Here is a 57,671-nt window from a genome sequence, read left to right as displayed (position 1 = left end):
GCTGCGAGGTTGCGAGGTTCCCGCCGAGAAGATCGCGAGCATCGTCGACGAGGTGCCCGTGCTGGCTCTCGTGGCGGCCCACGCGCGTGGCGTGACGGTGTTTCGCGATGTCAGCGAGCTGCGCGTGAAGGAAACCGATCGCTTGGCCGCGATAGTCGAAGGCCTCGACCTGCTTGGCGTCGATGCGTGGATCGACGGAAACGACCTGTTCATCGAAGGGCAGCCGGACCTTGCGGCACAGCCGGGAAGCGTGTTCGATTCGAAATGCGATCACCGCTTGGCGATGACATGGGCGCTCGTGGGTCTGTGCGGTTCGGTTCCGATCGAGGTGGAGAACTTTGATTCGGTGAAGATCAGCTATCCTGAATTCTTGGACGATATCGAAAGGTTGACGCGATGATCATAGCGATTGACGGGCCCTCCGGGGCGGGCAAATCGACGGTGGCGAAGGCCGTTGCGAAAAAGCTCGGATTCTCCTGTCTCGACACGGGGGCGATGTATCGAGCGGTTGCGTGGCGCGCGCTCGCAGACGGTGTGGCCCTCGACGATGCCGAGGCGCTCGGAGCCATCGCGCGCGAAAAGGAAATCTCGTTCGGCCACGTTGCCGGGGATCCCGTTCCCAAGCGCGTGTTCATCGACGGAACCGAGGTGACCGATGCCATCCGCACGGCGGACATCGACAAGGCGGTCAGCCCCGTTTCGGCCGCCAAGCCGGTGCGCGAGGCGCTGGTTGCCCAACAGCAGCGCATCGGGAATGCGGGCGATTACGTGGTCGAGGGCCGCGATATCGGCACCGTCGTGTTCCCTGAAGCGGAAGTCAAGGTTTTTTTGACCGCGTCAGACGAGGAACGGGCCCATCGCCGTGTGCGGCAGAACGTCGATAGGGGCGTCGGCTCGATCGACTACGACGAGGTGCTCGCCGATCTCAAGCGGCGCGACGAACACGATTCTTCCCGTGAGACCTCGCCTCTCAGACCAGCCGACGACGCGGTGCATATCGATTCTACTGAGAGCTATATAGAAGATGTGATCGAGCGCATCTGCGAGATGGCTTCGAGCAAGGCGAACCGTTAGAATAGGTTGCTGCCGCCGAAAGCGGCTTTCGATGCAAGACGATCTATTCGAAGGAACCCGATGAGCTTGTTTCTGCCGTACGAGAAGTTATGGGATATGCCGCTGGGCGGCGACTCCGATGATAAGCAGGTGCCCCACTGGGCGGGAAACATCATATACTGGTTTCTGGCGATCGTATTCAAAGCATGCTTCAGATACCGCGTTGACGGGCGGGAGAACCTGCGCGGCTTCAAAGGGAAAAGCGGTGTGCTCGTGGTGAGCAACCACACGTCGTTTCTCGACGTGGCTTTCATGTACCTGTCTGCGCGATTGAGCCAGTGGATTAGGTTCTTGGGGCGCGAAGACCTTTTCGACAACGCGCACGGCCTGGTTGGGCAGATCCTCTCGCGCGTGGGGGCATTTCCCATCAAGCGCGATTCGGCCGATCGGTCGGCCATCAAGCGTGCCGCTCGCATGCTCAAGAACAAGGAGTGCGTGGGCATTCTGCCTGAAGGGACGCGTCGCGGCAAGGGTTCGAAAACCCCCGAGATCCACAGCGGGGCGGCGTTCATCGCCCGTATGGGTCATGCGCCCATCCTGCCCATGACCGTTCGCAACGCCGAAAAAGTCAAAGAAAAAGGGAAGTTCTTTAGATTTCCTAAAATTACGATAGAATACGGGAATCCGATCCTCGTATCCGATTTCGATTTCCTGCCCAAGGAAGATCGTCTCGATGCGTGCACATGGTATGCCATGCGGGAGTGCTTTGCCCTTTCGAGGCGCTGCGCACCCGAGGAAGTCGATATGCGCGAGCTATTTCCGACTTCGCGCGACTTCACGCAGGAATTCGCAGACCATGTTGTTGCGCGCCATACAACCGAGGAGCTGGTGGCGGAAATCGATTGCGCGAATCGCGCTGCGAGTGAGGGGAATGCGGCATGAAGGTGTTGAAGGCTCGGCACGCGGGTGCCTGCTACGGGGTGCAGCGAGCGCTCGACATGGCCTATGCCGCCATCTGCGATGGTAGCACGGCCTACACGCTCGGTCCGCTCATCCATAATCCCCAGGTCGTCTCGAAGCTTGAAAAGCGCGGCGTCGGCGTCGCCTCTTCGTTCGACGAGGTGAGCGATGGCATCGTCATCATTCGCAGCCATGGCGTTGTTCCCCAGGTCAAGCAGGATGCGGAAGCGAAGGGGCTGCCCATCATCGATGCGACGTGCCCCCATGTGGCGCGTGCTCAGAAAGCCGCTTCGGGGCTTGCCGACGAAGGCTACCATGTGATAGCCGTCGGCGAGGCGGGCCATCCCGAAGTGGAGGGCATGAAAGCCCACGCCGAGGTGTCGGGAGGTACGTGCATCGTCGTCGCGGGCCCCGAAGAGCTTCCCGAGCATATCGAAGAACCCGTCGGCATCGTTGTGCAGACGACGCAATCGAAAGAGGCTCTCGACGCGGTTGTCGAAGCGCTTCATGCTCGCGGCATCGAGCCGCAGGTGAAGAATACGATATGCTTTGCGACGCGCCAGAGGCAGGAGGCTGCCGCCGAACTTGCCGAACAGGTCGACGCCCTCGTTGTCATCGGCGGGCGCAATTCGTCGAACACGACGCGTCTCTACGATATCTGCAAGGCGATCTGCCCGCGTTCGCACCACGTTGAGACGCCCGACGAGATCGATCCCGCGTGGTTCGAGGGCTGCGCGGTCATCGGCGTCACGGCCGGTGCATCGACTCCCGAAGATCAGATCGATTCGGTGGTCGAACGGTTGGAATCGCTGTAGGCGCATGGCTGCACGTCCGATAGCGCGCATAGCCTCCATCGAAGAAGAAAGCCCTGCCGACGATGCGGGGTTTTATCCCGGCTGCGCGATAACCGCCGTCGACGGGAGCCCTGTCCGCGATATCATCGATTGGCGATGGAAAACGGCTGCCGACGAGATCGAACTGTCCTATATCGATGGGAAGGGCGACGAGGGCGAAGTCGTGCTCGAGCGCGATCCGGGCGAGGATTGGGGCATCGAATTCGAGGATGTCATCTTCGACGACGTGAAGCTTTGCCGCAACGCGTGCACGTTCTGCTTCATGAGGCAGCTTCCCGACGACGTCCGCCCTTCGCTTGTGCTGCGCGACGACGATTTCCGCTTGAGCTTCCTCCAGGGAACTTTTGTGACGCTCACGAATCTGACCGGGGGTGATGAGGCTCGCATTATCGAACAGCGCATATCTCCCTTGCGCGTTTCCCTGCATGCTGCAACTCCCGAGGTGCGCCGGGGCCTCATCGGCAAGCACGCCGCTCACGGGATAGCCGCGCTGGATCGGTTGCTCGAAGCGGGTATCGAAGTGCATGCCCAGATCGTGCTTTTGCCCGATGTGAACGACGGCGAAGAGCTCGACTGCACGCTTGCGTGGGCATGGGAGCGTGCGGGCATCAAGAGCATCGGCATCGTGCCGATAGGGTTCACCAAGCACCAGAGCGCCTTCAGCAGAAGCTTCAACGACGAAACGGATGCCCGCGCGGTCATCGAATGCATCGAGCCGTACCAGCAGCGTGCGCTTGTCGAGCGCGCGACGCCCTGGGTTTTCGCTGCAGACGAGTTCTACCGCAACGCCTATCCGCGCGATTTGCTCGACCATCTGCCGCCCGCCTCGTATTACGGCGATTACGACATGTTCGAGGATGGCATAGGCATCATCAGATCGTTCGTCGACGATTGGGAGGCGAGCGGCGAAGCCGAGGCCCGGCTCGCATCCGTACTCGAACGCAGCGGCGCGCACGTTGCCTATGCGGTCGGATTCGCGCAGCGCGAGTTTCTGATACCGCTTATCGAAAGAGGGCCTCTTGCGGGTCGCATGGACGTGCTTGCCGTGAAAAACGAGTACTTCGGCGGCAACGTCGATGTGACGGGATTGCTCACCGCCTCCGATATCGTCCGCGAGGTCGAAAAACTGCGCGGCTACGATCTCGTTGCGATTCCCGAAGTTGTATTCAATGCAGACGGCGTAACGCTCGACGATGCGGATTTGGAGAGAATGCAAAGCGAAGTCGACGTCCCCCTTGCCGTGGTATCCTGTAATGCATCCGAGTATTTCGGCGAAATCGCAGATCTCATAGAGCATCGCGGCTAGAAGCCCGGCGCCGAACTCGCCGTCGCTTCCCGAGGGAAGCGTAGACAGAAATAGGAATAGACATGGCATTACCAGTAGTAGCAGTGGTCGGTCGACCCAACGTCGGCAAGTCCACCTTTGTAAACCGCATAGCCGAGGCCGACGAGGCCATCGTCCACGAGATGCGCGGGGTGACCCGCGACCGCTCGTATCATGAAGCCGATTGGAACGGCGTGCATTTCACGCTCGTCGATACCGGCGGCATCGAGATGGGCACCGACGATGCCTTCCAGGGCTCCATTCGGGCGCAGGCGTTCGCCGCCACGCGCGAGGCCGATGTGATCGTGTTTCTCGTGGACGGGAAGACGGGCATCAACGCCGACGATGAAGAGGTCGCCCGCATCCTCCGCAAATCGGACAAGCCGATCATGCTTGCCGTCAACAAGATGGACACGCCCAACAAGGTCGACGAGATGTGGGAGTTCTACCAGCTCGGCCTCGGCGATCCGTGGCCGGTTTCGGCAATGCACGGGAACGGGACGGGCGATCTGCTCGACGAGCTGGTCGAGGAGCTGAAGCGCCTCCCTGAACAGGAGGTTGAAGAAGATCCCGTCGATTCGATCAACGTTGCCATCATCGGCAGGCCCAATGCGGGGAAGAGCTCGCTGACGAACTGCCTGACCGAAAACGATCGATCGATCGTCTCGGCGGTGGCGGGCACGACGCGCGACGCCATCGATACGACCATCGAGCATGAAGGCAGGTTCTACACGATCGTAGATACGGCCGGCCTGCGCAGGAAGAGCCAGATCGACGAGGACGTCGAGTACTACGGGTTCGTGCGCGCCATGCGCGCCATCGACCGCGCCGACGTCGCACTGCTCGTCATCGACGCATCCATCGGGCTGACCGATCAGGATCAGCGCGTCGCCGGATTCGCGGCCGAGCGCGGTTGTGCGATGGTCATCGTGTTGAACAAGTGGGACCTCATCGAGGGCCCCGATGCCAAGGCCGAGATCCGCGAGAAGATCGCCGATCGCATGACGTTCGTCGGCTATGCGCCGGTTATATCGATTCAGGCGATCACCGGCAAGCGCGTGAACCGCATATGGGATGCGGTCGATACGGCATATGCGAATTTCAGCCAGGGCATATCCACAAGCAAGCTGAACACGTGGCTTCAGGGAATCAGGGATTTCGGGCATACCGTCAGCCAGGGCAAGAAGGTGCTCAAGATGAAGTATGTGACGCAGACCGCCGTGAAACCCCCGCAATTCACGTTTTTCGTGAACCATCCCGATATCGTGGACGATAATTACGAACGCTACCTCGAGAATCGGTTGCGAGATAGCTTCGATCTCGTCGGTACGCCGATCAAGCTGAAATTCAAGCGGAAGGACTAGGCTTTTCCATGCAAGACTTCATCGATGCGTTCGTCGTCGTTTTCGTTGCGGCGTTTCTTCTGGGGTCCATTCCCTTCGGACTCATCATCTCGAAGGTTTTCTACCATACCGATATCCGCGAGCATGGCAGCGGCAACATCGGCACCACGAATGCCATTCGAACCATGGGGAAGGTGGGCGGTTATTCGGTGTTCGTGCTCGATTTCGGCAAGGGCCTCCTTTCGGGCTTCTTGGGCATCTGGATCGGGCAGCTGTTCTTTTCGCTGCACGGATACGGTGCGGTTGCGGGCGAGCTTACGGCGATACTGGCTCCGTTCCGCTTGGGTCCCGTCGGCGATCCCGCCGAGCTTGCAACGCAGTTTTCCCAGGTTCTGCTTGCCGTGTCGTTCCTCGGATGCACCTGGGGCCATATCTTCAGCCCATGGCTGAAGTTCAAGGGCGGCAAGGGCATTGCCGTTGCGGTCGGGTGCTTGTTCGTGACGTACGGTGTGGTGGGGGCGTGCCTCGAGCTTGCGATCTTCATCGTGCTCGTCGTTGCCACGCGCTACGTGTCGGTCGGCTCGATCGCCGCCGCGCTCGCGTGCCCGTTCTTTTCCCTGTATTTCTTCTGGGGCGACTGGCTTGCCGTCGCGCTCTGCTCCCTTGCGGGGCTTACGGTTGTGTGGGCTCACAGGGAGAACATCAAGCGACTGCTTTCGGGTACCGAGAACCGTATCGGGAGCAAGAAGAAGGCATAGCGGCAACTTGGGTCGAAGTGCTCGGCTTTGGGTTTTTGGCGGGCGGCTTCGGCCGCCGTGCGCGAAGGAGGAATCATGAACGTTGCGGTAATCGGTGCCGGATCATGGGGAACCGCGCTTTCGCAGCTTCTGGGGGTCGGCGGCCATGACGTGGCTCTGTGGGCCCGAAAAGACGAGGTTGTGGCATCGATCAACGAGCGCCACGCAAACCCCCGGTATTTAAGCGATGTGACCCTTTCCGAGCGGATCAGGGCGACGACGTCTTACGAAGGGGCGCTCGATGGAGCCGATGCGGTCGTCATCGTCACCCCCTCGAGCCTCATGCGGGAGACCGCGCAGGCCATCAGCGCATACATTACCGACGAGACGCCTGTGATCATCTGCTCGAAAGGCGTGGAGGAAGGTAGCGGCCTTCTGCCGGTCGAGGTCTTCGAAGCCGAGATCGGGGGGAAGGGCAGGCTTGCGGTGCTTTCGGGACCCAATCATGCCGAAGAGGTGATCAAGCTCATGTTCTCGGCCACCGTCGTCGCTTCGTCGTCTCAGGAAACGGCGCGGTTTTTCCAAGAGCTCTTCGCTACCGACACCTTCCGCACCTACGTGAGCGATGACACATGCGGCGTCGAGCTCTGTGCTGCGTTCAAGAACGTCATCGCCATCGCCGTGGGCCTCTCCTACGGCATCGGATACGGCGACAACACGTCGGCGCTGCTCATGACGCGCGGACTGGCCGAGATGAGCAGGCTCGTCGCGGCGTGCGGCGGAAACCCCATCACCTGCATGGGCCTTGCAGGAACAGGCGATCTTATCGCCACCTGCACATCCGAGCATTCGAGGAACCGTCGGTTCGGGGAGATGGTGGCGCAGGGAAAGACGCTCGACGATTTCACCGCGTCCACGCATATGGTGGCAGAAGGCGCGCTTGCGTGCAGGACGTTGCAGACGCTGGCCGATATGTACGGCGTGGAGCTTCCCATCACCTCGGTCGTGCGCGGCGTGGTGTGGGAGGGCGACGACGTCAAGCAAGCCGCGCTCGATCTTGCAAGCCGACCGCTTAAAACCGAGTTTTACGGAATTTAACCGGCGGAGCCCCTGCGGCCGTCGCTGTGAGAGGCGAAGGTGGCAGACGCAAGCTCACGCTTGCCGACGACGTCGGCGTCAGCGATGCATCCGATGGCCCGGCGCTTCTGCGTCATGCGCCGCGGTTACCGATCGCCGCAGGCTTCCCGCAGGCGTGCCGTATAGGGTGCGGTGTCCACAAGCCGTGCAAGCTCGATGGTTCCGGTGTAGCGCGTCGCCTGGGGCTTCACGAGACCCGGCTTGTAGGCGAGCATCGTCACCGTCGCATCGGCCACGAACGTGGGGCGGGCAAGGGCTCCGGTCTGCGCCGAAAGCCCGCTTGGAACATCGACGGCAACCGCAAACGGCGCATCTTTGACTTTGCGGGGCAGGCTGCGGCGCGCACGGTCATGATCCGCCCGTTCGAATCGGCGCTTGCGATGGAAGCCCCGTCCTTTCCCGCGCGACCCCTCGAACCTGCGCCGGTTCGCGGCGCGGATCCAGCCGGCATACGGTTCGCGCAGCTCGGTTCCTGAGAACCCGGTTCCCAGTATGGCGTCGACGATTGCCATCGCGTCGTCCAGCGCGTCGGCGAGCACATCGGCGTCGGGTGCGACGAGAACGCTCAGCGGCAGGTCGTTTTCGCTGGCTGAGGAAAATACGGCCAGCGCCGTGGAGCGGGCGGGTTCCGCCTTCATGCGCTCGGCGATATCGGGCGTTACCAGCGTGGTTTTGTAACCCGCCTCGGCCAGTGCGCGGGCGCATACCCAGCCATCGCCCCCGTTGTTGCCCGATCCCGCCAGCACCACGACGGGCGCGGGGTCGGGAACCCAGGCGCGAACTTCGTCGGCAACGGCGATACCTGCTCGTTCCATCAGTTCCGAAAGCGGCGTTCCCCCCTCTTCGATCAGCGATTCGAGCGCGGAAACCTCATCGACGTCGAGCGGATTTTTGCGGTCGCGCTCCACGCCCACCGCTTCGTCTGTCATAACGCGCGTGGCGCTTAGGATTCCGTTGAGCATGACGAACGGGCGTTTCTTCACGGCGGAGCGGATCGCCCGGACGATCAGCGATAGAGCCCAAGCGCACATGAGCGCGATCCAGCAAACGACCAGCGCCGCGCGGTGGTCGGCGATAACCGAAGCGAGCATTCCCATTTCGGGCATGCGCGAGGGGTCGAGGGAGACGATGCCGTTCAGCGCGAGAAGCGGGGCGAGGACGAGGGCATAGAGAAAGCCGTAGCGCGCCAGATATTGATACCAGCGAGCGGGGCTCGCGTCGGGTCGCACGATGCGGAGCTTGAGGATCATCTGGCCGGGTGTTTGACCTTTCGTGATGACGGGCACGATGACGAAGCACAGCAGGTAGAACAGGAAATCGACCGACATGCTGACAAGCCCCCAGGATATTCCCTGAGAACGGGCGACGGATTCGAGGCCCGCGGTCCCAAACCCGCCGATGACGATCGAGGAGAGGGTCTGCGCGACGAAGACGTCTATGAAGAACGAGAGCCCGCGCTTCGTGGCGCTTGCCCTCATCCCAGCCTCGCGTGCCTCTTCGTTGACAAGGCGGATGTCGGGCAGCAATCGCAGGGCGGGTCCCACGATCCAGAAGCCCACCATGGCGCCGAGCGTGTTGAGCATGAGGTCGTCCACATCGAAGAGCCTGTACGGATGGGCGTAGACGCCCCACAGGCCCGTCAGTTGCGACAGTTCGAAGAACAGCGTGACCGAAAAACCGATGAGCAGCGTCTGCCACCAGGTGCGTCTGAAATAGTAGCGCAGGTACATGCCGAGCGGAGTGAGCAGGAGCACGTTGAATATCGCTTCGTATACGTAAGGATCGCGCAGCGTAGCAAGCCATGTCGAAGGGTCGCCCGCGTTAAACGTCGTTTGCGCCAGAAACTCGCGGACGAAGTTGAACGGGAAAAGCTGCGGTGTGGCAGCGTAGGCGACCACGGCGGACCGATCGTCGGGAAGCGGGAGGATCACAAGGAAGTACGCGCACATGAGATAGAAGACGAACGAGTATACGATGATGGTGCGAAGCCAGGGGATCGATCCGAACTTGCGGTACTGGTAGATCATGTAGGGGACGGTGATGGCGAAGGCGATGAAGGGAAATGCGACGGCCGCCGTGACGATGTTGTTGGTATAGACGTTCATGCAGATAGGTTCCTAGTCTTGGTGCTTGTTTGCCTTCTGCTCGAGATCGAGCAGAAACTCCTTTGTCTTCAGGCCTCCCCCGTATCCGATGGGTTTGCCGTTTGCGCCGATCACGCGGTGGCAGGGTATTACTATGGGCAGGGGGTTCTTGTTGTTCGCCCCGCCGACAGCCCGCTGCGCTCGGGGCTTTCCGATTGCTTCGGCTATCTCCCGGTAGCTTCTCGTCTCGCCGTAGGGGATGTCTGCAAGCGCAGCCCAGACGCTTGTCTGAAACGGCGTTCCCTTGGGGTTGAGGGGAAGGTCGAAAGCCGTCCTTTTGCCCGCAAAATACTCCTGGAGCTGGTTTGCCGCCCGATTGGTGAGCTCGGTCGGCCTCTCTGCGCCTTCGAGCTGTTTTTTCCCAAACGCTATCTCGGTGATCGACGAACCGTCCGCTGCGATGGTGATGTGACCGACCGGTGTGACGTACGGGAAGAACGTATGCGAAACCGCTGCCATGATGACCCTCCCTTCGAGACGTGTGGCTCATTATAATTCAGGGGAAACCGTCGTTGCGTGACGAACGGGTGACAACCGCGTACGCAGCGATTCTTGCACGGATGGCGCGCTTTGGCCCAAGGCGGGGTTTTGGCGGCGGCAGCGCTTTCCGCCATGTGCTTTTTCAGATGAGGGGCGAACCCGATCGCAGTATGCGGGGCTTACGCTACAATCGGCGTAGCGAAGAAAGGATTGAAGAGCATGTTTGAACCGGTTAAGATCGCGCCTTCCATACTATCGGCGGACTTCATGAACATGAGGGCCGATATCGAAACGATCGAGCGGGGAGGCGCGGGCTATGTGCATGTGGACGTCATGGACGGACACTTCGTTCCCAACCTCACGCTGGGCGTTCCCTTCGTCAAGCAGCTGAAAAAGATCGCGTCGATACCGCTCGACGTCCATCTTATGATCTCGAATCCCCTCGTGCAGCTTCCGTGGTTCCTCGATGCCGGCGCCGATATCGTAACCGTGCATCTCGAAGCGCTTGACGAGGTCGAAGGCGAAGTGGGGCAGGCGATCGGCATGATCAAGGCAGCGGGTGCCAAAGCGGCGCTCAGCATCAAGCCCGACACGCCCGTTGCACGGATCGCCCCCCATATCGGATCGCTCGACATGGTGCTTGTGATGAGCGTGTATCCCGGGTTCTCGGGGCAATCCTATATCGAGGGCAGCGATGCTCGCGTTGCCGAAGTCGTTGCGCTCGCCGAAGAGGCGGGAGCGAATCCCCTGATCGAGGTTGACGGCGGCATGGGCGTGAAAACAGCCGGGCTGGTTGCGTCTTGCGGCGCCGATGTCCTCGTGGCCGGCAACGCGGTGTTCGGCGCGCCCGATCCCGCTGTCGCCATCGCCGAGATAACCGCCGCCGCCGAAGCGGCGAGGCGGGAGGCGGACATCCGTGAATAGGCAGATCTACCTCGATTATGCGGCAACCGCACCCCTGTGCGAAGAGGCCGCCCGCGCAATGGCCCCCTTTATGGTGCCGGGGGCCGCGAACCTGCCGGCGGGCGGCAATGCGAATTCCCTCCATTCGAACGGACGGACGGCTTTCAACGCGCTTGAGGAGGCGCGCCGCTCGATCATGCGCGACCTCGGTGCGAAACGGCCCGACGAGATCGTGTTCACGTCGGGGGCGACCGAAGCCGATAACGCCGCTTTGTTCGGTATCGTAGCGGCTTCGTCCGAGCGGAGGAGGCAGCGAGGGGAGAAGGGCTTCGTTCCCCACGTCATCACGTCGGCCATCGAGCACGATGCCGTGCTTGCAGCCGCCCGCGTGCTCGAACGCATGGGTTGCGAGGTGACCGTGCTCGGTTGCGATAGACAGGGTTTCGTCGAGGTGCGCGCGCTTCAGGCGGCGCTTCGGGAGAACACCGTTCTCGTATCGGTTCATCTGGTCAACAACGAGATCGGGTCGGTGCAGCCCGTCGAGGAGCTTGCGGCGCTCGCCCACGGAGCGGGCGCTCTTTTCCATACAGATGCCGTGCAGGCGCTTGGCAAGATTCGCGTCGATATGGGCGAGCTCGGCGTCGATGCGGCCTCGTTTTCGGCGCATAAGATCGGCGGGCCGAAGGGTTCGGGCGTGCTCTACCTGCGCGCGGGGACGCCGTTTTCGCCGTTTATCGTGGGAGGCGGGCAGGAGTCGGGCAAGCGCAGCGGAACGCAGAACGTCTGCGCGGCGGCAGGCTTTGCCGCTGCATGCAGGGCCGCTTGCTCGATGCAGGAGTCGGAGGCCGCGCGCCTGCGCGGTTTGCGCGACGAGCTTTACGAGCGCCTCGGGTCGATCGCGTGCGTTCATCCGAGCGTCGAGGTGGAGCGGGACAGCCGCGATTTCGCACCCCATATCGTAAACGTGTGCGTCGACGGTTTCGAAAGCGAAACGCTCATCTTGCGGCTCGACATGAAGACCGTCGCCGTTTCGGGGGGCTCGGCCTGCTCGTCGCATTCGCTCGACCCGAGCCATGTGCTCAAGGCCATCGGCGTTTCGGACGATCGCGCCCTCGGCTCGCTGCGCGTATCGCTTGGGCGCTGCACCGAACAAGAGGATGTGGAATCGTTCATGATCGCATTCGAAGAAAGCCTGGGGGGGATGTAGGCATGGAGCTTGTCACGTTGCATACGCACACCGGCTATACGGCGCATGGAAGGGGCAGCGTCGACGAGCTCGTCGACGCTGCCCGTGCTGCGAGCATCACGACGATCGCGATCACCGAGCACTATCCGCTTTCGAAAGCCATCGATCCGACATCGTACGTATCGATGCCGCATAGTCGGCTCGAAGAATACGTCGCCGATGTCGAAGCGGCGCGAGAACGTTGCGACGATATCGAGATTCTGCTCGGATGCGAGCTCGACTGGCTCGGGTCGGACGAGGACCGCGTGTTCTCGCCTGGCGAGTTCGACCGCTTCGAGGTGGTTTTAGGATCGGTCCATTTCGTCGATACCTGGCCCTTCGATGATCCCGCCCAGCGCAGCCATTGGGACGAAGTGGGCGCCGATGCCATATGGAAACGCTATTTCGAAGTGTGGTGCGAATGCGTTTCTTCGGATATGCCCTTCACTGTCATGGCTCATCCCGATCTGGTTAAGAAGTTCGGGTTCCGCCCGTCGTTCGATCCGATGCCGCTGTACCGAGATGCCGTCGAGGCGACGGTCGAGAGCGGCAGGATGATTGAGCTCAACACTTCGGGATGGCATTACGCATGTGCAGAGGCGTTCCCCTCGCCGGCGTTGCTCGCCGAATTCTGCCGAGCCGGGGTCGCCTGCACCGTCGGCACCGATGCGCATGATCCGCAGCTGGTTGCCCGCGACATAGAAAAAGGGTACCGTGCTCTGTACGAAGCTGGTTACCGCGAGGTTACGGTGCCGACACGGGATGGGGGTCTCAGAGGCATTACAATCGAGTAAACCGCTCGCCGAGGAAAAGAGGTTGCCATGGTTACATCTCGAAGGGAAAAGACGAAGAACGGACTTGCACAAAGGGCATCGGGAACGCTGTCGAAGCAGGCGTTCACCATGAACATAGGAGCATTGGAACAGGCCCTGCTCAAGAAATACCCCGCCTCCGATGCGGAGGACTGGGACAGGACCGGCATTGCGGTAGGCGATCCCACGCGCGCGATCGAATCGGTTGCGCTCGCTCTCGACCCCACGGTCGAGGCGGTGCGCGAGGCGGCTGCTCTCGGAGCCAACGTTCTCGTCACTCACCACCCGACGTTTCTGGAGGCGCCGAGCAAGTTTCAGCCTGCGCCTTCAAGTGCCGAAATCGACGGGGCCGTCGTCTGGGCTGCTGTCGAAAACGGTGTCGCGGTCATGTCGTATCATACCGCGCTCGATGTGAGCCAGGATGCGGCGCGTGCGCTTCCCGGCATGCTCAATCTTACTTTCAAAGGGATCGTCGATCCGATCGAGACGAGCAAGAAAAAGGGCTATGGCCAGCTGTGCTCGGTGCGTGCCGCCGATGCGCCTTTGACGCTCGGCCAGCTCGCAGCGCGTTGCACGTCGGTGTTCGGCAAGCAGCCGCGCGTATGGGGCGATTTCTCGAAGAGCCTTTCGACGGTCGTCACCTGCACAGGCAGCGCTGCCGATCTTCCGTCGAAATGCCTCGTTCTCGGCGTTGACTGCCTCGTGGCGGGAGAAGTGAAGTATCATGATGCACTTGCGGCATCGCGGGCGGGGCTCGCCATCGTCGATTTGGGTCACGATACGAGCGAACTTCCCCTCGTGGCCGTGTTGGCGGCGGCCGTCGAGGCCGCGGGCGTGCCGAAGGAGAAGATAGCCGTGCTCGATCAGAGCGCGAATTGGATGTACCCCGAAACGACCAGGATGTAAGGATGAGCCTATGAAGGCAGACACGAAAGATCTGGCCACGCTGCTCAACATGCAGCATATCGATATGGAACTGATCCGTGCTCGGAAGAAGCTTGCCGAGCTGCCTCAGCGTGCGCAGATCCTCGAGATTCGCACGAAAAAGCAGGCGGTCGAAGAGAAGCAGGCGAAGATCGCGGCTATGAAAAAAGAAGCCGATCTCGCTGTAGCGCGCATAAAAGACGAAGACGGGCGCCTTGCGGCCCGTCAAGCGGAAACGCAGGAGAAGATCGATGGTTCGCGGGGCGATTACCGAAGCGTCGAGGCGTTGACGAAAGATCTCGGCGGAATTGCAAAGCGGCGCACGACGCTCGAAGAGGATCTTTCCGAAGCGAACGCGAAGCTGGTCCAAATCTCCGAGGTGCAAAGCCAGATCACCGATGCGCTCGAAAAAATCGTCAAGCAGGAAAACGTGTACGTCGCATCGTTTCAGAAAGAGGGTGGCGGCCTCGGTTCCGGCATTGCCTCGGCCGAGAAGAAGCGCTCCGAGCTGGCTGCTGCGCTGCCTGCCGATCTGCTTGCGGAATACGAGAAGATCGCGAGCAGATCAGGGGGGATCGCTTTGGCCCGCCTCGTCAACGGATCGTGCAGCGTATGCCGCGCGGCCATTACCGAGGGCAAGCTCTTGCAGGTGCAGGCCGAGGCGCCGCTGAGCACGTGCCCTGCTTGCAAGCGGATGCTGGTGGTGGGCGAGTGATGAAGGCCTACCTCAACACCGATGGAGGCAGCAGGGGAAACCCGGGGCCGGCGGGCTTCGGGTTCGAGCTTGTCGACGAGAGCGGCTCGTCGATCGCATCGGGCGGCTGGTTCCTGCCGAAGGCGACGAACAACGTCGCCGAGTACTCGGCACTGGTCTGGGGCTTGAGGAACGCCTTGGCCGCAGGTGTGACCGATATCGCGGTGCGTGCCGATTCCGAGCTTATGGTCAAGCAGATGCTCGGTCAATACAAGGTGAAAAGCGAAGATCTCAAACCTCTTTTCATGCAGGCGCGCGATCTGTTCGGCCGATTCGGCAAGGCTTCGATCGCCCACGTGTACAGAAACGAGAACAAGCGCGCAGACGCCCTCGCCAACGAGACGATGGATGCGCGGGGCCCTGTCGGGAGCTATCTTGTCGCATGGGAGGATGCTCCGGCGAATCTCTTTGATTTCGATGCCGGCGTAAATGCCCGACCCGAAAAAGACCGCGCCGCTGCGGTCGCTGCGACGGCGCCTGCCGGATCGTTCGACGCGTTCAGCGCGAAGGGTCTTTCGGGCGAGGCGTGCGCTTCGAAGCCGTCGGGGGATCCCGACGGGCAGCGCCTCGATTCGCTTTCGGGCGAGGCGTGCGTGCACAGCGGCGGCGAATCTCAGAAAGGAACGACAATGGAACGCAATCCCGCCTACACCGGCCCCGGCCGGCTTTCGGGGGAAACCTACGAGCATACGGGCGGCCACTACGAGCTCACCGTAAAAGACCACTTCGATGCAGCGCATGCGCTGCCGGGCTACGATGGACCTTGTCGCTTTTTGCACGGGCATACGTGGGATATCGAGGCTACGCTGGCAGGGCAGCATCTCGACGATGTGGGCATGCTTTACGATTTCAAAGCGATCAAGCGCGATCTCCATGCGATTCTGGAGAACTTCGATCATCGGTGCATCAACGAGGTTGCGCCGTTCGACGTGATCAACCCGACCGCCGAGCACATGGCGCGCGTTATCTTCTACGAACTCGAAAAGACGCTGCCCGCACCTATCTCGCTCAAAGAGGTTGCCGTATGGGAAAGCCCGATCGCCCGCGTGGCGTACCGCCCGTAGGGCTGTCGCCGCTGAGCGGCGATCGGCGGAAGCATGCGATGAACGCGCCCGGATTCACGGAACCGGGCGCGTTTTGCTTTGCTGCGAGGGTTGTTCGTCTGGCAAGCAGAACCGATCGATGGCAACGCTTCTTCCGAAAATGGTTGAGATTTACGGTTTGGGCAATGCCGGTTGTTTCTCAGGGATTCGCGATCAGGTGTTTTCCGAAGAGCGCTTTGCCGAGGAGGTCTTCGTTTGCCCCCATCGCTGCCCAAACCGTAAATCTCAACCATTTTTGCCTGCTCCGCTGTCGCATTGGGACCAACGTTCGATCGCCGCATGCATGAAAGTCTGCCAAGGGAAATGCAAAGTGCCGCATGAAGGGTGTGGGCAAACCAGACGTCTCGCTCCCTTTGAGGGTTGGCGGGCACCTGCTCGGGCTTCCGACCCGACGCTCTCGTACATTCGAGGAAACGCAAAAAAGCCCGCCGCGAGGCGAGCTTTAGGGCAAGGGGAACAGAAGAGCTTTAGGCGCGCTCGATCTTTCCGGCCTTGATGCACTTCGTGCATACGTTGGCGCGTTTGACCTTGCCGTCGATCTTCACGGTGACCTTCTGAACGTTCGGGCGGAAGACGCGGTTGGTCACTCGGTGCGAGTGGCTGACGTTGCGTCCGGCGACCGGAGCTTTTCCGCAAATTTCACAAACCTTAGACATCTCAATCAACTCCATGTACGTTTCGGCAATATACCGTTGATGACAAAAAAGCCTAAACACTATACCACAGGAAATCTTACGCATACAAGAATTTTTAGTGTATTATCGCCCGTGGAATTATCAGGCATTCTGCACAGCATCTGCCCCATGCGTTATACTTCTTAGCTAGTCTAAGCACATATACGAACCGTAGCAAGTTTGTTCGCGAAAGGACCATCATGACTCAGACAATTCCGGGCAACCTCCACGTTGCCAACGACGTTCTTGCCGATCTCGTCGGCAATGCTGCGCTCGAGTGCTACGGCGTCGTCGGCATGGCGGCACCAACGGCAGCGGACGGAATCGCGAAGATACTGCCTGCCTCGAGGCTGCGTCGGGGCGTTATCGTCACAACTACCGAAAAGGGCGTCCACGTCGATCTGTACGTCGTGATCGAATACGGCACCAACATCAACGCCGTATCCCAGAACCTCATCGATCAGGTTTCGTTCGCGCTCACGGAGTACGCGCGCGTTCCGCTCGACGGCGTTGATGTTCACGTCCAGGGAATCAAGGTGCGCAAGTAACCCGAACGGTATATGGAAGACTGCGCCTCCCGGGCGGGATTATGCGCGGATGCAAGCTAGGAGTAAGACTCAAGATGCCAGAATCATACACAACGAACGACCTTCTCAACGCCATAGCGGTCGCATCGAAGGCGTTGGCCGAGCGCAAGGATGAGGTTAACCGCCTCAACGTGTTTCCCGTGCCCGACGGGGATACCGGCACCAACATGTCGCTGACGGTCGAGATGGTCGTCGACAACGTGGCAAAACTGCCCATTGGAGCAAGCGGAGCTGAAATTCGCAAGGCAATCACGACCGGCGCGCTGATGGGTGCGCGCGGCAATTCCGGTGTCATTACCTCGCAAATTTTACGCGGCCTGTGCGAGGGGAGCGCGGATTTCGAAGAGCTTTCGACCGAGAGCCTCGACGCGGCGTTCTCCCACTCCGCCGAAGTCGCCTTCCAGGCTGTCCGAAAGCCGGTGGAGGGCACGATCCTCACCGTGCTCAAGGACAGCGCCTCGGCGGCGAAGAGGGCGCGCAAGAAGAAGCTCGGCGTCGAAGAGGCGCTCGAGTCCATCGTGTCGGAAGCCTATGCCTCGGTTCAGCGGACGCCCGATCTGCTTCCCGTGCTCAAAGACAACGGTGTCGTTGACGCTGGCGGCTTTGGTCTCGCCATCCTGTTCGACGCCTTCGCATCGGCGCTCATCGGCAAAGAGGGCCCGATGGTCGACGAGCTGGCGTTTGCGCGCGGAACGGCGCCGAGGGTCGAGATCGAGCAGGTGAACGATTGGGAGGGTTCCCAATTCAGGTACTGCAACGAGTTCCTCGTCGATTCCGATTCACTCGACAAGGACGAGGCGCTCGACTTTTTGGCCACGATGGGCGATTGCGAGCTGTGCGTGGGGGAGACGCCGAAGTTCAAGGTGCACGTTCATTCGAACACGCCCGACAAGGTTCTCAAGTACTTCCTCGATCGCGGTCAGATTTCTGAGGTGCACATCCACAACATGCAGCTGCAAAGCGAGGCGCGCGCAGCGGGACTCGCCGCCGAAGAGGCTGAAGCCGAGCACAAGCCGATCGGATTCGTAGCCGTGGCACCGGGAGCGGGCAACGCCAAGATCCTTGAGAGTTTGGGGGTCGATGTGGTCGTTTCGGGCGGGCAGACGATGAATCCTTCCACGAAGGACCTGCTCGATGCCGTCAACAAGGTGAATGCCGATGCGGTGATCATCCTTCCCAATAACAAGAACATCATCATGGCCGCGCAGAGCTGCGCGGGTTTGTCCGAGGTGCCTTGCGCGGTCGTTCCCACCACGAGCGTTCCGCAGGCGTTTTCGGCGCTGTTCGGGTTCGACGAGTCGGCGAGCCTCGAGGAGAACGTCGAATCGATGACCGAGGCTTACGAGGATGTGAAGACCGGCGAGGTCACCGTCGCCATCAAGGATGCCAAAGACGCCCATGACAACCCCATCAAGGAAGGCGATACCATCGGGATCGCCGACGGGTCGATCGAGGCGGTCGGTTCTTCGACGGAGCAGGTCGTGATGGATCTGCTCGAGGTTATGGATGCCGAAGACGCCGATACGCTGACCATCCTTGCGGGCGAGGATATGGACGATGCGTCCTTCGACGCGCTCATCGCCTCCATCGGGGAAAAGTACGAGGATCTCGAGATCGATTCGCATCGCGGCGAACAACCGCTCTATCCCATCGTGATGTCGGTCGAATAGGGAGTTGGCAGCAAGTCGTTTGAGCGGGCATTCCACATCGACACCCAACGGCAAGGCGGCGGGGGAGACTTCCCTCGACCGCCTTGCTGCTACCTTGGCCTTCGACGAGCCGGTCAGCCGCGTTCGGCTTGTGAGCCCTATGAGGGCGGGCGCTCTCGACAAGCTGGGCGTGCGCACGATACGCGATCTGCTGACCCATTTTCCACGCCGCTACATCGATATGTCGCGTATCGCCGATGTTGCCCGTGCCCCCATCGGCGAGATGGTCACTATTGCGGGCACGGTGCACGAAATCAAGCTCAAAAAACCCAAGCCGAAGTTCTCGCTTGTGGAAATTGCGCTGACCGACCAATCCGGCGTGCTCATGATCACCTGTTTCCGGCAGCCCTGGCTCATGGATCAAATCGAGAAAGGGGATCGGCTCGCGGTATCGGGCAAACTCGAATTCAATTACGGGTTCAAACGCATGACGAATCCCTTTATCGAAGAGGTGGGCGATTCCTTCGACGAAAAGACGGGACGCATCATCGCCGTTCATCCTGCCACGGAGAAAATCACGACTGCCTGGATGCGCAGGCTCGTGGGAAACGCGCTCGATTCGTGCGCGGGTGCACTCGACCCGCTTCCCATCGAGCTGAGGACGAAATACCGCCTGCCCAGCAGGATGAGCGCCCTTTCGGCCATACACTTTCCGACAACGATGGCGGAGGTAGGGATGGCGCGCCGCCGCCTGGTGTACGAGGAGGTGCTCATGCTCGAATTGCATCTCATGATGGACGAGATGCAGCGCAGTGAGGGCAAGCCGACAACCGCCCATGTGACCGACGGGGCGCACCGAAGGGCGCTTGAGGAAAACCTTCCGTTTACATTGACCGACGAGCAGGTTTCGGCGCGCGACGACATACTGCGCGTTATGGAATCGAAACAGGCTGCGAACCATATGCTTCTCGGCGATGTCGGCACCGGCAAAACGATCGTCGCCTCATTCGCCCTTGCGGCCGTTGCGGATACGGGCACGCAGGCGGCCATGATGGCGCCAACCGAAGTTCTGACGCGCCAGTACGCCGAAAAGCTCGGTCCCTTGCTCGACGCGGCGGGCATCACCTGGGAGGTGCTCACGGGCTCGACCGGCGCAACCGAGCGGGAGGCTATCATCGGACGGGTGGCCCAGGGCACGGTGGATGTTCTTTTCGGCACCCATGCGCTGCTCGAAGACGACGTTCGCTTCGCCGATCTCACGCTTGCCGTCATCGACGAGCAGCAGCGCTTCGGCGTCGATCAACGTGCGTCTCTGCTTGCGAAGGGGCAGGCTCCCGATGCGCTGTACATGACTGCCACCCCGATTCCCCGCACGCTTGCGCTCGCCTTGTACGGAAGCCTTACGCTCTCCTATATAAAAAACCGCCCGCTCAACGCCGCCGGGAACGAGACGAAGGTGTATTCGAGGACCGAGCGGGGTCGCGCCTACGATGCCGCGCTCGCAGCGCTTGCCGAGGGGCATCAAGTCTATGTGGTGTGCCCGCTTGTGGGAAAGCCTCATCCCGGATCCGAAAACGAGCGGAAAGCGAAGCGGGAAAACGATCTCGAGGCCGACGATGAATACGAATACGCGGTCATCAGCATCGAGGACGAGGCGGATATCGAAGACGATGCCAAGGCGGCTGTTCGGGAAGCGCGGTTCCTTCAGGAGAAAACCTTCGTCGATTACAAGGTCGACCTGCTTCACGGCAAGATGAGCGGAGCGGAGAAGCAGGAGGCCATGGAGCGCTTTCGTTCGGGTGAGAGCCAGGTTCTCGTGGCGACGACCGTTATCGAGGTCGGTGTCGACGTTCCCAATGCCACGGTGATGATAATCGAGGATGCGGAGCGCTTCGGCCTTTCGCAGCTTCATCAGCTGCGCGGCCGCGTGGGGCGCGGGACGGAACCGGGCGAGGTGTATCTGATATCGGGATCCAAGGCGCCCTGCGCACTCGAGCGCCTTGCCGCGATGGAGAAAACCGAAGATGGATTCGAGCTGGCAAGCTACGACCTCTCGCTCAGGCGCGAAGGCGACATCCTTGGAAACCGGCAGCATGGAGCATCGGTGCTCAAGCTGGTCAACGTGGTGCGCGACGGCAAGATAATCGAGGCGGCGCATGCCGATGCCCGTGCGATGCTCGCAGAGGACGCCGGTCTTCGGAGCGATCGGTACCGTGCGCTCGGGCGCGAGGTCAGGCTCGCGTTTCGGGGGGCGAACGAGGTTAAGGGAGGATAGCGGTGCGAATCATCGCGGGAGAATATCGGGGTCGGGTGCTGAAAGCTCCGAAGGGCGAGGGAACGCGGCCGACGACCGATCGGGTTCGCGAGGCGCTCATGAGCGTTATCGCAAGCGCTCGGGGCGGGTTCGATGGGGCAGTAGTGCTCGATGCGTTCGCCGGATCGGGTGCGCTCGGGATAGAGGCGCTGTCGCGCGGTGCGGCGTCGGCGCAGTTCTTCGAACGCGACGGTGCGGCGATCAAAACCCTTGCGGACAACATCCGTGCGATCGGCGTCGAAGCGCCCGGTCGCGGTTCGCGTGCGCAGCTTCGGCGCGGCGACGTATTGAAAAAGCCGCCGATTTATGCGAGGCCGGCTTTCGACCTCGTGTTTCTCGATCCCCCCTATGCAACCGACCCGATTGAGATCTCGCGCTTTGTAGATGAGCTCGACAGGGCGGGGGCGCTTGCGCCCGGCGCGCTTGTTTCGTACGAATACGCGAAATCGGACGATTCTGCCGTCGAGGGCGCATTCCAATCGCTACAATGGGAAACCGTTTCGAAAAAGCACTACGGCGATACGGCAATCGCCCTGTTTGGAAGGATGCACGACTCGTTATGAAACGCGCAATGACGCCCGGCACGTTCGACCCCATAACCGAAGGGCACTTGGATGTGATAACGAGGGCTGCCCAGCTCGTCGATGAGATCATCGTGGCCGTGGCGGCTTCCCCGAAGAAAAAACCGCTTTTCACGCTCGACGAGCGCGTTGCGCTTGCACGGCAGGCGACTGCTCATCTTCCAAACGTCAGCGTCGAGCCGTTCGACGAGCTGCTGGTCGATTTTGCCGAGCGCATGGAAGTTACGGTGGCCATCAAGGGTCTGCGGGCCATCACCGATTTCGAGTACGAGTTTCAGATGACCGCCATCAACTACCAGATAGACCGAAATCTCGAGACGCTTTTCATCATGTCGCCGCCCGAGTACATGTATCTCTCGTCGTCGGTTGTGCGCGAGATCGCGAGCCTTCATGGCGATGTGAGCGAATTTGTTCCTGCTTGCGTGAAAGATGCCCTCGAAAGAAAGTACGCCGAATAGGATATCGGCGCACAGGCGCCCGCGTTCGGGCGCAAGCTGACGGCAGCGTAACCCTTCGTTGACGCAAATGTGCGGTTTATGCAGGGAGTTTCGATTTTATGGAGCTTCATGCTAAAATATCGCGATGGTGTATACCGAAGCAACGCTTCATACCCATATACGCAGTTCAAACGCAGCAGCAAGGTTGGAAGGACAGCAATGGACGAAACGGGAGTGTTGGGCTTACTCGAAGAGCTCTCTATCCTCTTGGAAGATTCTAAGCCGGTTTTCGGCAAGGGCAACATGCGCCAGGTCGATATTGCAGCCGCATTCGAGATCATGGATGAGATTCGCGACACGTTCCCGAGCGAGTTCTCCCAAGCCCGTCAGATCGTTCGCGAGCGCCAGAGCTTGCTCGACGATGCGGAAGCCGAGGCGAGCCGCATGATCGACGACGCGCGCAGCCAGGCGATGACCATTGCCAGCGAACAGGAGATCGTTCGCATTTCCCAGCAGCAGGCCGAAACCATCATGGCCGATGCGCGCGAGCTTGAGCGCCAGACGCGTGCCGGTGCCGAAGACTACGCCGACGAGGTGTTCGGCCATGTCGAGCAGAGCCTCGATACGCTGATCGGCAACGTTCGCCGTTGTCGCGATCGTTTGAACGCGAATTCCATGGCGGGACGATAATGTCGGATACCCGCATACTGGTACCGAGCGAACTCTTCGCCCCTGCGGAGAGTTCTTGTTTTGAGGGTACGTACGAAGCCGGCATACTCAAGGCGGGCCCCGATCTCTACGAGTTCGCAGGTCCCCTTGTATGGCAAGCCACCGTAACCAACACGGGCGGCGCCCTGCTGGTGACCGGAACGGTCGAAGGCGTGGCCAAAACCTCGTGCGCGCGGTGTCTCAACACCTTCGAGTTTCCCGTCACCGGCGAGATCGAGGGCTATTTCCTTCTTTCCGAAGAGGAGGAGGCGCCCGAAGACATGGACGACGACGAATTCTCGTATCTTCCGAAGAACAACGTGATCGAACTCGATCCGCTCATAAAGGCCGCCCTGTTGCTCGAAATGCCGCTCGTGCCGCTTTGCGACGACGACTGCAAGGGCATCTGTCCTGATTGCGGGGCCGATCTCAACGAGGGTCCCTGCTCTTGCGGCGAAACGGATGACGGCGAAAAGGATGGGGCGAAGAATCCGTTTTCGGTGCTCAAAAATTTTCCGTTCGAGAATTGATGCGCCGGACAGACCGTATGCAGCCAGCCGATGAAGCAGCTCAGCCGACCGTGCGCGCCCTGGAAGTTGTGGGCGCGTTCGTTTCTTATTACAGGCCCTATCGGGCGCTTCTGTTCTTCGATCTGTTCTGCGCGTCGGTGCTGGCGCTCGTCGATCTCGCCTTTCCCCAGATACTGAACTTTTTCACCAAGGAGTTCTTCCTCGAGGCGCCCGATACGATCGTCGCGTCGCTCGGGCTTATCGCTGTTCTGCTCGCGGCAATGTATGCGGTGCGCACGGCGTGCCAGTACTTCATCACAAGCTGGGGCCACATCATGGGAGCACGCATGGAGGCCGACATGCGCCGCGATCTCTTCGAGCAGTACCAGCGCTTGAGCTTCTCGTACTACGATCGTAACAACACGGGAACCATGATGAGCAAGCTCGTCACCGACTTGTTCGACATCTCGGAGCTCGCACATCACGGCCCTGAGAACCTGTTCATCTGCATTCTTAAGATAGCCGGCTCGTTCGCGCTTCTCTTCCTCGTGAACGTGCCCCTCACGCTCATTATGCTGGCTGCCACGGTCGTCATGGCGGCGTACGCGTTTTGGCGCAACTACCGCAAGCGGACCATCTTCACCGAGAACAGGAAGAAGATGGCCGATATCAACGCGAGGCTCCAAGATTCGCTCGGCGGAATCCGCGTGGTGAAATCGTTCGGCAACGAGCGGATCGAGATCGGCAAGTTCGACGAGAGCAACCATCGCTTCGTCGACACCAAGGAGCTGTCGTATCGGTTCATGGGATCGTTTCATGCGGTGAACTCGCTTTTCATCGGCGTTCTGTACACCGTGACCATCGTGGGCGGCGGCTACTTCGTCGCGCAAGGTGCGCTAGAGGTGACCGATTTGGCGATCTATGCGCTCTACATAGGGATATTCGTCTCTCCGGTCGAGCAGCTCATCAATTTCACCGAGCAGTTCCAAAAGGGATATGCGGGCTTCAGACGTTTCATGGAGGTGCTGCGCGTGCGTCCCGATATCGAAGACGCTTCCGGTGCCCGCGACCTCGCCGACCTTGAGCGCGAGCTTCGATGCGATACCGGCGGACAGGTCACCGGCGAAATCCGCTACGATGACGTTCGCTTCTCCTACGACGGCGACCATGAGGTGCTGCAAGGCCTCGATCTGCATGTTCCTGCAGGCTCGACTGTTGCCCTCGTCGGACCGAGCGGGGGAGGAAAGACTACCACCTGCTCGCTTCTGCCGCGCTTCTACGATGTGTCGGCAGGCTCGGTGTCGATCGACGGCATTGACATCCGCGAGGCGACGGTGGGCTCCCTGCGCCAGGCGATCGGCATCGTCCAGCAGGATGTGTATCTGTTCGACGGCACGATCCGCGAGAACATTGCCTACGGAAAGCCCGAGGCAACCGACGCCGAGATCGAGCATGCGGCATCGCTTGCGAACATACACGAATTCATCTGCGATCTCGAAGATGGCTACGACACCTACGTAGGAGAGAGGGGAGCGCGTCTTTCGGGCGGCCAGAAGCAGCGCATCGCGATCGCGCGCGTGTTTCTCAAGGATCCGCGCATCCTCATTCTCGATGAGGCCACGAGCGCTCTCGATAACGAGAGCGAGCGCAAGGTGCAGCAATCGCTCGAAGATCTGTCGCGCGGAAGAACGACGCTCGTGATAGCCCATCGCCTCTCGACCATCAGAAGCGCCGATGCGATTGCCGTGGTCGAGGGCGGCCGGGTCGTGGAGTTCGGAACCCATGAAAGCCTTATCGGGATCGACGGCACCTATGCGCGCTATTACCGCATGCAGTTCGGATCGTAGCGCCTATTTTACGTGCGGATTCCATAAAACCCATATTGCACGAGGGAGATGCGTTTGTTAGAATATCTCTTCGCGTGTTTAACGATTGCTTTTTAATACCGGGCAGTCAGTCCGGCTTGGAAAAGGAGTACAAGGATCATGGCAGTACCTAAGCGTAAAATGGGCCGTGCTCGCACCAATGCCCGTCGGAGTGCTAACGACAAAATTGCGGCACCCTCTCGTTCCGTGTGCCCGCAGTGCGGCGAAGCAAAGCTTCCGCATCGCGTGTGCCCGAACTGCGGCTTCTACAAGAACCGCGAAGTCATCGAGACCGAGTAACCTCGGCTCGTGCATCCGTGCGGCAAGATCCGCTCGGGTAGGCAAGCGAAGCTCTCCGGGCTGCCTTGTGCGAGGCATCTCAGAGAGCTTCGTTTCGTTTTGCGTGCGGGGGCGGAGCCTTTCCGTTGCGCCGATTGCTGCGTCGGCCTGCGTCCGGGGTTGCGGGGAGAACCCGCATGGGCAGGTACCGCGCATGCTGATTTGGTTTTCGGATAAAGAAAAACCGATGGTGCCGACGATGCCCGCTCTTTGCTTATAATTGATTGCGGCCGTAAGGCCGACCGGGTACGCAACGGCGCAATGCGCCGTCTGCAACGCAAGGAGAAACGATGTCTGAACAAGTTACCTTAACGGTCGATGCGCTCGGAGGAGATCACGCGCCCGATGTCGTGCTCGACGGCGTCGCTGCGGCTCTTTCCGAAGATGCCGATCTTCATATTCTGCTCTGCGGGCCCGCCGAATCCGTCGAGCCGTTCGCCGCGCAGCACGACCGCTGCAAAGCCGTTGCGACGACCGAGTTCATCGCAATGGACGAACATCCCGCCAACGCCGTGCGCAAGAAGAAGGATTCTTCGATCGTCGTGGGATGCCGGCTCGTCAAGGAAGGCGAGGCCCAAGGGTTTTTCTCCGCCGGCTCGACCGGGGCTTGCCTAGCTGCCGCAACGCTTGTCATGGGGCGTATAAAAGGCGTTTCGCGACCGGCCCTGTGCACGGTCATCCCTTCGCCCGCCAAGCCCGTTGTGATGTGCGACGTGGGGGCGAATGCCGATTGCAAGCCGGAATACCTCGTGCAGTTCGCGCAGATGGCAACCATCTACACCGAAAAGATCATCGGCATCGAAAACCCGAAAGCGGTTCTGCTCAACATCGGCGAAGAGGATACGAAGGGCTCGGCTTTCGCACAGGAGGCGTTCTCGCTGCTGAAAGAGCAGGTTCCGAATTTTGTCGGCAACGGCGAGGGGAGCGATATCCTGCCGGGCAACTACGACATCTTCGTGACTGACGGATTTACGGGCAACGTCTGCCTTAAAACGATCGAAGGGACGTCGAAGACGCTGTTCAAGGCGCTGAAGGGCATCTTCTATTCAAATGTCTTCACCAAACTCGGTGCGCTCGCCATCAAAGGAGGCCTCAAAGACCTCATGGCTCAGGTAAGCCCCGACACGTATGGGGGAGCGCCGTTGCTCGGTGTGAAGGGCGCCTGCATCGTGGGGCATGGGTCATCGAACGCGACCGCCGTCAAAAACGGCATCCACACGACGGCCCGCATCGTCCGCACCAAAGTGTCTGAGACGATTGCCGAGACGGTTGCATGCAAGAGCTCTTCGAAACAGGCCGAACCCGGACAGGGGTCGGCAGATGCGGGAGATCGGTGATCGGGATGACGAGCTCCGAAGAACAGCATGAAAAACTCGCGCGGGCGCAAGAGATCCTGTCGTATACGTTTGTGCACAAGGAACTGCTGCTTGCGGCCATCACGCATCCTTCTGCTACCGAGGGAAAGTCGGTCAAGTTCTCTTACGAGCGCCTTGAATTTCTCGGCGACAGCATCCTCGGCGCCATCGTGGCCACCGAGGCGTTCCATCGTTTCCACGATCTTGACGAGGGCGGCCTGACGCGCATCAAGGTGGCGCTTGTTTCCGGAACGAGCCTTTCCGATGTCGCTGCCGAGCTCGGGTTCGCCGACATCATCGTGTTCGGCTCGTCGGAGACGGGGACGGGCAAGCGCGGTCTGCACTCCGCGCTCGAAAACGTGTACGAGGCCATCGTCGCGGCGCTTTACCTCGACGGCGGCATCGAGACCGCAACCGCGTTCGTCGAGCGCACGCTGATACCGCGCATGTCGCTCGATATGGCAAGAGAACCCGAGAATCCCAAAAGCGCCCTCCAGGAAAAGTTGCAGGAAGACGGCATAACCCCTACCTACAAGCTCGTCGAAACGCAGGGGCCGCCGCATGACCGCACGTTCGTCGCCCAGGTGTTTGCGGGAACGCAGGGCCTTGCGCGGGGGACTGGCAGGACGAAGAAGGAAGCCGAGAGCCAGGCCGCGAAAAGCACGTTGGCCCGCTTGAGCGACTTTTTCGGTTTGGGCGCCGACGCGAAGGCGGCCCGCACGGAAAAAGCCGCTGCGAAAGCGGCGCTGGCTGCAGCAAAGGCTGAGGATAAGGCCCGCAAGAAAAGCGAGCGGGACCGCGCCAAGCAGAATAAGCAAAGCAAACAGAAAAACCGGGAGTAAAGAGACGTGTATTTAAAATCCCTTGTCCTCAAAGGGTTCAAATCCTTTGCCGATAGGAGCGTGCTTTCGCTCGAGCCGGGCATTACGGCGATCGTGGGGCCGAACGGCTCGGGGAAGTCGAACATCTCCGACTCGGTTCTCTGGGTGCTCGGAGAGCGCAATGCGAAGAACCTCCGCGGCCAGGCCATGGAGGACGTTATCTTTGCCGGCTCATCGGCGCGCAAGAGCGTGGGCATCGCCGAGGTCGATCTCGTGTTGGACAACAGCGACGGAACGCTTCCCGTCGACTACACCGAAGTTGCGGTCACGCGCCGCATGTACCGAAGCGGCGAGAGCGAATACCTGATCAACGGCGCGCTCGCCCGACGAATGGACGTGCTCGACATCCTTCACGATTCGGGTCTGGGCACGGGAACCCATTCCATCATCTCCCAGGGCAGCCTCGATTCGATTCTGCAATCGAAGCCGGAAGACCGCCGCGCCATCATCGAAGAAGCGGCGGGCGTTCTCAAGCACAAGCAGCGCAAGCTCAAAAGCCAGCGCAAGCTCGAGCAGATGGACGTGCACCTTGCAAGGGTGCGCGATGTGGCGGCGGAGGTCGAGAGGCAGCTCAAGCCGCTCGAACGCAAGGCGAAGCGCGCGCAGGCCTACCAGGGCCTCGCCGACGAACTCGCCGAGCTCAATCTGCTGCTCGCGGTCGATGACCTGCGCATGCTGCAGGAGAAATGGGGAAAGGCGACCGAGCTCGAACGGGATCTCGACGGTCAACTCGTTTCCATGCGCGAGGCGATCGATGCCTCCGAGAAGGAGATCGAGGCGTTGCAGGAGAGGATCCAAGAGCGAAACGTGAACACGGGCGAGTTGTCGCGGCAGTACCGCCGCGCGCAATCGGCGCTCGAGCGCTTCGACGCGACTGCGCTTTTGCTTCACGAGAAAAAGCGCGCCGCCATGAGCTACGAGAGCGAGATCCAGATTTCGCTTGCCGCCAACAAGGAGAAGGCGCGCCAGACCCAGGAGGACCGGGCGCAGGCCTTAGAGCAGCTCGAAGAGGTTGCGGCCGAGAAGCGGAAGGCCGATGCGCAGGTTGAGGCGCTGCTTGCCGAGCAGCGCGATCTTACCGAGAAGCGCTCTGCGCTTGAGCGAAGCGTGCAGGAGTGGTCGGGCAAGGAAAAATCGCTGGCTCGCGAGATCGAGACGACGCGTCTTGCCCAAGCGGAAACCAACGAGCTGTTGACCAACAGCCGCGCCCATGAAAAGCTCATCGCCGGGCACAGCAAAGAGCTCGAGATACAGCTGGCCCATGCGAAAAGCGATTACGACCGCGCCCATGGCACAGCCGAAGCCAACGAGCGTAAGCTCGCCGAGCTCAAGGAGCTTGAAGAGAAGGCCCGCCAGAGCGTATCCGATGCATTTGCAGCTCGCGAAGAGGCGCGCGAGGCGTTCGACGGCGCACGCGATGCCGCATCGATGCTCGCATCGGAGATCCGCGGGCTCGAGGAGGTCGAGCGGGCGAGCGAGGCGGCCGGCCCGGCGCTTTCGTGGCTTATGGAACACCGAGAGGAATTCGAGGCGGGCATCGAGCCTCTGTCTCATGTCATAATCGCGCCGAAAGGCTCGGAGATGCTCGTCGAGCATTTGCTTGGCGGCGATCTTGCGGCGCTGTTCGTGTCCGACACGGCAAGCGCGAACGTCATTGCCGAGGCGTTGTGCGCAGTCGAGGAGACGGGCGAGGTCGTTTTGCTGCCTCGCAAATCGATGCGCGCCCCAGTTGCTGAAACTTGCGAAGGCGAGCGGCTGGTCGATGCGCTCGAGTATCCTGAGGAATGCGCCGATGCCGTCGAGGGTCTGCTCGGCGACGTGTACCTGTGCGAATCGAGGGAAGCTGCGATAGCGGCCCACGAGGCTTCCGCAGGCGGTGCGCGTTTCGCCACGCGCGACGGATTTGCGATATGGCCGAACGGAAAGATGGTCGTCGGCGCCAACCAGCACGACGAGGAGGGCGCCTTGGCCCGGCACCGTCGCATCGAAGAGCTGAGAGGCGAGCTCGTGCAAGCCGAAGAGGCGCAGGCCGAGGCGGGAGCGGCGCGCGATGCGGCCGACGGGGCGCTGCGCGAGGCGCAGGGGGAGAGCCTCAAGCTTTCCCAGGATCTGGCGCAGTTGAAAGGCCAGACCGATTCCTCGAAAGAGGAGTTGAAACGCGCCGAAGCGAAGCTCGCGGCGCTCCAGCGCGAATTCGAGGACCTTGAGCGCCAGCGCGCTGAGGCGCAGGAGGTGCTCAAGACTGCGCAGCCGACTGCCGACGAACTGGTGGCGAAGCTTGCCGAGCTTGAAAAATCGCTCGAGGAGGCTAAGCGGAACACGGCGCGTTTCCAGCAAGAGGTGTCGCCCCTCAGAAAGCGGGCGAATGACCTCTCGAACGAATTTTCCGAGGCGCGTTTGGCGGCGGCGACATCGGCGGAGCGCGAAACCTACACAAGGCGCGTCGTCGAAGCGCGCGAGCGCGAGATCGAGTCGATCATCGCCCAGGACGAAACGGCGAAGGACACCTTGGCGAAAAAGGCGCTCGCACGCACGCGCGTCGTGCCGCTGCTTGCGGTGTTCGAGGAGCTGTCGGACAGTGCGAAGAAGTGGACGCAGCGCCTTGAGGACGAAACGCTTGCGGCTCAGGATTCCTCGAGCGGGCTTCATGCGGCGATGAGCGAGGCCCGCAAGAAGAGCCGCGAGGCCCACGATGCTTTCGATGCGGTCAACGAGAGGCTCTCGCAGGCCCGCGTGGACAAGGGGCGTCTCGAAGTGCAGGTCGAGGCCGCTATCGGCACGATCGTGAACGATTGCAAGACGCCGCTTGAAACGGCGCTCGCGACGCCTCCGCTTGAAAACCGCGCTGAAACAGAGGATAAGACGTTCAAGCTCAGACGTCGCATCGCCAACATGGGAACGATCAATCCCGATGCGGCGGTCGAATACGAACAGCTCAAGCGGCGCTACGACTATATGGCTTCGCAGCTCGACGATCTGAACTCGGCGCGCAGATCGCTCTCCAAGATCGTCAGCGTCATCGATGCGCGGATGAAAGACGACTTCGTTAAAACATACGAGCAGGTGAATATCAACTTTCAGGAGATATTCGCCATGCTCTTCCCGGGCGGATCGGCTGAACTTTCGCTTGTCGATCCCGAAGACCCCGAAAACACGGGCGTCGAGGTGACGGCCCAGCCGCGCGGCAAGCGCATCACCAAGATGATGCTCATGAGCGGCGGCGAGAAATCGCTCACGGCGCTTGCGCTGCTGTTCGCCGTCTACCGCATCCGATCGACGCCGTTTTACATTCTCGACGAGGTCGAAGCCGCGCTCGACGATTCGAATCTGCGCAGACTCTGCGCTTACCTCGATTCGCTTCGTCATACGACGCAGCTTATAATGATCACCCATCAGCGCCGCACCATGGAGATGGCCGACGTTCTCTACGGCATCTCGATGCAGGCGGATGGCGTAACGCGCGTGGTGAGCCAGAAGCTCGACCACGCACTTCGATATGCGGAGGATTGATAATGGGATTTTTCGATAGGATCAGCGAGGGGCTCTCCCGTTCCCGCGATAAGTTCAAGGAGCAGATGAACGTCCTTTTGGATCGCGGCCCCGATCTCGACGACGAGTTCTGGGACGGCCTCGAAGAGACGCTCATCTTAAGCGACGTGGGCGCGAGCGCAGCTTCCACCATCGTGGAAAATCTGCGGGATCAGGCGACGCGCAAGGCGCTTCCCGACGCGTATGCCGTGCTCGATCTGCTCAACGACCAGATCGCCGACACGTTCGCCGAGGGCGGCGAGAGGGTGTTCGACGAGGATGCCGCCATCGTTTTGTTCGTGGGGATCAACGGCACGGGCAAGACTACGACGGTGGGCAAGATCGCTAAAGAGGCGACCGATGCCGGGCGCCATGTGCTGCTCGGCAGCGCCGACACGTTCCGTGCAGCTGCCATCGAGCAGCTTGAAGAGTGGGCAAGGCGCGCCGATGTGGAGATATGCACGCGTGAGCGGGGGAGCGATCCGGCCAGCGTGTGCTACGATACGATCGAGCGAGCCGAATCGACGGGTGCCGATCTCGTGCTCGTCGATACGGCCGGACGCCTGCACACGTCGGCCGACCTCATGCGCGAGCTCGAGAAGGTCGTGAACGTCGTGCGCAAGCGGGCCAACATGCCCGTCTACACCGTGCTCGTCACCGATGCGACCACCGGTCAAAACGGCTTGCAGCAGGCGCGCGAGTTCGACCGTGCGCTCGATTTGGACGGCGTGGTGGTGACGAAGCTCGACGGTACGGCCAAGGGCGGCATTGCGCTCGCCGTAAGCCACGAGCTCGATCTGCCCGTTCTCAAAATCGGCGTAGGCGAGGGCATCGACGACCTGAAGGATTTCGACGCGCACGATTTTGCAAGAGCCCTCATCGGCGATTTCGACAAACGAGCTTAGCCGCGCATCTTCGATCGGAAACGGTTCGTGATGCGCTTTCGGCGGCAATCCTTGCGTAGACCCCGTTCGGCGCAGTGCGGCCCCGCTTGAACCGGGTGCAATCGTTTGTTTGTGGGCTCGGGGCTTTGCGGTTCGTCGGTTAGCGGTGTTGCAGTATAATTTCACAAACGCATAAGACCATACCGACAGAGGATCGCATCCATGCTAGAAAACCTTTCCGAACGCTTGCAGGGCATATTCTCGGGCCTGCGCGGCAAGGGCCGTTTGACTGAGGAAGACATCAACCAGGCCATGCGCGAGATCCGCATGGCTTTGCTTGAGGCGGACGTTAACTTCAAGGTTGTGAAGACCTTCATCGCGAACACCAAGGAGCGCTGCCTCGATGCCGAGGTGCTCGAATCGCTCACACCCGCTCAAAACGTCATCAAGATCGTGCTCGACGAGCTGACCGAGCTTTTGGGGCGCACCGATTCGAAACTCGTGCTGGGAAGCCGTATTCCCAACGTCATCATGCTCGTCGGTCTGCAGGGCTCGGGCAAGACCACCGCTGCGGCGAAGCTGGCCTATCGGCTCAAACAGGAAAACCACCAACCCCTGCTCGTGGCTTGCGACGTGTACCGTCCCGCAGCTGCCGATCAGCTCGAAACGCTCGGCGGCGAAATAGGCGTGCGAGTCTACCGCGGCGACGGCGAGAACCCCGTGAAGATTGCAACCGAGGGCATCCAAGACGCCATCGACAGCCTGCGCGATGTCGTTATCATCGACACTGCAGGTCGTTTGCATGTTGACGAGGAGATGATGACGGAAGCCGAGAACATCAAGCGCGCCGTCAAGCCCGACCAGATACTCATGGTCGTCGATGCGATGACCGGTCAGGACGTCGTCAACGTGGCCTCTGCCTTTGCCGAGCGGGTTGATTTCGACGGCGTGATCATGTCGAAGATGGACGGCGATGCACGCGGCGGCGGCGCCCTTTCGATCAAGCAGGTTACAGGCAAGCCCATCAAGTTCATTTCATCGGGAGAGAAACCCGATTCGCTTGAGGAATTCCACCCCGACCGCATGGCCAAACGCATCCTCGGCATGGGCGATGTGGTGAGCCTTATCGAGAGCGCGGCGAAGATCGAGGCCGAGGAGATGGAGGCCGAGGCAGCCGAGCGCATGATGCGCGCCCAACTCAACCTCAACGATTTTCTTGATATGAACAAGCAGATCCGCAAGATGGGCGGCGTCTCGAAACTCGTCGCAGCGCTTCCCGGCGGCGATAAGGCCATGTCCCAGGGACAGATCGACGAAAGCGCGCTCGACCGCATGGAGGTCATCATCCACTCGATGACGCTTCAGGAGCGCGAGAAGCCCGATGTGCTCAACGGCAGCAGGCGCGCGCGCATCGCGGCGGGCGCAGGCGTGCAGGTTTCGGATGTCAACCAGGTTATCAAGAAGTTCAACGAAACAAAGAAGATGATGAAGCAGTTCATGCCCGCCGACGACGGCAACGCTCGTCGCGGCAAGAAGGGCAAGAAGAAACGTCGTCGCTCGCTGCCCGGCATGGGCAACATGAGCATGGCCGACATGAAGAAGATGCAAGACATGCTCAAAGGTCTCGATAAATAGCAGAAAGATCGCGAAGGAGGTCCCATGGACCAAGCGTATCTCACGCCGAACGCAGCGTCACCCGATCCGGCGCTCGCCGCAGTGCTCGATTGCCGAGTGTTGACCAAGCGCTATGGAAGCACGATCGCCCTCAACGCGGTGACGTTCTCGATTCCCCGCGGGCGCGTGGTCGGATTGCTCGGGCCGAACGGCAGCGGCAAAACCACGCTCATCAAGCTCATCGCAGGGCTTTTGCAGCCTACGGCGGGCGCCGCCTACATTCTCGGCGAGGAACCCGGGCCGTCCACGAAGGCGCGGGTTTCCTACCTGCCTGAGCGGCCGTATTTCAGCCCGTCGACGAAAGTGAGCGATACGCTTGCGTTCTTCGCCGATTTCTATGCCGACTTCGATCGTCGGCTTGCCGAGGATATGCTGATGCGTCTTTCGGTTCCCACGGCTTCGACGATGGGGGCCCTGTCGAAGGGCACGAAGGAGAAGGTCCAGCTCGTGCTCGTCATGGCGCGCAGGGCGGCGCTCTACTTGCTCGATGAGCCGATCGGCGGCGTCGATCCGGCGGCGCGCGATTTCATCCTCGGGACCATCATCGCCAACTACCACCGCGATTCGACCATTCTCATCTCCACGCATCTCGTTTCCGATGTCGAAAGAGTGCTCGATGATTTCATCTTGCTGCAATACGGCAACGTCGCCATGTACTCGTCGCCTCGCTTGGTGCACGAGCAGACCGGCCGAAGCCTCGATCAGTACTTCAGGGAGGCGTTCAGATGCTAGGCAAACTCATCAAATACGACATGAGGGCGCTTTCCCGCATCCTCGTTCCCGTTCATATCGCAGCGCTTGCTGCGGGCATCGGCGCTGCCGCATGCTTTTTCGGGGCGTATACGCTCGACTCGTCCTACAGCTCGTGGTACAGCTCGTCGGGCTTCGGCGCATCGATGATGGTCATGCTGGCCATGACGGGTGCCTTTTGCCTGTTCGCGTTGTTCATGGCGTCGGCGGCAACGCTGTTCACGATCCTCTTCCGATTCTACAAGAACGTTTTCACCGACGAGGGCTATCTGACGCTCACGCTTCCCGTCACCGCTAACCAGCAGGTGGCGTCGAAGGTGGTAACCGCGATGATCTGGGTGCTGATCGATGCGGTCGTCGTCGGCTTATGCGGGTATCTCGCCTCGGTCGCCGCCATGGGGTTCTCGGCGGGCTTCTCCGAAACGATTCCCTATTTCATGCTGATGTCGTCGTTCGGGTTCTCGGATATCGCATCGTTTGGAAGCTTTTTGCTCGCGACGGCGACCTCTGCCTTGCAGGCGCTGACCATGGTGCTGACGGCTTATGCCGCCTTCGCGCTCGGGAGCGCTCTGGCGGCAAAGCACAAGGTTGCTGCGGGGATCGGCCTGTTTTTCGGGCTCTCGTGGGCCGCTGGGCTGCTTCACAGCATCAAAACGGTTATGATCGCCACGGGCTTCTCCTACAACACTTCGTACGGCTACGAGGCTATGAACATGCTTTCATCAGGAATTTCGATTGCGATCTATCTGGTGACGGCTGCTGCGTTCTATGCGATATGCGTCTACGTTATCGATCGGAAAACGAACCTCGCTTAGGCGGGCATGAAAGGAGTGCGGCGATAGCCATGGGAGATGGTGCATTGTCCATCCGTCTTTTCGAAGAGGCGGACCTGATGGCGATGTGCGCGATTTGGAACGAGGTTGTAGAGGCCGGCGTTGCGTTTCCTCAGGAAGAATGCCTCGACGTCGGTTCTGCACGCGCGTTCTTCTCGTCCCAGTCGGCAACGACGGTTGCCGTGTGCGACGGCGAAGTGTGCGGGCTTTCAATCCTGCATCCCAACAACGTCGGGCGATGCGGGCATGTGGCCAATGCGAGTTATGCGGTTTCCAAAGCGATGCGGGGCAGGGGCGTCGGGCGTGCGCTCGTGAGCGATTCCCTTGATCGTGCGGGACAGCTCGGATTCAAAGGCTTGCAGTTCAACGCGGTCGTGGAAACGAACGCCGGCGCCATCCGGCTGTACGAGGACCTCGGTTTCGCTTTGGTCGGCACCGTGCCCGAAGGGTTTCGCATGAAGGACGGCACGTTCGCAAACACGCGCATCTACTTTCACTCCGTATAGCCGCCCGGCGCGCTTCCGCGCAGCGTGCGCGGGGGTGCGGCGCATGAAGATGCGCGGAAGCGGGTGGAACCAGGGTTTTTCGGGTGTGCTTTCTGTAATTCGCGGATGCCTTTTCGCCGAACGCTTGCCATAAGCGGGTTTTCACCCTATTATTAGCAATTGCTGTTTTTCAGGGATGTCGATTCGACTTGGGTCGGACGCCCAAAACGTTGTATTTCATGGTAAAAGGAGTTCATCTTCATGGCAGTTAAGATTCGTCTCGCCCGCCACGGCGCTAAAAAGGCACCTTACTACCGCATCGTCGTCGCCGATGCCCGCGCTCCGCGCGACGGCCGCTTCATCGAGGAGGTCGGCCGCTACAACCCGTGCGTCGATCCCGCTATGGTGAAGCTTGATTTCGAGAAGGTCGATACCTGGATCAAGAACGGCGCGCAGCCGACCGATACGGTTGCCCGTTTGATCGAAACCGCTCGCAAGGGCGAGTAGCGTCATGTCCGCGCAAGCGACAGACATCGCCGGATTGGTGACCTCGGTCGTCGAGCCGTTGGTCGAATACCCAGACGAGCTCGAGATCGCTTCGAGCGAAGCTGACGACGGCACGATCCTTGTCGAGATCCGCGTTCATGAAGACGATGCCGGAAAGGTCATCGGGCGTCAGGGCAGGGTTATCAAGGCCATCCGCACGCTTGCACGCGCGGCGGCATCCCGCACCGACACCCATGTCGAAGTCGAGCTCATCGATTAGATGCGCGACTGGGCAAACGTAGCCGAACTGGTAAAGCCGAAAAGCCTGCAAGGGGGGCTGGTCGCACGCGGTGCGTCCGGCCTTCCTTTTTTGTTGCGCCCGGGCATGGAGGCGGCTTTCGTGCCGCCTGTCCTCGACGCGCCCCGCATGGGCACGGTCGAGGATGTGACCTATCTCGGAGACGATGCGTACCTCGTCATGTTCGACAGCGTGGATACGATCGATCGCGCCGAAGCGCTTGCAGGCTGCTCGTGCCTGGTTCGAAGAGCGGATCTGCCCGAAGGATTCGATGTCGTCGCGCAGGAGGCGCTTGCGGGGTATCGGGTCTGCGACGAGAAGCACGGATTCATCGGCACCGTGCGCGAGATCATCGACAACGGAGCTCAGCAGCTTGTTGCAATCGACGGCGAGGCGGGAGATGTTCTCGTCCCCCTCGTCGATGCTATCGTCGTCGCCGTCGACGAAGATGCCCGCACGCTGACCACGCGCCTGCCCGAAGGCCTGCTCGACTGCTAGGCGGTTTCCGGCCGCAATCCCCGCGGCCTCGACGCCCGCTTTTTGAAGAGAAAGGACGGATCCATGAGAATAGAGACGCTTTCCACGTTTCCCGCCATGTTCGACTCGATCATGGGTTCGTCGATCATGCGCCGGGCCCAGGAAAAGGGCATCGTGGATTTCACTGCATACGATCTGCGCAACTGGACGCACGATCGCCATCGGACGACCGACGACGATCCTTACGGCGGCGGTCAGGGGCTCGTCATGAAATGCGAGCCGATATTCGAAGCGTACGACGAGATAGCCGCTTCGGGGGGCGAAAAACCCTACACGATACTGCTCAGCCCGACAGGCGAGCCGTTTTCCGAAGCGCTCGCCACCGAGCTTTCGGAGCGCGATCGCCTGCTGTTCGTTTGCGGGCACTACGAAGGCGTCGACGAGCGGGTCTACACGCTGGCCGACAAGACGATTTCCATCGGCGATTACGTGCTCACGAGCGGAGAGCTTGCCTCCATGGTGGTCATCGATGCGGTCGTCCGCAAGATCGAAGGCGTGCTCGGCGATGAAGCGGGCGCCATCGATGAGAGCTTCTACGACGGTTTGCTCGAGTACCCCCAGTACACGAGGCCGGCGAGTTTTCGCGGTATGGAGGTGCCCGCCGTGCTTTTGAGCGGAAACCATGCGGCGGTCGAACGCTGGCGTCGCGAGCAGAGCCTCGAGCGTACGTCGCGGCTGCGTCCCGACCTGCTTGCAACGGCGAACCTCGACGAATCGGACCGCGCGTTTCTGGGGTCGCTTTCCGGAGGCGTCGAGACGGGGCGCTTTTGATGCTCTCTCCGCGTGCGCCTTTCGGGTCGTGGATTTCTGAATTCTTTATCGCCCGACGCGTTCGGTCAGGTGCGAAGCGGTATCATATACCATCGAAACGTATTCAGGCGTATCGATTGGCGAACCCTGGATGGAAAGGAAGAAACGTTCATGGATGCCGGTCAGCACGCCGATCCCCATAGGCCGTCAATATTTCGGAGCCTACTGAGCCTTCTTGTCATGATCGCCCTCGTCGTAGGGCTGTCGTGGTTTCTTCGCGAGTTCGTCATCCAGCCCTACGAAATACCTTCCGGCTCGATGGAGACTACCATTATGACCGGGGACAAGGTGTTTTCCGAGCGGGTCACCTACTACTTCCGTGACATAGAGCCCGGCGATATCGTCACTTTCGAGGACAAGGAGATCCCCGGGCGGATTCTCATCAAGCGCTGCATCGCAACCGAGGGCCAAACCGTCGATCTGATCGACGGGAGGGTCTACGTCGACGGTGTCGCGCTCGACGAGCCCTACACCCACGGCCTGCCTTCCGATCCCTTCGCGAGCACGCTCGTTGACATAAGCTACCCTTACACGGTGCCCGAGGGCGAGATCTGGGTGATGGGGGACAACCGCACCAATTCGAAGGACTCGCGCTACTTCGGCTCGGTCAAAGCGAAGAGCGTAACCGGAAAAGGCTGCTTCATCTACTGGCCCTTGGAGAGCTTCGGAGTTCTTCAGTAGGGCTTTCGGGAAAAGTACGAATCAAGGACGCAAGGAGAACCATGTCATCAGCAATCGAACCCGCAAGCGAGACGCAAGCAAGCTCGCTGCCTCCGACATTCCAGGACGTCATCATGGGCCTGCAGCGGTATTGGGCAAGCGCCGGATGCGTTATCCTGCAACCCTACGACAACGAGGTGGGTGCTGGCACGAATGCGCCTGCAACCACGTTGCGTTCGCTTGGCCCCGACACATGGAGGACGGGGTATGTGCAGGGATGCCGCCGTCCCACCGATGGCCGCTACGGAGAGAATCCGAACCGCCTGCAGCACTACTACCAGTTCCAGGTTCTCATCAAGCCTTCGCCGGACAACATCCAGGATCTCTACCTCGGCTCGCTTCGCGCCATTGGAATCGACGTGGATGCGCACGACGTCCGTTTCGTCGAGGACGATTGGGAGAGCCCCACGCTCGGCGCATGGGGTCTTGGCTGGGAGGTCTGGATCGACGGCATGGAGGTGACCCAGTTCACCTACTTCCAGCAGGTGGGCGGCTTCGAGTGCAACCCGGTGCCGGTTGAGATCGCCTACGGGCTCGAGCGGCTGACCATGTACATCCAGGGCGTCGATTCCATATACGACATCGTCTGGTCGCGCGGCGACGACGGCGTGGTGTTCACGTACGGCGATGTGTTCCTCGAAAACGAGCGCGAGTACTCTGCGTACAACTTTGAGGTGGCCGATACCGAGTTTCTGTTCCAGGAATTCAACGAGCGCGAGAGGGAATGCATGCGCGTGCTCGATGCGGGGCTTCCGCTTCCCGCTTACGACAGCGTGCTCAAATGCTGCCACGCCTTCAATTTGCTCGATGCGCGGGGCGTGATATCTGCAACCGAGCGCATGGCCTACATCCTGCGCGTGCGCACGCTTGCGAAAGCGGTTTGCGCATCGTATCTCGAGCATGTGGTGGGCGAGAAGCCCGCAGGCGACGACGGAGAAGGGAAGGAGGCGTAACATGGCCGGGAACACACGGACGCTCGCTTTTGAAATCGGAACCGAGGAGATTCCCGCATTCGACCTTTCGAACGCGACGAAGCAGCTGGAAAAACTTGTTCCGGAAACGCTTGATGCGCTTCGCATTCCCCATGGCGCCGTGCGCATCTATTCGACGCCGAGGCGTCTCATCTCGATCGTCGAATCGGTTGCCGAGGAAACCGAAGCCCTGGTCGAGGAGCACAAGGGTCCGTCGATTAAGATCGCGTTCGACGCCGAGGGCAACCCCACGAAGGCTGCGGAGGGTTTTGCCCGCGGAAAGGGCGTGACGGTCGAAGAGCTTGAACGGCGCGAGATCGACGGCGTCGAATACGTATATGCAACCAAGAGCATCGCGGCACGTGCGGTTGCCGACCTGCTGCCCGAAGCGCTCGGCGGGCTTATCGAGGGGATCTCGTGGCCCAAATCGTGCAGATGGGGCACCCAAACGGTGCTCTTCTCGCGTCCTGTGCGATGGCTCGTTGCGCTTTTCGGCTCCGAGATCGTGCCGGTGACCTACGCGAACCTCGTCGCGGGCAACGCGACGAGGGGACATCGGTTCCTGGCTCCCGGCCCTCACAAGGTCTCGGCGGCCGACGACCTGATCGATGTCGTGGTGAATGCGTGCGTCGTGCCGAGCGAGAGCCTGCGCGAGGAGGCCATCCGCAAGGGCGTGGCGGCCGCTGAGCAGGAAACGGGCTATCGCGCCGAGCTTCCGGCGAAGACCCTTACCGAGGTCATCAATCTAACGGAGTATCCGACGGTGCTCGTGGGTTCTTTCGATGAGGAGTTCCTGCGCGTTCCCGAAGAGATCATCGTCGATGCGATGCTCATGCATCAGAGGTATTTCCCGCTCTACGACGAGGCGGGGTCGCTTACGAACCGCTTCATCGTGGTGAGCAACGGCAATCCGGATTGCACATCCACCATCATCGACGGCAACGAACGCGTCGTCCGCGCACGCCTGGCCGATGCGAAGTTCTTCTACGAAGAGGATCTGAAGGAGCCGCTCGAATCCTACGTCGATCGCCTCGACGAAGTGGTGTTCCAGGAGACGCTTGGAACCATGAAGGCGAAGACCGACCGCGTGGTCGCCCTTGCCGACGAGCTCGCCTCAGATGCGCGCCTCGCTGCGCAGGATGCCGCCGACGCCCATCGCGCCGCCTACCTCAGCAAGGCCGACCTGGTAAGCAACGCCGTCGTCGAATTCACGAGCGTGCAGGGCATCATGGGGTCTTACTACGCCGAAGCGTCGGGCGAGACCGCGCAAGTCGCCCGCGCCATCGCCGATCACTACCGCCCTCGTTTCGCCGGCGACGAGCTGCCTGAAAGCGTAGTGGGCAGGATCGTCGCGACGGCCGACAAGCTCGATACCATCTGCGGCCTTTTTGCCGTGGGGCAGGGTCCCACGGGCTCATCCGACCCGTTTGCGCTCCGCCGTGCCGCCATCGGCATCGTCAACATGCTTGCGGCGGGCCTTCCCGTCTCGCTCGACCGCGCCATTGAGGCGTCGCTTGACACCTATTCGGCGGTCGATTTCGATCGCGATGCCGTTTCGACCGAGGTGTCGGAGTTTTTCGTTACGCGCACGAAGGTGATGATGCGCGACAGGGGCCTGCCTGCCGATGTGATCGACGCGGTGCTTGCCACGGGCGTTACCGAACCCGCCGAGATCATCGCGCGCATCGAGGCGCTCCAGTCCGCGCGCGAAGATATGACCGATATCATGGACGACCTTGCAACCGCCTATGCCCGTGCGAACAACTTGCGCGATGCGGCCCTGGGCAACGAGGTGGAACAGGCGCTTATGGGGGAAGCCGAACGGGCTTTGGCCGAAGCTCTTGCGGCGGTCCGCTCGAAGGTGGACGACGCTCTTGCGGCCAACGAGTACGCGGTTGCTCTGCGCGAGCTTGCTGCGCTGCGCGGCCCGATCGATCGCTTCTTCGAGGACGTTCTCATCATGGACGACGACGTAGCCCTCAAGAACAACCGGCTGCGGCTGCTCAACCGCTTCGTCTCGGTGTTCGCCCGTGTGGCGGATTTCGGCAAGATGGCGAAGTCGGGAAGGTAGCCCCATGGTGCTCGAGCCCGTCACGGTGGATAACAAAACGCCGCTTCCCACCATCCACGTCATCAGCGATTCGGTGGGGTTGACGGCGCAGGCCGTCGCTCGCGCGGCGACGAGCCAGTTCGGCGTGACCGATCCGTGCATCGAGGTTCTCCCGAAGGTTCATTCCTTTGCCGATATCAAGGAGTTCTTCGAAGAGCATGCGGCCTATCATAAAAAGGTGCTCGGCTGCGACCGCATGCTCGTGTTCTATACGCTCGTCGACGAGGCTTTGCGCGTTCAGCTCAAGGCTTACGTCGAAGAGCATGCCAACATCGTCGCCGTCGATCTGCTTTCGGCGGCGATCGACGCCATCGCCGACATGAGCGGCCTGTCGCCGTCGAAGGAAGCGGGCGGGCTGCATGTGGCCGACCAGAACTACTTCCGTCGCATCGCGGCGCTCGAGTTCACGATTGCGCACGACGACGGCCGCAATCCTCAGGATCTGACCCAGGCCGACATCGTGCTCATCGGGGTTTCCCGCACGTCCAAGACCCCCCTTTCCATCTACCTGGCCCAGCAGGGCTACCGTGTGGCGAACGTGCCGCTCGATCTGCATACCGATCCGCCGCAGGAGATCTACGACGTGGAGCCCACGAAGCTTTTCGGGCTCATGACCACGCCCGAGGTTCTCATCAACATAAGGCAGCGCCGTCTCGGCAACGCGACTGCGGTCGCTTCGAGCTATGCCGACCCCGAGCAGGTGCATCGAGACCTCGAAGAATCGAGGGCCCTTATGCGCAAGCTCGGCTGCATCGTCATCCGCACCGACAACCGGGCCGTCGAAGAAACTGCTCAGGAGGTTCTGCGCTACTACGAGCGGTGCCATCCGCCTTCGACCGACGCGTTGTTGTAGCGGCTGCGGGATCGTTCGGGCGCTTTGCAAGGGCGCTCCGAACCGATGCGTTCCGGCATCCGTCCACCCTGCTCCACGCGCCGAAAACCGCATAATCATCACGCGGGTGGAGCGGGGTTGCGTTACTATGGGAAATAACGCCCGACCTCTGCGGAAATGGCGCACGAGGGGCCTTCGGCGAGGGCGTTGATTCGTAATGATACGTGGTGAGTGATTTGGCAACCAAGCGCTAAGGAGAAAAAGGTGACCGATCAAGTAAAGCGCGTGTTTGCGTTCGGCAAGGACGCGGACGGCAACAACGTAACCGAGGGCAATACGACGATGAAGGCGGTTTTGGGCGGCAAGGGCGCAAACCTGGCCGAGATGGCCAACATCGGGCTGCCGGTGCCTCCGGGATTCACCATTTCATGCCAGACGTGCATGGAGTATGCCAATGCCGACAACACGTGGCCCGAGGGCGCGCTTGACACCATCGAGGAGTACCGCGAGGATCTCGAAGCCCGCATGGGCAAGAAGATCGGCGATGCCGAGGATCCGCTGCTCGTTTCCGTGCGCAGCGGCGCACCGATGTCGATGCCCGGCATGATGGACACGGTTTTGAACCTCGGCCTGAACGACGAATCCATCAACGGACTCATCAAGCAGACCGAGAATCCCCGCTTCGCATGGGACTCTTACCGCCGCTTCATCCAGATGTTCTCCAACGTGGTTATGAATCTCGACGGCGATCTGTTCGAAAATGCGATTACGGCTATGAAAAACGCCCGCGGCGTGAAGAGCGATACCGATCTTTCGGCCGAAGACCTGCAGGAACTGGTTTCGGAATTCAAGCAGATCTTCTCCGATAACGTGGACGCCTCCGCCTATCCGACGCTTGTCGTCGACGGCAAGGCCGCCTTCCCGCAGGATCCCGACGTGCAGCTGCGCCTCGCCATTGAAGCGGTGTTCGGCAGCTGGAACAACCCGCGCGCAACGCTTTACCGCAAGCAGAACAAGATCGCAGACGATCTCGGCACGGCCGTAAACGTCCAGTCGATGGTGTTCGGCAACAAGGGCGAAACCTCCGCCACCGGCGTTGCCTTCACGCGCAACCCCGCCAACGGCGAAAAGGAATTCTACGGCGATTACCTGGTCAACGCTCAGGGCGAAGACGTGGTTGCCGGCATTCGCAACACGAGCCCCATCGCCGACCTGAAGCACGTCGAGGGCCTCGAGGAAGCGGGCCGAGAGCTCGAAGAGGTATTCGTTACGCTTGAAAACCACTTCCGCGATATGTGCGACATCGAATTCACGATCGAGCAGGGCAAGCTCTGGATGTTGCAGACCCGCGTGGGCAAGCGCACCGCCGCCGCTGCGCTCCATATCGCCATCGAAATGGAAAAGGAGGGCCTCATCACCAAGGAAGAGGCCGTCATGCGCGTCGACCCCGAGCAGCTCGACCAGCTGCTGCATCCGCAGTTCGACAAGACCGCCGATTACGATGTTCTCGCCAAAGGCCTGAACGCCAGCCCCGGTGCCGCTGTCGGCGAAGCCGTGTTCTCGGCAGCCGATGCTGTCGCCGTTGCCGAAGCGGGCCGCAAGTGCGTGCTCGTGCGCTGGGAGACCAATCCCGACGACCTTGCGGGCATGATCAGCGCCGAGGGCATTTTGACCTCCCACGGTGGCAAGACCTCGCATGCGGCCGTCATCGCCCGCGGCATGGGAACCCCGTGCGTGTGCGGTGTCGAAGCGCTCAAGATCGATGCCGAGAAGAAAGAGGCCTCGGTTGTCGGGACCGACATCGTCATCAAAGAGGGCGATATGATCTCCATCGACGGCACGACGGGCATCGTGGTGCTCGGCGCCGTCGATCTGGTTCTTCCCGAGCTGACGGGCGATCTCGATACGATCCTCGAGTGGGCCGACGAATTCCGCACCATGGGCGTTCGCGCGAACGCCGATAATCCCGAGGATGCGGAGCTGTCCCGCTCCTTCGGTGCGACGGGCATCGGCCTGTGCCGCACCGAGCACATGTTCCTTGGCGATCGCAAGCAGATCATCCAGTCGTTCATCCTCACCGACGATCCCGCAGTGCGCGAGAAGGCGCTCGACGACCTGCTCGCCGCCCAGACGGGTGATTTCTACGGCATGTTCAAGGCGATGGACGGCCTGCCGGTCATCGTGCGCCTGCTCGATCCTCCGCTGCACGAGTTCCTCGAGAGCCCTCGCGAGCTCGATGTCGAGATCGCCCGCATGGAGGCGTCGGGCGCTCCTGCAGCCGATATCGCCGCCAAGCGCAAGCTTATGGATCAGGTCGATGCGATGAGCGAGGCGAATCCGATGCTCGGCCTTCGCGGCTGCCGTCTTGCCATCCTGTATCCTGAGCTTCCCGCGATGCAGGTCCGCGCGATCACGACTGCGGCTGCCCGCCTGAAGAAAGAGGGCCTCGATCCGAAGCCCGAGATCATGATCCCTCTCGTTTCGGTCCTTCCCGAGCTTGCCGTGTTGCGCGAGGAATGCGAAGAGGTTATCGCGCAGGTATGCAAGGAAGAGGGAGTCGAACTCGACATCCCGATCGGCACCATGATCGAGCTTCCGCGTGCCGCCGTAACGGCTGACGAGATCGCAACCAAGGCGGATTTCTTCAGCTTCGGAACCAACGACCTCACTCAGACCACGTTCGGCTTCTCGCGCGACGACGTCGAGTCGAAGTTCATTCCGCGTTACCTTGAGCGTCGCCTCATCCCCTTCAACCCCTTCGAGACAGTCGATCCGGGCGTTGCCGCGCTCGTCGATATGGGTTGCACGAAGGGCCGCGAGACGAATCCCGACATCACGCTCGGCGTATGCGGCGAACACGGCGGCGATCCCGATTCGGTGAAGACGTTCCACAAGATCGGTCTCACCTATGTGAGCTGCTCGCCGTATCGCGTGCCGCTCGCCCGTTTGGCTGCCGCCCAGGCCGCCCTGGAAGAGAAGATGGGAAACAACCGCGACAAGTAGCGTGAAGCCGCTTGCGGCGTGCGCAGAATGCCAATGCGATAGGCGCCCCGGCCGTCAAGGTCGGGGCGTTTCCCTTTCCCCTTGGAACCCCATGGCTTTTGCACGCGATGTCGTATTCGAGGCGATTCGGGCTTTGCGCAGCACGTGCGCCGATGCGGCCTATCGAGTATACTCTGATGGCATCGAAGCTAATGGAGGGACCCATGGGAGTAGAGAATCTGCCTCGCAGCATCGCGCTTGCCCGCGCGGACGGCGGCGCATTGGCCGTGCGCATCGTCGATCAACGGCGTCTGCCCGAATCGTTGGTCTATCGGGATGTGATGACGTGCGAAGAAATGATAGAAGCCATACAGACGCTGGCCGTTCGCGGCGCTCCCGCCATCGGCGTGAGCGGTGCGGCCGCCCTGGCCTTGTACGCGGCAAACGAATCCGAGGCTACCTCTTCGGCATGCCTGGTCTCCGAACTCGAGACGATCGCATCCAGCGTATCCTCTGCGCGTCCAACTGCAGTGAACCTCGCGTGGGGCGTCGAGCGTGCTCTGAGCTGTGCGCGCGAGGCCGCATGCGAATCGGTATCCGCCCGCGATGTTGCAAAGCTGCTTGCAGGCGATGTGCAGGCCATGATAGAGGAAGACGAAGCGGCGAACCGTGCGATCGGCATGTACGGGGCTGCGCTTTTGGGAAGGGGAAGCCGCGTCCTGACGCACTGCAATGCAGGAAGTTTGGCAACGGCGTTTTACGGCACTGCCCTGGGCGTTGTGTACTCGGCATTCGAGCAGGGCAAAATCGAGAGGGTGTACGCCGATGAGACCCGCCCGGTCGGGCAGGGCGCGCGGCTTACGGCGTGGGAGCTTGGTCGGGCAGGCGTGCCGTGCACGCTCATCTGCGACTCCATGGCGGCCTCGGTCATGGCTGCCGGGAAGATCGATGCCGTTATCGTCGGGGCGGATCGCATCTGCGCAAACGGCGATACGGCCAACAAGATAGGAACCTACGGCCTTGCCGTGCTCGCGCGCCATCATGGGATCCCTTTCTACGTCGCCGCCCCGGCGTCGACGCTCGACATGGCGCTTTCGTGCGGCGCTGAGATACCCATCGAAGAGCGCGACCCCTCAGAGGTTTCGCCGTGCATTCCCGAGGGGGTCTCTGTGTACAACCCCGCCTTCGACGTGACGCCCGCTGAGCTTATCTCGTCGATCGTCACCGAGCGCGGGGTGTTTGCGCCAAGCTCCATCATGGAGGCGGATCGCGCATGTTCGGAATAAGCAAGACGAAGAGGAAGTAAAGCGCCTGGCAGAAAGCGAGGATCAGGAGGCGCGAAGTGCAAGGTGTTGAACGGGCGTCCTGATCGGATCTGCACGAATGCGGCTCGGATCTCGTTGATCTGCTACACTGACGAAAACGGTTTGTGCCCGGATCGAGCGCAAGGAGGCGGCATGCATATCATCTACCGCGAAAACCAGGAGCAGCGCGAGCACGAGACGCTTTCGGAAGAGGCTTCGTTCGCCGACGAAAGCGAGGGCAGGGCGCGCTCGACGGAGCCCGATATTCTGCGTAACGATTACCAGCGCGACCGCGATAAGATCCTCCATACGAAATCGTTTCGCCGCCTTTCCCATAAAACCCAGGTGTTCCTTGCTGCCGAGGGCGACCACTTTAGAACGAGGCTCACCCACACGCTCGAGGTTTCGCAGATTGCCCGCACGATAGCGAGAGCCCTCGGACTGAACGAAGATTTGACCGAGGCGATCGCCCTCGGGCACGATCTCGGGCATACGCCGTTCGGCCATACGGGGGAGGAGGCGCTTTCGATGTGCATCGCCCGGCATCGGGGGGTGCGCATCGACGGCTCCGAGGGAAACCTGCTGTACCGGCACAACGAGCAGAGCCTGCGCGTAGTCGAGGTGATCGAGAACGGCGGCAAGGGGTTGAACCTCACGCCGGAAGTCCGAGACGGGATCATCTGCCACACCGGTTCGTTGCGGGCCGAAACCTACGAGGGCCGTATCGTGGCGACAGCCGACCGCATCGCCTACGTCAACCATGATATCGACGATGCCATACGTGCGGGCGTTCTGCGGGAATCGGATCTCCCCGCCTCTACGCATGAGGTGCTCGGCCCGGATCATTCCTCGCGGATCCAAACCTTGGTACTCGATATGGTCGAGACATCCGCCGCCCGCGACGACATCGCTCTGAGCGAAGGGGTGTGGGACGCCATGAGCGAGCTTCGCCGGTTTCTGTTCGATCGCGTGTACATGGCTCCCGTCGTCATGGCCGAGGTCCGCAAAGCCATGCATCTCATCGGCGACCTGTTCGATTACTATGTGGAGCATATAGACGAGGTTCCCCAAGAGTATCGAGCGATATCGGACGGCGATGATCTGCGTGCGGTAACGGATTACGTTGCCGGCATGACGGACCGTTTCGCGAAAAGCCTGTATCAGGATCTGTTCGTCCCCCAATCGCTTCATCGCTGATTGGGCCTTCTGCGATACGCGTCCCTGAAAAGTTTTGCGGTTCGGGGGCTTACAACGGGTCTGGGAATCGCTATAATCATGCAGGTTATGCCATCTCAGGAACACATACGACAATCGCTCAATGCAGCGTTTCCGATCATGCTCGGATACGTTGCCATCGGCATACCCTGCGGAATCCTGTGCTCGTCGATCGGGCTGGATGCCTTGCAGGTATTTCTGCTTTCCGCCCTGTTTTATTCGGGAGCCGGTCAGTTCATGATTCCAAACATGTGGCTGGCAGGAGCGCCCATCGCTTCGATCGTGGCTTCGGTTTCGCTTGTCAATACACGGCAGATGCTGTACAGCGCATCGTTTGCCAAGGTGTGCGCGAAGACGCGCAAGCGCGTCTCGTTTCTGTTTGCGGCGACGGTAACCGATGAGAGCTACGGCGTGAACATGGCCAAGTTCGAAGAGGGCGAATGGTCGGTCGGGCGGGCCACGATGGTGAACCTGTTCTCGCAGGCTTCCTGGGCCCTTTCGAACGTAGTCGGCGTGCTGGTGGGCAATGCGATCGGGATACCGCTGGCCATCGCCTCGTTCGCCATGACTTCCATTTTCATCTGCCTGCTGTGCACTCAGAAGGTCACCGTCGCAAACGGCATAGCCGTAGGCGTTGCCATGGTCGGGGTGTTCGCGTGCAAAGCGGTGGGCCTTTCGGGCCCTGCGATTCTGATCGGCGCGATCGCCGGCGTGGTGGCCGCCATGGTGTTTACACGGGTGAGGCAGCGATGACTGCGATGAATTGGTCTGATTTTCTCATTGTGTTCGCCTGCTGTGCGGGCTCGATGCTCGTTTGCCGCGTGGTGCCTCTTTTCCTACTCAAAGGAAAAGAGCTGCCCGAAGGGGTAAGCCAAGCGCTCGGATTCATCCCCCCTGCCGCATTCGCTGCGCTTGTCGCCAACGATCTGCTGACACCCGGGATGTTCGACGCGGGCTTGTGGCCGGCAGCGGCGCCTTTGTTGGCGGCGGCGATCGTCGTGGTTGTCGGCTTGAAGACAAAATCGCTTCTCTGGTGTGCGATAGCGGGCGTTGTCGCCTACGCGCTGTTGCTTTTGATCTAAAGACGTACGACATCTCGCGCGAACGGCATACGGGAGCTTCCAAGGGCGGGGCATTCGAGGGCGGCGTTCGAGACGGCTTCCAAGGGCGGTAGCCGATGCGGTCCGAGAGCGGCGTCCAAAGGCAGCGTCCGGGGCGTCCTTCTCGGCGAAATGCAGAGTGGCGGGCGGCCTGCCTCAGCTCAGCGTAAATGGAAGCACTTCCTTTCTGAAAAACCTATCTAAAATGGCGGTCAAGGCAAGCTTCTGTAGCGAAACGGCACGGTTTCGGGTGCTTTTCCGTGTTATTTCGCTGTCGCGAAATCCGTGACCTGCGCAAACGCGGAAAGAGGATCATTTTGCGAGCCTCGAAATTGACAGAAGCTTGCCTTGACCGCCATTTTGGGGGCGATTTTCCAGAGGAAGGTCGATTGCGGTTTTCTTCCCACCTTGGTTACAGGGGATCGCAGGAGGCTCCGTAAGGGAGTATGGTCGATCTCAACTCGAGTTCCTTATGCCTCCATTGCCTGCTGGTGGGCCGCTTCCTTTTGAGCATCAGCTTTTCAAGAAGCTCGACAACCACATCGAACTCGACGATTCGTTTGACCTGGCGATTGGTTACGGTGACTACTTTGATGCCAAGGCTTGCGAGTGCGGCGCGCCTCGTTGCGTCGTCGGCGATGTTGTCTGGCCCCGTGTGGTGTTCGCTGCTGTCGTACTCGACTGCGATGTTGTATTCGGGCCAGAACAAATCGCATCTCAGGCTCTTCTTGCCGGTTGCCCTTCTGAACGATTCCGTTGTGGCAAGCTTGTGGTTGAGGTTCGGTTTGCTCAGTCCGCGTCCCCCTATTCTCTTGGAGAAACATAGGAGTTCGTAAAGCTTTGACTCCATGGGCGATTCGGATCCGTCGATAACGTATTGCAGAGCTCGCTTCGCATTGGTCGTCCCGTACATTCCGCGGGCCCTTTCTGCGTATTGTCGAAGCGACTGAATCGAGGCTAAAGGAGGAACTTGGTACTGGGTAACATGGCCTCCGACGGGCAATCGATAGGTTCCGCACAGTTCGAGGCCGATCAGCGTGGCAAGGGAGACCGGGAGCTTTCTCGCAGTCTGGATGAATGTGGGTTCCGGGCGATAAACGAAAATATCCTCCGATGCCTGGATGAAGGAGTTGCATGGTATTTCGCTTGGCCGCGTGTGACAGAAAACGCGCTCGTCTCTGCAGCGGGTTCTTTCATTTGGAACAAGAAGATGAACGGGTCGCGAAAGAAAAGAAAACTCTCTTTCGAGGAGGGCATCGATCTGAGCTGAGGTTGGTTTGTCCGTGCGGCCCGAATTGCCGCGCAGCATAACGGAGCGCGGTTCGTCAGCAAGGTCGCGTGCGCTGCGGTGGCGCCAGTACTCGAGTGAAGATATGTCGCACAATATGATCGGCATGGGCAGAGGATAACACGGACGGCGACTGAAAAGGATGAGAAATAACGTTATTGATCAGGTATGATGAAAAAACTCGTGTAAGATTTGGATAGAAAATGCGTTGGGTTTTCGGTTGATTCGCGTAAGGTTCAAGCGAGTTTCGGGCGAATCGTGGCGAGATGCACTATGCTTTATGCAGCCGCAGCCGCAGCCGCAGCCGCAGCCGCAGCCGCAGCCGCAGCCGCAGCTTTGGGCGAGTTTCGGGTGCGGTGGCCTACGACGTCGGTTTTTGCTGCTCCCGGTGCGTTTTACCGAGCGCTTCGATAAGGGAATCCCAACCTGCATCTCCCTGGGCGGTTTGCTTGAATACGCCTGTGGTTTCGAGGATGGTCGTGAAAGCGTGCGCGACTTCCTGTTTGATGACGGGGTGAAGCCCGAAACCGGAAGGCTCTCCGCGCGTGGGTTCGGGCGTTTCGGAAGGAATGCGGTCGGGTTGCGTACTGGATGCAGGGTGCGGCGAAACGAGCACACGCGATCCGTCAGCCGATTCCTTTTCGTTCCCGCGTGGATACGGCCCCTCGCAACTCAAAAGCTCTTCCTGCCGGCGGGTGTAGATATCTGCGGCCCAGGTTGCATGGGATGAGGTGAGCGATTGGGCGAGCAGCCGGTTTTCGAGATCGCGGGTTGCCAGGTTGCGGCGCGCAGCGTCGACCAGCTCCTTTTGCACGGCGGGAAGCTCGCTCGCCAGGCGAGGGGGCAGTACGGCGAGCCCCATGATCTCTATGAGGCCGATGTTCTCCTTCTTGATGTGATGAAGGTGTTCGGCGGGATGGAAAATCCCCCAAGGATGTTCGGCATCGGTTCGGTTGTTGCGAAGCACGAGCTCCATGCGGTAGGTCGGCCCCGTCTTGCGCACGATGGGGTTGAGCGTGTTGTGCGGGATCGGACCCGAAAACGCCGCGATGCCGCACGCTTCGTTAGAGAAGTCCCGCCAAACGGCAAGCACCCTTTCAGCTGCATGTGCGAGCTGTTTCCGATCGTCTGATGCGAGGCGAATCGTTGAGGCGGGCCAATCGACGATGGCGAAACGAACGTCGGGAAAATCCGCTAACCCGAACTCGCCGCGAATACCTGCCTTCATGAGCGGGAACGTGTGGCGCCCTCCTTGGAAGTGGTCGTGTGCGAGAATCGATCCGCCTACTACGGGCAGATCGGCATTCGATCCTATGAAGTAAAACGGGAAAGCATCTACAAAATCGAGCAGCCGATCGAATGCGGAGGCATCGATCTTCATGGGGCGATGGTCCCTGCTCAGGGCAATGCAATGTTCGGTGAAGTACGCGTATGGGGAGTATTGGAGGCCCCAGGGTTCGCCTCCGAGCGTGATGGGCGCTATTCGGAGTCCTGGTTTTGCGGGATGTTCGGGCGAGCCAGCATAGCCCTCGTTTTCCCAGCAGAGGTCGCACAGGGGCGGTTGCCCGGGGCTTGCAGGCGAGGCGGAACGCAGTTTTTCCGATCGGGCGGCTTGTGCGATGCTGCGCGGGTCTTTCTCGGGTTTCGCGAGGTTGATGGTGCACTCGAGCACACCGTATGCTTCCTCGCTCGTCCAGCGGATGTTTCGGGCAAGGGCCTGCCTGTCGATGTAGCCGCTTGCGGTGCCCAGCTCGTAGAGGTACGCGGTTGCTTCCTCGGAATTGCGCGCAAGCAGGGTTCGGAAGACCTTGCGTACCGTTTCGGGTGCGTCGTCGGTTGGCAGCGGGGTGCGCGCTTTGGATTGAAGGGCCGGTTCGATCAAGGGATCCGTCATCGGTCGACCCGCTTTACCGAGGCGCCTTCGGGGCTGATTGCAACGGGAATGCAGGCACGGTACCCGAGCAGCGCATCCATCGCCTTCATGAAGCGGTCGGCTTCTTTTGCCTCCACGATGGAAAGAACGCTTCCACCGAATCCGCCGCCGTGGATGCGATATGCGCCCCGAGAGGTTCTTGCTCCGTCGAGCAGGTGTGCGCACAGTGCCAAAACGACCATGGCGGGTTGGCTTTTCCCCGTGCGGTCCGAGCGCGCAGAAACGTTTTGCAGGAATTGGGCGGACGAGGCGCCCGATTCGCGAACGAGGCTGAGAAACCTTGTGAAGTCACCCGATCGAAGCGCTTCTTGCTGCATCCCCGCGCGCTTCGTTTCCTCGAAATAGTGCAGTGCGCGCAAGGCAGCCCGATCCCCAAGGCGCTCGCGAGCGGTTGCGAACCCGTCGAAAAAAGCACGTTCACCCACATCATGAAGTGTGATTCCGTCGAAGAGCCGGGCGACTGCCTGCATGTCTGCGGGTACGGCGGCGTATTCGTCGGTGTGGGCCGAATGGTCGCAGCGGCTGTCGATCAGACAGAGCGCGTAGCCGAAGGACTCGGCGTCGAACGCGATGGGAGAGATGCGCGGGGGATCGCTTGAGAAATCCATGGCCGCCACGCCGCCGTGGGCGCAAGCGAGTTGATCTTGCGATCCGCTGGGTTTCCCGAAATACGCCTGCTCGACCTGCGCGCCCTCAAGAGCTATCGCCGTAAGCTCTTGCCTGGAAAAGATCATCTCGCATCTTGCGGGGGTTTCGTCGTGGCGGGTGCACAGGGCTCGGAGCAAAACTCCCATGAGCACCTCGAATGCGGCCGAGGAAGAAAGCCCGCGGCCGACAGGGATATCAGAGCAGCTTACGGCGTCGAACCCGCGCAGGGTGCCGCCCGCTCGGGAGTATGCGGCGACCATGCCGCGTATAAGGGATGCGGGTGTTCCGAGTTCGCCGGCTTTGGCTTCGAGGTCGTCTAGACCCATGCAGAAGCTTCCGAAGCCGTCCATGAAAACGCGGATGGAGCCGGTGCCGTTTGCGCGCGCGATGGCGTAGGCGCGGTGTTCGATGGCGGCGGCGATGGTTTTTCCGCCTTGATGATCGGTGTGGTTGCCGGCAAGTTCGATGCGCCCTGGCGCAGATGCGCAGACCAGGGTTTTTGCTGCATTGTCGCTACGGCTTCGTCCGATTGCGCCGAAGCGTTCATCCAAAAGACCGAGCAGGTGGGATTCGGTGGATGCGGGAAACCTCATTGCGCGCTCCTCCCGTTGTCGAGCTTGTTCACGCGACGATCGTAGGTCAGAAGCCCGTTCGTCTCTTCCTCGATATCGGCCAGCTGCGTGTAGACGAAGCCGGCAAGGCCGTCTCGTTCGAGTCGGTCGGCCTGTTCGAGCGCATCGCGGACGGCCGCTTCGAACGAAACGATGTCGTCGAGAGAGCCGTATCCGTAGGATGTTTCGAGAACGCTGTGCCGAGGCAGGTGGAAGCTGAGCCCGCCGAATTCCGATATGACGAACGCTCTGTGCGGACAAGTCGCATCATCGTAGACCTCGAGCGGGCGGAAGTAGTTGTGAACGCTGAGGAAATCGCCGCATGCCTGATCGTACCATCCGCTGACCGCGTCGATCGTTCGGGTGGGATCGAGCGCGCGAACCAGGTCGGTTGCCTCGCGCGCATCGAACTGCCCCCACCCCTCGTTGAAGAGAACCCAGGTGATGATCGATGGATGGTTTCGCAGGTGCGAGACGATCCCTTTGCAGGTGTCGTTCCATTCTGCGCGGTACTCGGCGCTTTCAGAGGAGAGCGCCGAGCGCCCCTTCGGCGTGTCATCGGGAAAGCGGCCCCATGAGCAGCGGAAAAACGTTGGCTTGTAGCTGGTATGCCATGCGCTGAGGGGAGATCCGCCATTGATCATGTCCTGCCACACGAGCATGCCGAGCCTATCGCAATGGTAGTACCAGCGGTCGCTTTCGACCTTGATGTGCTTGCGCATCATGGTGAAACCGAGCGCTTGCGCCGTTTCTATATCGAAGGAAAGCGCTTCGTCGGAGGGCGCCGTCATAAGGCCGTCGGGCCAGTAGCCTTGATCGAGAACACCCCTGAGGAAGACGGGCGCATGGTTGATGCACAGGCGTGAAACGCCGCGCTCGTCACGTTCGATCGAAATGCTTCGAAACGCGCAATAGCTTGAAACCTCGTCGCGCCCGTAAGTGAGTTCAAGCTTGTACAGGTGCGGGTCTTCAGGGCTCCAGAGGTGCGGGCTTTCCACATCGATGGCAAGCGTTGCGCTGCGGCGATGCGCGAGCCCCTCGCGGGCATCCGGCGAGCCCGGCCGGGGGGCATCTGCTTGGGCGCTTCCGACTTCAATATCGCCGTCGAGCAAGCGGACCCGAAGGGCGCCTGCTGCTGCGGTGCCGCATGATGGGTATTCGTCGCGCAGGGTTACGGTAAGTTCGAGCTGCCCCGAATCAGCCCGGGCGTCGATGGCAAGCGATTCCATGCGGCTCGAAGGCACGATTTCGTACCAGACCGGCTGCCATATACCGCTTTGCGCCGTGTACCAGATGCCGCCGTGCTCGAGTTTCTGCTTCCCACGCGGCTGCACTCCCGCATCGCTCGGGTCGTGCACGCACAGGGTTATCTCGTTTTCACCCCGCACAAGCAGAGGCGTGATATCGAAGGAGAACGGCAGGTATCCGCCGACGTGCGACCCTGCACGGTTGCCGTTTACGAAGCATACGCAAGCGTAGTCGACTGCTTCGAAGTGCAGGATGAGGCGCGCATCGGGTTGCGAGAACAGCTCGGCGGGCGCTTCGAAGTGCCTTCTGTACCAGAGCAGTTCGTTTGGCTCGAGGCGCCTGCCGACGTCCGACAGGGGAGCCTCGGGGGAAAACGGCACGCGTATGCGCCTGTCGAAGGTGCTTGGCGCGACGGCTGCATGCAACGAGGCCGCAGCATCTTTCGTCTGCACGAAGCAGCACTCCCACCAGCCGTCGAGCGAGTGGAAGCTCTTCCTTTCGAACTGTGGGTGGGGATGCGCGCACTCGGGGGTCTCGCCTTCGACGATGCGCTCTCCCCATACGGTGTAGAGCGTGCGGGGCTGCGCTGATTCGGGCTTGCGGGGCGCGCTTGCGAGGATGCGTTTGATATCGAGCATGGCCCTACGCTTTCTCGGATTGCCGTCTGCGAACCAGCAGAAGCACGGCGAACGTGAAGAGGGCGACGATGGCGCCAGCGAGGAAGATCAGCGAAGAGGGGGTGAACCCGTCGCCTACCACGCCGAAGCCGACCGCATCCGACGAGGCGCTTACAAGCGATCCGATCCACGGGCCGACGAGCATGGGGATGAGCACCACCATGAAGATGCGCACTCCTTGGAACAGCCCGACGTAGCCTGCGGGCGTGTTGTTGCGCACCTCGGCTCCGAAGCAGGCGACGGCGCCGAGGTAGCCAGACAGCATGAGCACCGACCCGACGAATACGAACGCCATGCCGTTCAACAGGGCGAGCACCATGCAACCGACTACGAATAGAACCAAGGGAGCGATGACCGAGCGCAAGAACCCGTGCCGATCGACGCGCTTGCCGTAGAAGATGGTGAAAATCGCGGCGATCACGATGCCGGGCGCCATAACGAACACGTAGCTTTCGCCAAGAACATAGGGAAGTCTCAGATAGAGAACGTAGTAGGGCATGAATACCTGCAGAGCAGTGGCGAAAACGAGGTAGGAAAGCAGCACCAGGTACAGCGTCTTGTTCTCGCTCAGAGAGCTCGGTTTGAAGCCGTAGAACACGCTTGCGAGATATCCCCCCGTCTCCCTGCGTTCGGGGGACGAATCCCGCATGAGGGCGAGCACGACGATGCCGAGCGCGATCACCGCGCAGCCGATGATGAGGAAGAAGAGGGGGTAATCGTAGGTAACCGTGCCGTCGGGCCGCACGATCATGAGAAACATCGCACCGCCGAACACCGCGAGCATCGCAAGCAGCGGCATGGCGGAGTTCACGCCCTCGACCTTGCCGCGGTTCTTTTCGGTGGTGATATCGGTTACCCACGCGTTGAAGCACGAATCGTTTGCGAGGCTTCCGAAGAAGGTCATGACGCAATCGAAGACGATGGTAAGCGTAACGCCGAGGGCCATCGCCGCCGCCGTAGTGCCCGCGAGCGCAATCGATATGGTTTGCAGGTAGGCGAACACGATGATCGAAATACCCCAGAGGATCGTGCCGACGCCGATGAACGCTTTGCGCTTTCCGACGCGATCGGACCATGCGCCCACGAAGAGGGTGGTTGCCGTGGCGGTGAGAGCCGAAGCGGAAACCATGAGTGCGACATCGGAAAGCGATGCGTTGAACACATCTTGGATGAACAGATTGAAGAAGTTGTTCTCGAGCGCCCAAGCCACCTGTCCGACGAACGACAACAATACGATGAGCAGCCATGTTTTCTTCGAAAGGCGCGCCTCCGGCGAAGGCTTCTTTTGAGAACCCTGCCAAGGCGGCGTGCCGGGTGCGTTTTCGGGCGCGGGGGAAGCGAGGGGGAGGGATGAGGGGTTCTGCTTGGTCATGGGCACCGTCGCTTTCTCTTGGGGGCAAGCCTGAGAACAAGCCTGAGGATATCCTACTAAATAATGAGCCGGCGCGCAGCTGGGAAAAAGCAAGCGGATCGTCAGGCGTGCGGCGTATTTTCGCCGTGGATTTGATGGAAGCATCCGGTCTCGGATCGCATGCTGGGCGAGGCGATGCAGCACTGTGCTGGATGCCGGTTTCGTCGTCCTCTCGTCCGACTCATCGCTCGCTGCCGAAGGGGCGGTTTGCCGGTTGTCTCGGATTGCTTCCAGATTGCTTGTGAATTTCTCTTGCGCCTGATCGCAAGTGGCGATATACTAACTGATCGTGTCTTTACCTAAGCACCGAACAGTAAGCTTTTGTTGAGTATATAAGAAGGAAACAAACATGGACATCATTCGCGCTATCGAACAACAGCAGATCAAGCAGGACATCCCTGACTTCAATGTGGGCGACAACGTGAAAGTCCACTACCGCATCACCGAGGGCAACCGCGAGCGCATCCAGGTGTTCCAGGGCGATGTCATCCGTCGTCATGGCGCTTCCAACCGCGAGACGTTCACCGTCCGCAAGATCAGCTTCTCCATCGGCGTCGAGCGCACCTTCCCGGTGCATTCGCCGAAGATCGAGAAGATCGAGGTCATGCGCAAGGGCGATGTGAACCGTGCCAAGCTGTACTATCTGCGCAACAAGGTGGGCAAGGCTGCTAAGATCAAGGAAAA

Annotated in this window: 53 protein-coding genes (2 of these 53 running past the window's edge); 45 read left to right on the top strand and 8 right to left on the bottom strand. The window is 60.7% G+C overall.

Features of this window, described 5'->3' with window-relative positions; all coding sequences use genetic code 11:
* From aroA to C1719_RS09185, 8 genes are all read left to right on the top strand, one after another.
* A protein-coding gene (gene aroA / locus C1719_RS09220; RefSeq protein WP_102374833.1) for a 3-phosphoshikimate 1-carboxyvinyltransferase crosses the window boundary here: on the top strand, positions 1-400 show its final stretch. 929 nt of this gene lie to the left of the window's left edge; the window shows 400 of its 1,329 coding nt (coding positions 930-1,329); its start codon lies off the left edge, out of view; the stop codon is at positions 398-400.
* On the top strand, positions 397-1,074 hold the full coding sequence (gene cmk, locus C1719_RS09215) for a (d)CMP kinase (protein ID WP_102374832.1): 678 nt from the start codon (positions 397-399) through the stop codon (positions 1,072-1,074). Before aroA ends, cmk begins: the two co-directional genes overlap by 4 nt.
* Positions 1,075-1,134: 60 nt before the next feature.
* Complete coding sequence (locus C1719_RS09210) at positions 1,135-1,995, top strand: lysophospholipid acyltransferase family protein (protein ID WP_102374831.1); 861 nt, start codon at positions 1,135-1,137, stop codon at positions 1,993-1,995.
* Positions 1,992-2,828: a 4-hydroxy-3-methylbut-2-enyl diphosphate reductase gene (gene ispH, locus C1719_RS09205; RefSeq protein WP_102374830.1), complete on the top strand. Its 837-nt coding sequence runs from the start codon at positions 1,992-1,994 to the stop codon at positions 2,826-2,828. Before C1719_RS09210 ends, ispH begins: the two co-directional genes overlap by 4 nt.
* 4 nt (positions 2,829-2,832) lie before the next feature.
* Positions 2,833-4,173 (top strand): DUF512 domain-containing protein, encoded by a 1,341-nt coding sequence (locus C1719_RS09200; protein WP_102374829.1) that lies wholly within the window; start codon positions 2,833-2,835, stop codon positions 4,171-4,173.
* 62 nt (positions 4,174-4,235) lie between these two features.
* Positions 4,236-5,555 carry a ribosome biogenesis GTPase Der gene (gene der, locus C1719_RS09195; RefSeq protein ID WP_102374828.1) on the top strand — a complete coding sequence of 440 codons (1,320 nt, stop codon included), beginning with the start codon at positions 4,236-4,238 and terminating at the stop codon, positions 5,553-5,555.
* A gap of 8 nt (positions 5,556-5,563) precedes the next feature.
* Positions 5,564-6,292 carry a glycerol-3-phosphate 1-O-acyltransferase PlsY gene (gene plsY / locus C1719_RS09190; RefSeq protein WP_102374827.1) on the top strand — a complete coding sequence of 243 codons (729 nt, stop codon included), beginning with the start codon at positions 5,564-5,566 and terminating at the stop codon, positions 6,290-6,292.
* 75 nt (positions 6,293-6,367) lie between these two features.
* Complete coding sequence (locus C1719_RS09185; RefSeq protein ID WP_102374826.1) at positions 6,368-7,369, top strand: NAD(P)H-dependent glycerol-3-phosphate dehydrogenase; 1,002 nt, start codon at positions 6,368-6,370, stop codon at positions 7,367-7,369.
* A 125-nt stretch (positions 7,370-7,494) separates the two neighbouring features.
* Here the strand turns inward: C1719_RS09185 and C1719_RS09180 are convergent, their stop codons facing one another.
* A complete protein-coding gene (locus C1719_RS09180) occupies positions 7,495-9,513 on the bottom strand; it encodes an NAD(P)H-hydrate epimerase (RefSeq protein WP_102374825.1) in 2,019 nt (672 codons plus the stop codon).
* Positions 9,514-9,525: 12 nt separating this feature from the next.
* Positions 9,526-10,011 carry a methylated-DNA--[protein]-cysteine S-methyltransferase gene (locus C1719_RS09175; protein WP_102374824.1) on the bottom strand — a complete coding sequence of 162 codons (486 nt, stop codon included), beginning with the start codon at positions 10,009-10,011 and terminating at the stop codon, positions 9,526-9,528.
* Between the two features lie 240 nt (positions 10,012-10,251).
* On the opposite strand from C1719_RS09175, the gene rpe reads away from it, so the two are divergent.
* From rpe to queD, 6 genes are read left to right on the top strand one after another with little or no spacing between them, the layout of a single operon-like run.
* The gene (gene rpe / locus C1719_RS09170; RefSeq protein WP_102374823.1) at positions 10,252-10,956 is read left to right on the top strand and encodes a ribulose-phosphate 3-epimerase; all 705 of its coding nucleotides are present in this window, start codon (positions 10,252-10,254) and stop codon (positions 10,954-10,956) included.
* The gene (locus C1719_RS09165; RefSeq protein ID WP_102374822.1) at positions 10,949-12,142 is read left to right on the top strand and encodes a cysteine desulfurase family protein; all 1,194 of its coding nucleotides are present in this window, start codon (positions 10,949-10,951) and stop codon (positions 12,140-12,142) included. Before rpe ends, C1719_RS09165 begins: the two co-directional genes overlap by 8 nt.
* A 2-nt stretch (positions 12,143-12,144) precedes the next feature.
* Positions 12,145-12,954, top strand: a complete 810-nt coding sequence (locus C1719_RS09160; protein ID WP_102374821.1) for a histidinol-phosphatase HisJ family protein — start codon at positions 12,145-12,147, stop codon at positions 12,952-12,954.
* A 27-nt stretch (positions 12,955-12,981) separates the two neighbouring features.
* Entirely contained in the window at positions 12,982-13,878 is an 897-nt protein-coding gene (locus C1719_RS09155) for a Nif3-like dinuclear metal center hexameric protein (protein ID WP_102374820.1), read from the top strand.
* Positions 13,879-13,888: 10 nt separating this feature from the next.
* Positions 13,889-14,611, top strand: a complete 723-nt coding sequence (locus C1719_RS09150) for a zinc ribbon domain-containing protein (protein WP_102374819.1) — start codon at positions 13,889-13,891, stop codon at positions 14,609-14,611.
* The gene (queD, locus tag C1719_RS15890; protein ID WP_245874575.1) at positions 14,611-15,714 is read left to right on the top strand and encodes a 6-carboxytetrahydropterin synthase QueD; all 1,104 of its coding nucleotides are present in this window, start codon (positions 14,611-14,613) and stop codon (positions 15,712-15,714) included. The genes C1719_RS09150 and queD overlap by 1 nt, the downstream gene beginning before the upstream one ends.
* Before the next feature lie 506 nt (positions 15,715-16,220).
* Here queD and rpmB read toward each other — a convergent pair.
* On the bottom strand, positions 16,221-16,409 hold the full coding sequence (gene rpmB / locus C1719_RS09135) for a 50S ribosomal protein L28 (protein ID WP_102376011.1): 189 nt from the start codon (positions 16,407-16,409) through the stop codon (positions 16,221-16,223).
* Between the two features lie 218 nt (positions 16,410-16,627).
* Here rpmB and C1719_RS09130 point away from each other — a divergent pair, with 218 nt between their 5' ends.
* From C1719_RS09130 to C1719_RS08985, 30 genes are all read left to right on the top strand, one after another.
* Entirely contained in the window at positions 16,628-16,975 is a 348-nt protein-coding gene (locus tag C1719_RS09130) for an Asp23/Gls24 family envelope stress response protein (RefSeq protein WP_102374818.1), read from the top strand.
* A gap of 74 nt (positions 16,976-17,049) precedes the next feature.
* Positions 17,050-18,684, top strand: a complete 1,635-nt coding sequence (locus C1719_RS09125) for a DAK2 domain-containing protein (protein WP_102376010.1) — start codon at positions 17,050-17,052, stop codon at positions 18,682-18,684.
* A gap of 19 nt (positions 18,685-18,703) precedes the next feature.
* A complete protein-coding gene (locus tag C1719_RS09120; protein ID WP_245874462.1) occupies positions 18,704-20,938 on the top strand; it encodes an ATP-dependent DNA helicase RecG in 2,235 nt (744 codons plus the stop codon).
* A 2-nt stretch (positions 20,939-20,940) separates the two neighbouring features.
* Complete coding sequence (gene rsmD / locus C1719_RS09115; RefSeq protein WP_102374817.1) at positions 20,941-21,540, top strand: 16S rRNA (guanine(966)-N(2))-methyltransferase RsmD; 600 nt, start codon at positions 20,941-20,943, stop codon at positions 21,538-21,540.
* The gene (gene coaD, locus C1719_RS09110; RefSeq protein WP_102374816.1) at positions 21,537-22,016 is read left to right on the top strand and encodes a pantetheine-phosphate adenylyltransferase; all 480 of its coding nucleotides are present in this window, start codon (positions 21,537-21,539) and stop codon (positions 22,014-22,016) included. The genes rsmD and coaD overlap by 4 nt, the downstream gene beginning before the upstream one ends.
* Positions 22,017-22,214: 198 nt before the next feature.
* A complete protein-coding gene (locus tag C1719_RS09105; RefSeq protein ID WP_102374815.1) occupies positions 22,215-22,685 on the top strand; it encodes an ATP synthase subunit B family protein in 471 nt (156 codons plus the stop codon).
* Positions 22,685-23,233 carry a YceD family protein gene (locus tag C1719_RS09100; protein ID WP_102374814.1) on the top strand — a complete coding sequence of 183 codons (549 nt, stop codon included), beginning with the start codon at positions 22,685-22,687 and terminating at the stop codon, positions 23,231-23,233. Before C1719_RS09105 ends, C1719_RS09100 begins: the two co-directional genes overlap by 1 nt.
* Before the next feature lie 17 nt (positions 23,234-23,250).
* A complete protein-coding gene (locus C1719_RS09095) occupies positions 23,251-25,059 on the top strand; it encodes an ABC transporter ATP-binding protein (protein ID WP_245874460.1) in 1,809 nt (602 codons plus the stop codon).
* A gap of 138 nt (positions 25,060-25,197) precedes the next feature.
* Positions 25,198-25,377, top strand: coding sequence for a 50S ribosomal protein L32 (gene rpmF / locus C1719_RS09090; RefSeq protein ID WP_102374812.1), 180 nt, complete (start codon positions 25,198-25,200; stop codon positions 25,375-25,377).
* 329 nt (positions 25,378-25,706) lie between these two features.
* The gene (plsX, locus tag C1719_RS09085; protein ID WP_102374811.1) at positions 25,707-26,753 is read left to right on the top strand and encodes a phosphate acyltransferase PlsX; all 1,047 of its coding nucleotides are present in this window, start codon (positions 25,707-25,709) and stop codon (positions 26,751-26,753) included.
* A 5-nt stretch (positions 26,754-26,758) separates the two neighbouring features.
* On the top strand, positions 26,759-27,613 hold the full coding sequence (gene rnc, locus C1719_RS09080; protein ID WP_102376008.1) for a ribonuclease III: 855 nt from the start codon (positions 26,759-26,761) through the stop codon (positions 27,611-27,613).
* Positions 27,614-27,619: 6 nt separating this feature from the next.
* Positions 27,620-31,162: a chromosome segregation protein SMC gene (gene smc, locus C1719_RS09075; protein WP_102374810.1), complete on the top strand. Its 3,543-nt coding sequence runs from the start codon at positions 27,620-27,622 to the stop codon at positions 31,160-31,162.
* A gap of 2 nt (positions 31,163-31,164) precedes the next feature.
* Positions 31,165-32,085, top strand: a complete 921-nt coding sequence (gene ftsY / locus C1719_RS09070; RefSeq protein WP_102374809.1) for a signal recognition particle-docking protein FtsY — start codon at positions 31,165-31,167, stop codon at positions 32,083-32,085.
* A 201-nt stretch (positions 32,086-32,286) separates the two neighbouring features.
* Positions 32,287-33,699, top strand: a complete 1,413-nt coding sequence (ffh, locus tag C1719_RS09065; RefSeq protein ID WP_102374808.1) for a signal recognition particle protein — start codon at positions 32,287-32,289, stop codon at positions 33,697-33,699.
* A 24-nt stretch (positions 33,700-33,723) separates the two neighbouring features.
* Complete coding sequence (locus tag C1719_RS09060) at positions 33,724-34,470, top strand: ABC transporter ATP-binding protein (protein ID WP_102374807.1); 747 nt, start codon at positions 33,724-33,726, stop codon at positions 34,468-34,470.
* Entirely contained in the window at positions 34,464-35,303 is an 840-nt protein-coding gene (locus C1719_RS09055) for a hypothetical protein (RefSeq protein ID WP_102374806.1), read from the top strand. The genes C1719_RS09060 and C1719_RS09055 overlap by 7 nt, the downstream gene beginning before the upstream one ends.
* A gap of 29 nt (positions 35,304-35,332) precedes the next feature.
* On the top strand, positions 35,333-35,827 hold the full coding sequence (locus tag C1719_RS09050; protein ID WP_102374805.1) for a GNAT family N-acetyltransferase: 495 nt from the start codon (positions 35,333-35,335) through the stop codon (positions 35,825-35,827).
* Between the two features lie 240 nt (positions 35,828-36,067).
* On the top strand, positions 36,068-36,313 hold the full coding sequence (gene rpsP, locus C1719_RS09045; RefSeq protein WP_102374804.1) for a 30S ribosomal protein S16: 246 nt from the start codon (positions 36,068-36,070) through the stop codon (positions 36,311-36,313).
* A 4-nt stretch (positions 36,314-36,317) separates the two neighbouring features.
* Positions 36,318-36,572, top strand: a complete 255-nt coding sequence (locus tag C1719_RS09040) for a KH domain-containing protein (RefSeq protein ID WP_102374803.1) — start codon at positions 36,318-36,320, stop codon at positions 36,570-36,572.
* Between the two features lie 120 nt (positions 36,573-36,692).
* Positions 36,693-37,088, top strand: a complete 396-nt coding sequence (locus tag C1719_RS09035) for a ribosome maturation factor RimM (protein ID WP_245874458.1) — start codon at positions 36,693-36,695, stop codon at positions 37,086-37,088.
* Positions 37,089-37,151: 63 nt separating this feature from the next.
* A complete protein-coding gene (gene trmD / locus C1719_RS09030) occupies positions 37,152-37,898 on the top strand; it encodes a tRNA (guanosine(37)-N1)-methyltransferase TrmD (RefSeq protein WP_102374801.1) in 747 nt (248 codons plus the stop codon).
* 150 nt (positions 37,899-38,048) lie between these two features.
* Positions 38,049-38,618, top strand: coding sequence for a signal peptidase I (gene lepB / locus C1719_RS09025; protein WP_102374800.1), 570 nt, complete (start codon positions 38,049-38,051; stop codon positions 38,616-38,618).
* A gap of 41 nt (positions 38,619-38,659) precedes the next feature.
* Entirely contained in the window at positions 38,660-39,610 is a 951-nt protein-coding gene (locus C1719_RS09020; protein ID WP_102374799.1) for a glycine--tRNA ligase subunit alpha, read from the top strand.
* Position 39,611: 1 nt separating this feature from the next.
* Positions 39,612-41,699, top strand: coding sequence for a glycine--tRNA ligase subunit beta (gene glyS, locus C1719_RS09015; RefSeq protein WP_102374798.1), 2,088 nt, complete (start codon positions 39,612-39,614; stop codon positions 41,697-41,699).
* A gap of 4 nt (positions 41,700-41,703) precedes the next feature.
* On the top strand, positions 41,704-42,591 hold the full coding sequence (locus C1719_RS09010) for a pyruvate, water dikinase regulatory protein (protein ID WP_102374797.1): 888 nt from the start codon (positions 41,704-41,706) through the stop codon (positions 42,589-42,591).
* A gap of 243 nt (positions 42,592-42,834) precedes the next feature.
* A complete protein-coding gene (gene ppdK / locus C1719_RS09005; RefSeq protein WP_102374796.1) occupies positions 42,835-45,573 on the top strand; it encodes a pyruvate, phosphate dikinase in 2,739 nt (912 codons plus the stop codon).
* Positions 45,574-45,776: 203 nt separating this feature from the next.
* Positions 45,777-46,838 carry an S-methyl-5-thioribose-1-phosphate isomerase gene (gene mtnA / locus C1719_RS09000; protein WP_245874456.1) on the top strand — a complete coding sequence of 354 codons (1,062 nt, stop codon included), beginning with the start codon at positions 45,777-45,779 and terminating at the stop codon, positions 46,836-46,838.
* A 171-nt stretch (positions 46,839-47,009) separates the two neighbouring features.
* Positions 47,010-48,053, top strand: a complete 1,044-nt coding sequence (locus tag C1719_RS08995) for a deoxyguanosinetriphosphate triphosphohydrolase (RefSeq protein WP_102374794.1) — start codon at positions 47,010-47,012, stop codon at positions 48,051-48,053.
* Between the two features lie 87 nt (positions 48,054-48,140).
* Complete coding sequence (locus C1719_RS08990) at positions 48,141-48,824, top strand: AzlC family ABC transporter permease (protein WP_102376007.1); 684 nt, start codon at positions 48,141-48,143, stop codon at positions 48,822-48,824.
* The gene (locus tag C1719_RS08985) at positions 48,821-49,153 is read left to right on the top strand and encodes an AzlD domain-containing protein (RefSeq protein WP_102374793.1); all 333 of its coding nucleotides are present in this window, start codon (positions 48,821-48,823) and stop codon (positions 49,151-49,153) included. The genes C1719_RS08990 and C1719_RS08985 overlap by 4 nt, the downstream gene beginning before the upstream one ends.
* A gap of 430 nt (positions 49,154-49,583) precedes the next feature.
* Here the strand turns inward: C1719_RS08985 and C1719_RS08980 are convergent, their stop codons facing one another.
* The 5 genes from C1719_RS08980 to C1719_RS08955 all read right to left on the bottom strand — a co-directional run bounded on the left by C1719_RS08980 (position 49,584) and on the right by C1719_RS08955 (position 56,948).
* Positions 49,584-50,021, bottom strand: coding sequence for a PDDEXK family nuclease (locus C1719_RS08980; protein WP_146007874.1), 438 nt, complete (start codon positions 50,019-50,021; stop codon positions 49,584-49,586).
* Between the two features lie 799 nt (positions 50,022-50,820).
* Positions 50,821-52,353, bottom strand: a complete 1,533-nt coding sequence (locus tag C1719_RS08970) for a UDP-glucose--hexose-1-phosphate uridylyltransferase (protein ID WP_102374790.1) — start codon at positions 52,351-52,353, stop codon at positions 50,821-50,823.
* Positions 52,350-53,633 (bottom strand): galactokinase, encoded by a 1,284-nt coding sequence (locus C1719_RS08965; protein WP_102374789.1) that lies wholly within the window; start codon positions 53,631-53,633, stop codon positions 52,350-52,352. The genes C1719_RS08970 and C1719_RS08965 overlap by 4 nt, the downstream gene beginning before the upstream one ends.
* Entirely contained in the window at positions 53,630-55,537 is a 1,908-nt protein-coding gene (locus C1719_RS08960) for a glycoside hydrolase family 2 protein (RefSeq protein ID WP_102374788.1), read from the bottom strand. Before C1719_RS08960 ends, C1719_RS08965 begins: the two co-directional genes overlap by 4 nt.
* Positions 55,538-55,541: 4 nt before the next feature.
* Positions 55,542-56,948 (bottom strand): MFS transporter, encoded by a 1,407-nt coding sequence (locus C1719_RS08955; protein ID WP_102374787.1) that lies wholly within the window; start codon positions 56,946-56,948, stop codon positions 55,542-55,544.
* 388 nt (positions 56,949-57,336) lie between these two features.
* On the opposite strand from C1719_RS08955, the gene rplS reads away from it, so the two are divergent.
* Positions 57,337-57,671, top strand: the 5' portion of a protein-coding gene (gene rplS, locus C1719_RS08950; protein WP_102374786.1) for a 50S ribosomal protein L19. It continues 13 nt past the right edge of the window; the window shows 335 of its 348 coding nt (coding positions 1-335); its start codon is at positions 57,337-57,339; its stop codon lies beyond the right edge, outside the window.

Origin of the sequence: Raoultibacter massiliensis (assembly GCF_900199545.1) — a bacterium.
Taxonomy (GTDB): Bacteria; Actinomycetota; Coriobacteriia; order Coriobacteriales; family Eggerthellaceae; genus Raoultibacter; species Raoultibacter massiliensis.
The sequence above is the reverse complement of the archived record's forward strand: the minus strand, read 5'-3'. Positions and strand labels throughout refer to the sequence as shown.

Excerpts from the sequence above, each read along its gene's own strand:
- C1719_RS09050 (WP_102374805.1), top strand. The coding sequence starts at position 35,333 with ATGGGAGATGGTGCATTGTCCATCCGTCTTTTCGAAGAGGCGGACCTG.
- C1719_RS09020 (WP_102374799.1), top strand. The coding sequence starts at position 38,660 with ATGTCATCAGCAATCGAACCCGCAAGCGAGACGCAAGCAAGCTCGCTG.
- rpmF (WP_102374812.1), top strand. The coding sequence starts at position 25,198 with ATGGCAGTACCTAAGCGTAAAATGGGCCGTGCTCGCACCAATGCCCGT.
- C1719_RS08970 (WP_102374790.1), bottom strand. The coding sequence starts at position 52,353 with ATGACGGATCCCTTGATCGAACCGGCCCTTCAATCCAAAGCGCGCACC.
- C1719_RS08985 (WP_102374793.1), top strand. The coding sequence starts at position 48,821 with ATGACTGCGATGAATTGGTCTGATTTTCTCATTGTGTTCGCCTGCTGT.
- C1719_RS09100 (WP_102374814.1), top strand. The coding sequence starts at position 22,685 with ATGTCGGATACCCGCATACTGGTACCGAGCGAACTCTTCGCCCCTGCG.
- coaD (WP_102374816.1), top strand. The coding sequence starts at position 21,537 with ATGAAACGCGCAATGACGCCCGGCACGTTCGACCCCATAACCGAAGGG.
- glyS (WP_102374798.1), top strand. The coding sequence starts at position 39,612 with ATGGCCGGGAACACACGGACGCTCGCTTTTGAAATCGGAACCGAGGAG.
- C1719_RS09150 (WP_102374819.1), top strand. The coding sequence starts at position 13,889 with ATGAAGGCAGACACGAAAGATCTGGCCACGCTGCTCAACATGCAGCAT.
- C1719_RS09185 (WP_102374826.1), top strand. The coding sequence starts at position 6,368 with ATGAACGTTGCGGTAATCGGTGCCGGATCATGGGGAACCGCGCTTTCG.
- C1719_RS09175 (WP_102374824.1), bottom strand. The coding sequence starts at position 10,011 with ATGGCAGCGGTTTCGCATACGTTCTTCCCGTACGTCACACCGGTCGGT.
- C1719_RS09055 (WP_102374806.1), top strand. The coding sequence starts at position 34,464 with ATGCTAGGCAAACTCATCAAATACGACATGAGGGCGCTTTCCCGCATC.
- C1719_RS09200 (WP_102374829.1), top strand. The coding sequence starts at position 2,833 with ATGGCTGCACGTCCGATAGCGCGCATAGCCTCCATCGAAGAAGAAAGC.
- rpe (WP_102374823.1), top strand. The coding sequence starts at position 10,252 with ATGTTTGAACCGGTTAAGATCGCGCCTTCCATACTATCGGCGGACTTC.
- ffh (WP_102374808.1), top strand. The coding sequence starts at position 32,287 with ATGCTAGAAAACCTTTCCGAACGCTTGCAGGGCATATTCTCGGGCCTG.
- der (WP_102374828.1), top strand. The coding sequence starts at position 4,236 with ATGGCATTACCAGTAGTAGCAGTGGTCGGTCGACCCAACGTCGGCAAG.
- rpsP (WP_102374804.1), top strand. The coding sequence starts at position 36,068 with ATGGCAGTTAAGATTCGTCTCGCCCGCCACGGCGCTAAAAAGGCACCT.
- C1719_RS08990 (WP_102376007.1), top strand. The coding sequence starts at position 48,141 with ATGCCATCTCAGGAACACATACGACAATCGCTCAATGCAGCGTTTCCG.
- C1719_RS09105 (WP_102374815.1), top strand. The coding sequence starts at position 22,215 with ATGGACGAAACGGGAGTGTTGGGCTTACTCGAAGAGCTCTCTATCCTC.
- plsX (WP_102374811.1), top strand. The coding sequence starts at position 25,707 with ATGTCTGAACAAGTTACCTTAACGGTCGATGCGCTCGGAGGAGATCAC.
- cmk (WP_102374832.1), top strand. The coding sequence starts at position 397 with ATGATCATAGCGATTGACGGGCCCTCCGGGGCGGGCAAATCGACGGTG.
- C1719_RS08980 (WP_146007874.1), bottom strand. The coding sequence starts at position 50,021 with ATGGAGTCAAAGCTTTACGAACTCCTATGTTTCTCCAAGAGAATAGGG.
- plsY (WP_102374827.1), top strand. The coding sequence starts at position 5,564 with ATGCAAGACTTCATCGATGCGTTCGTCGTCGTTTTCGTTGCGGCGTTT.
- C1719_RS08955 (WP_102374787.1), bottom strand. The coding sequence starts at position 56,948 with ATGACCAAGCAGAACCCCTCATCCCTCCCCCTCGCTTCCCCCGCGCCC.
- ispH (WP_102374830.1), top strand. The coding sequence starts at position 1,992 with ATGAAGGTGTTGAAGGCTCGGCACGCGGGTGCCTGCTACGGGGTGCAG.
- queD (WP_245874575.1), top strand. The coding sequence starts at position 14,611 with ATGAAGGCCTACCTCAACACCGATGGAGGCAGCAGGGGAAACCCGGGG.
- ftsY (WP_102374809.1), top strand. The coding sequence starts at position 31,165 with ATGGGATTTTTCGATAGGATCAGCGAGGGGCTCTCCCGTTCCCGCGAT.
- C1719_RS09210 (WP_102374831.1), top strand. The coding sequence starts at position 1,135 with ATGAGCTTGTTTCTGCCGTACGAGAAGTTATGGGATATGCCGCTGGGC.
- rnc (WP_102376008.1), top strand. The coding sequence starts at position 26,759 with ATGACGAGCTCCGAAGAACAGCATGAAAAACTCGCGCGGGCGCAAGAG.
- trmD (WP_102374801.1), top strand. The coding sequence starts at position 37,152 with ATGAGAATAGAGACGCTTTCCACGTTTCCCGCCATGTTCGACTCGATC.
- C1719_RS09160 (WP_102374821.1), top strand. The coding sequence starts at position 12,145 with ATGGAGCTTGTCACGTTGCATACGCACACCGGCTATACGGCGCATGGA.
- C1719_RS09010 (WP_102374797.1), top strand. The coding sequence starts at position 41,704 with ATGGTGCTCGAGCCCGTCACGGTGGATAACAAAACGCCGCTTCCCACC.
- lepB (WP_102374800.1), top strand. The coding sequence starts at position 38,049 with ATGGATGCCGGTCAGCACGCCGATCCCCATAGGCCGTCAATATTTCGG.
- C1719_RS09125 (WP_102376010.1), top strand. The coding sequence starts at position 17,050 with ATGCCAGAATCATACACAACGAACGACCTTCTCAACGCCATAGCGGTC.
- C1719_RS09040 (WP_102374803.1), top strand. The coding sequence starts at position 36,318 with ATGTCCGCGCAAGCGACAGACATCGCCGGATTGGTGACCTCGGTCGTC.
- mtnA (WP_245874456.1), top strand. The coding sequence starts at position 45,777 with ATGGGAGTAGAGAATCTGCCTCGCAGCATCGCGCTTGCCCGCGCGGAC.
- C1719_RS09180 (WP_102374825.1), bottom strand. The coding sequence starts at position 9,513 with ATGAACGTCTATACCAACAACATCGTCACGGCGGCCGTCGCATTTCCC.
- C1719_RS09155 (WP_102374820.1), top strand. The coding sequence starts at position 12,982 with ATGGTTACATCTCGAAGGGAAAAGACGAAGAACGGACTTGCACAAAGG.
- rpmB (WP_102376011.1), bottom strand. The coding sequence starts at position 16,409 with ATGTCTAAGGTTTGTGAAATTTGCGGAAAAGCTCCGGTCGCCGGACGC.
- C1719_RS08965 (WP_102374789.1), bottom strand. The coding sequence starts at position 53,633 with ATGAGGTTTCCCGCATCCACCGAATCCCACCTGCTCGGTCTTTTGGAT.
- C1719_RS09130 (WP_102374818.1), top strand. The coding sequence starts at position 16,628 with ATGACTCAGACAATTCCGGGCAACCTCCACGTTGCCAACGACGTTCTT.
- C1719_RS09095 (WP_245874460.1), top strand. The coding sequence starts at position 23,251 with ATGCAGCCAGCCGATGAAGCAGCTCAGCCGACCGTGCGCGCCCTGGAA.
- C1719_RS09060 (WP_102374807.1), top strand. The coding sequence starts at position 33,724 with ATGGACCAAGCGTATCTCACGCCGAACGCAGCGTCACCCGATCCGGCG.
- C1719_RS08995 (WP_102374794.1), top strand. The coding sequence starts at position 47,010 with ATGCATATCATCTACCGCGAAAACCAGGAGCAGCGCGAGCACGAGACG.
- C1719_RS08960 (WP_102374788.1), bottom strand. The coding sequence starts at position 55,537 with ATGCTCGATATCAAACGCATCCTCGCAAGCGCGCCCCGCAAGCCCGAA.